We start from the raw sequence: 49,489 nt of genomic DNA, 5'->3' as shown, positions 1-49,489 counted from the left end.
ATTGCCAGCCTAATTTTTTGCCTGGCTGAAAAGGCGGCGGGATATTGATTGTCTGGTATTTTTGTTTAATCTGGTTTTAATGTTGTGAAATAGATATGTGAATTTAAAAAATGGGTGCTGTTATTGATATTTTATGATATTAATCCTGCCCCTGTAACTTATGGTAATTTAAGGGTAATTAAACGAGTAAGATTATTATGTAAGTGAATCTACTAATTGCATTATTCTCGGTAATAATTCCAATGGGTTATGTTAGGAATATAATCTTAAATTAATAACGGATCGTTATTATATTATTGGTGTTGTATTTTTTTATTTTAATTAAGGAAATTAAGTCGTATGGAAAAGAGTCATTATTCAGAAAGATGGCAGACGCGTTTTGCATTCTTTGAACGCAATGGTGCTCCTAAAGCGCCTGAGTACAAAGCTGCTATGAAAGCAGAACCCTTTATGCGTCGTATCTTGTTAAATATGAATTTTATCGCTTTCTTCTTTGGTTTTATTTACTTTTTTTATATATTTTTTTTAAGAAAAATAGCGGCTTTTTTTTCGGCGCCTAAATTCAGTTGGTAAGAAATAAAACAGCCCGCTTTATGGCGGGCCGTTAATTAGTGAAAGTGAAGAACTGAATCAGTTACGAGCAGATGTTGCTGGTGCTGCTGTTTCTTGAACAATGCTGTTAGCGGAAGTTGAGAGCTGTTTACCTAGAGAATTATTCAGAGCAACTAAATCCTTCTCATTTAGCGTACCCAGTGCATGCTGAATATTTAGCTGATTAATCAGATAATCATAGCGAGCATTGGATAGCTTTTGTTTGGCATCGTACAACTTGGTAGTGGCATTCAGTACATCAACAATGGTGCGTGTACCAACTTGATAACCCGCTTCCATTGCGTCGAGTGAGCTTTGCGCAGAAACAACAAGCTGTTTATAGGCGTCGATACTGCTGATGGAAGCAGAGATGTTGTTAAAGGAAGAACGGACAGTCTGTACAACATTGCGGTAGGTGCTCTCTAATTGTTCGCTGGCGCTGACAAAACCATATTGTGCCTGTTCAACGCGGGAACTGGTGGCACCGCCGCTATAAATTGGCAGACTAAGCGTCAGGCCAACGCTGTTTTCACCGCTATAGTTGTTTGATCTGCCTGGTGCATGATTCTGGCTGTTTGAAACATTGGTAGAAGCGCCTAAATTGATAGTTGGCATATGCCCTGTTTGAGCCGCTTTGATTTGTTCACGAGCCAGATCCTGACCTAAACGGGCAGATAGTAGACCTAAATTACGTTTCTCTGCCTCTTTTAGCAGAATATCCACTGCTTCTGGTTTTTGTGTTTTGAAATGATCAATATTCAGCGAGGCTAGCCGAGGGTAATAAATACCGGTTACTTGACGCAGAGCTTCCAGTGCATTGTCCAGATCATTACGGCGGGCAACTTCCTGAGCGAGTACGTCATCGTAGTTAGCACGAGCGTTCTGGACATCAGTAATTGCAACCAGACCGACATTAAAACGTTGAGTCGTTTGATCCAACTGGCGGTAAATGGCCGCTTTCTGAGCTTCAATGTAGGAGAGTGTATCAATGGTACGCAATACTTTGAAATAAGCTGTTGCACTATCCAAGATCAGTTTTTGTTCACTGCTTTGATAGGTAACATCAGCAATACCTGCCGTTTTTTCTTCTAAGTTCAATAGGCGCCATTTAGACATATCAAAAATGGTTTGAGTCAAACCAAGCTTTGCATTCAATATATTGCTTTCTGTGTCACGTTGATCGCGGTAACCACTGTTATAGGAGTATCCAGTATTTAATTCCAACTGAGGTAATAATGGGCTACGGGATTCATTAATTTTTTCAAAAGCTTTATTACGTTCAGCCATTGATTTACGTAGTTCAGGGTTACTCTCTTTTGCTTGCTTATAAACTTGCAAAAGATCTTCAGCCTGACCCATTGAACTCAATCCCGTCAGGCTCATAGCGATAAAAATGGAGAGCAGTTTCTTCATTGTAATTCCTTGATTGCACAGCTATTTTACTCGTTGTCTATCCCATTAGGCTATTTTATTTGCCATGTTTTGTGATAAAGAGTGAATGCTTCAGGTGCTGCGCACAGTCTGAGTTCACTGTTCATTTACAAAAACGACCTGCACCAATTACGCTTATTGGGATAGACTCTTACGTTGCCTTGGTGAAAAACGAAATGTTACTGATTCTAGCAGAGTATGCTATCAGCGAAAGGTAGCCGTTTGTGCCATATTGCCTTAATTTAGCTTAACTTTACACCATCAAAGAGTGAATTTTTTAACTCTGCTTGATTAATATCATCTTAGTGGCTAGCAAGTAAGGAACTATTTAGGAGAATTTTATGCATAAGAAGCCGTTAATGCCAGTCATGTTGGATCAGCAGGATATAGAAATTATCGCGAAAAAAAGTTTGTACAATGGATTCTTTAAGCTGACAAATTACCGTTTCCGTCATCGTTTGTTTGCCGGTGGTTGGAGTGAAGAGGTTAGCCGTGAAGTTTTTGAGCGGGGCCATGCCGGTGCATTGTTGCCTTATGATCCACATCGTGATGAGGTTGTATTGATAGAGCAGATACGTATTCCGGCAATAGAGACGAAAGCAACGCCGTGGTTACTGGAAATTGTTGCCGGTATGATTGAAGAGGGCGAAGATGTGGAACAGGTGGTGCGCCGCGAAACGATGGAAGAGGCAGGAATCGAAGTTAAACGTTGCAAACCCGTGTTGAGTTATCTCTCCAGTCCCGGAGGAACAACGGAACGTATCTCTGTGATGGTGGGGGAAGTGGATGCGACGACAGCTACCGGTATTCATGGATTATCTGGTGAACATGAAGATATTCGGGTGCATGTAGTCAGTCGTGAACAAGCTTATCATTGGATGGAAGAGGGAATTATTGATAATGCTGCTTCAGTTATTGCGATACAATGGCTGGCATTACACCATGAAAAGTTAAAAAAAGAATGGAATTCAGATGATTCCTAATTTTTAACCGAGAAAAGGGAAGTGTGTGCCAGTCAGCAGATCTCTTGCGTTAAAACGAGTTATGATGCTCGTCGATGACTTATAGGACAAGGAAACCATTTGGAAAGCCAGTTTGAACTGCCTGTGGTAGAGGGAACCACAGCCAAAATATTGCAAATAACAGATACGCATCTTTTTGCCAGCAAAGAAGATACTTTATTGGGTATCAATACTTATCGCAGTTACCAAGCGGTGCTGGATGCCATCCTTAAACAAAATGCTGATATTGGTTTAATCGTAGCGACAGGTGATTTGGTGCAGGATCAGTCGTTGGAAGCTTATCGACATTTTGCTGATGGCATTGCTCGTTTACCGGCACCTTGTGTCTGGTTGCCCGGCAATCATGATTACCAGCCTGCGATGGTGGATGCTTTGGCGGCGGCTGGCGTTTCTCCGTCGAAACAGATTTTAGTCGGTAAGCACTGGCAACTTTTGATGCTTGATAGTCAGGTGCAGGGCGTGCCCCACGGGGAGTTGTCGGAATATCAGCTTGAATGGATGAAAAAGTGCCTGGATAGGTACCCTGAACGTTACGCGGTGATCTTGCTTCATCATCATCCATTACCTTCAGGTTGTACTTGGCTGGATCAGCATAGTTTGCGTAATTCACATATTCTGGCCCAGTATCTGCAAAGTTATTCACGGGTTAAGGCGATGCTTTGTGGGCATATACATCAAGAGATGGATCTGGATTGGAATGGCATCCGTATGATGGCGACACCATCAACATGTTTGCAATTCAAACCACATTGTACCAATTTTATGCTTGATACTGTTGCTCCGGGATGGCGTTATCTCGAATTGTCTGTTGCCGATAATGGCGAATTTGGTCTGACAACCCAGGTCTATAGATTGGCAAGTAATGAGTTCTGCCCTGATTTAGATTCGGATGGATATTAGGTTGTGTTTGTCTCCTTGTATTGCTGTGTTACTCTCTGCTTATTGGATTTGCCAAGCCTCACCATCTGTGGCATGTCGCACAGGAGCATAGTGGCCGGTGGTATTTATGCACAATTGAGGGGCACGGTCTGATGTCAACGTTACTCTATTTGCACGGTTTTAATAGTTCTCCGCAGTCTGCAAAAGCCAATGCCTTAAAAGCGTGGCTGTATCAGCATCATCCTGAAATTGACATGCTGGTGCCTCAGTTACCCCCTTATCCTGAAGAAGCGGCTGAGTTGCTAGAAAATCTGGTGATGGAGCATGCCGGGGATGATTTGGGTATCGTTGGTTCTTCTCTCGGTGGTTATTTGGCGATATGGCTTTCACAATGTTTCAGCTTGCCCGCTGTGGTCGTCAATCCAGCCGTGCGTCCGTTTGAATTACTGCGGGATTATCTTGGGGAAAATATTAACCCCTATACTAACCAACGATATACGTTGGAATCGCGCCATATTCATGATCTCAAAAGCATGCGGATTGAACCATTGGAGTCACCGGATCTTATCTGGTTATTGCAACAAACCGGAGATGAGGTGCTGGATTACCGCCAAGCGGTTGCTTATCTGGTATTATGTAAGCAAACTATTGAATCTGGTGGTAATCATTCTTTTATCGGATTTGAACACTATTTCCCACAAATCATCAACTTTCTTGGGCTTTCTAGTGATGGCGAGAAAAAACTTGCCAAAAATGTTTGAACGACTGGTATTATCAACAGTATACAAAACTGATTAGCCCTTTAATCAAGAAGCAACCAACAGAATTACAACATGACTCAATCTAGTTACAACGCAGATGCCATTGAAGTTCTCAGTGGTCTGGAACCGGTTCGCCGTCGTCCGGGAATGTACACTGATACAACGCGTCCGAACCATTTGGCACAGGAAGTGATCGATAACAGCGTGGATGAAGCTTTGGCCGGTCACGCTAAACATATTGAAGTGATCCTTCATAGCGATCAGTCACTGGAGGTCATTGATGATGGCCGCGGCATGCCGGTTGATATTCATCCAGAAGAAGGCGTTTCAGCGGTTGAGTTGATCCTGAGCCGCTTACATGCCGGTGGTAAATTTTCGAATAAAAACTATCAGTTTTCTGGCGGTCTCCACGGTGTGGGGATCTCGGTGGTTAACGCTTTGTCCAAGCGGATTGAAGTCACTGTTCGCCGCGACAGTCAGATTTATCAGATTGCTTTTGAGAATGGCGATAAAGTGCAGGAACTGACAGTAATCGGAAGTTGTGGTAAACGCAACACCGGTACCAGTGTTCACTTTTGGCCTGATGAAAGTTTCTTTGATAGCCCTCGTTTCTCCGTTTCCCGCTTGGCCCATTTGCTGAAAGCGAAAGCCGTTTTATGTCCGGGAGTGAAAATTGTTTTTAAAGATAAGATCAACGATACCGAACAGAAATGGTGTTATGCCGATGGTCTAACCGACTATTTAATGGCTGCGGTTAATGGCCTGACAACATTGCCGGCAGCGCCTTTTGTCGGTACTTTCAGTGGTGCAACCGAAGCGGTTGACTGGGCGTTACTCTGGTTGCCGGAAGGGGGAGAGCTACTGACTGAAAGTTATGTCAACCTCATCCCGACGATGCAGGGGGGAACACATGTAAACGGGTTGCGTCAGGGATTACTGGATGCGATGCGTGAATTTTGCGAATTCCGCAATATTCTGCCGCGTGGTGTGAAGCTTTCTGCTGATGATATTTGGGATCGCTGTGCTTATGTTCTGTCGGTAAAAATGCAGGACCCGCAATTTGCGGGTCAGACGAAAGAACGCCTCTCTTCGCGCCAATCGGCCGCTTTTGTTTCTGGTGTTGTCAAAGATGCTTTCAGCTTATGGTTAAACCAGAACGTTCAGGAAGCAGAGCAGTTGGCTGAACTGGCGATCGCTAGTGCACAACGTAGAATGCGTGCAGCGAAAAAGGTTGTGCGTAAAAAACTGACCAGTGGCCCGGCATTACCGGGAAAACTGGCTGACTGCACATCACAGGATCTCAATTTTACCGAACTGTTTCTGGTAGAAGGAGATTCTGCGGGGGGATCGGCAAAACAGGCGCGTGACCGTGAATATCAAGCCATTATGCCGCTGAAAGGGAAGATTCTGAATACTTGGGAAGTTTCTTCAGACGAAGTGCTGGCATCACAGGAAGTCCATGATATCTCTGTCGCGATTGGTATCGACCCGGATAGCCACGATCTCAGTCAGTTACGTTATGGCAAAATCTGTATTCTGGCAGACGCAGACTCAGATGGTTTGCATATTGCGACGCTATTGTGTGCCCTGTTTGTCCGCCATTTCCCAACATTGGTTAAGAACGGCCATGTTTATATGGCAATGCCGCCTCTATATCGTATTGATCTAGGTAAAGAAGTGTATTACGCACTGGATGAAGAGGAAAAAAGTGCGGTGTTGGATCGTCTAAGCCGCAAACGGGGTAAGCCTAACGTACAGCGCTTTAAAGGATTGGGTGAGATGAATCCCATGCAACTGCGTGAAACAACGTTAGACCCGAATACCCGTCGTCTGGTGCAGTTGACTATCGATGATGAAAACTACCAGGAAACCTTCTCTATAATGGATATGCTTCTGGCGAAGAAGCGTTCCGAAGATCGCCGTAACTGGCTGCAAGAGAAGGGCGATACGGTAGACATTGAAGTGTAACACCCACAGGGATAGTCAAAAAAGATTCTGAGGAAATTAGCGAATGAGTGAGATAACTCATGATGGCGTGGAGCGTCAGCCGCTCCACTCATTTACTGAAAACGCCTACCTGAACTACTCCATGTACGTCATCATGGATAGGGCGTTGCCTTTTATCGGTGACGGTTTAAAACCGGTTCAGCGCCGTATTGTTTATGCCATGTCAGAACTGGGGTTGAACAATACCGCCAAATTTAAGAAATCCGCTCGTACCGTGGGTGATGTACTGGGTAAATACCATCCACATGGTGATGGCGCCTGTTATGAAGCTATGGTGTTAATGGCGCAGCCATTTTCTTACCGCTATCCTTTAGTGGATGGGCAAGGGAACTGGGGCGCGCCGGATGATCCCAAATCTTTCGCCGCAATGCGTTATACCGAGTCTCGCCTGTCCAAATATGCCGAGTTACTGTTGACTGAGTTAGGGCACGGCACAGTTGATTGGGTGCCAAACTTTGACGGTACGTTGCAGGAACCGAAAATGCTACCGGCGCGTTTGCCAAATATTTTGTTGAATGGCACCACCGGTATTGCGGTGGGGATGGCGACAGATATTCCGCCCCATAACGCGCGTGAAGTGGCGAATGCACTAATCACGCTGCTGGATAAGCCGCAGAGTTCCCTTGATGATCTGATGGAACACGTTAAAGGTCCTGATTATCCGACTGAAGCGGAGATCATCACTTCTCACGAAGATATCCGTAAGATTTATAAAAATGGCCGTGGTTCGGTACGGATGCGAGCTGTTTGGTCAAAAGAAGATGGCAATGTCGTAATCACTGCGCTGCCGCATCAGGTTTCTGGTGCCAAAGTGTTGGAACAGATCGCTAACCAAATGCGGGCTAAAAAGCTGCCTATGGTTGATGACTTACGAGATGAATCTGATCATGAAAATCCAACTCGTCTGGTTATTGTCCCTCGTACAAACCGGGTTGATTTGGAGCAGGTGATGAATCATCTGTTTGCCACTACAGATTTGGAAAAGAGTTATCGTGTCAACCTGAATATGATTGGATTGGATAATCGTCCGACCGTGAAAGGGCTGGTTGAGATCCTCTCTGAATGGTTGGTATTCCGCCGGGAAACAGTTCGTAAGCGTCTGAACCATCGTTTGGAAAAAGTCCTTAAGCGCCTGCATGTGCTGGAAGGCTTACTGATCGCATTTCTCAATATTGATGAAGTCATTCACATTATCCGTAGTGAAGATGAGCCAAAACCGGTATTAATGTCACGTTTTGGTTTAAGTGAGACGCAAACGGAAGCCATTCTTGAGCTGAAATTACGCCACTTAGCGAAACTGGAAGAGGTAAAAATCCGTGGCGAACAGAATGAGCTGGCAAAAGAGCGCGATAAGTTACAGGCGATTTTGGGTTCTGAGCGCAAACTGAATACGCTGTTGAAGAAAGAGATCATGGCTGATGCGGCCACTTATGGTGATGAGCGTCGCTCTCCAATGAGAGAACGTGATGAAGCCAAAGCGATGAGTGAGCATGACATCACACCTTCTGAGCCGGTGACAATCGTATTGTCCGAGATGGGTTGGGTTCGTAGTGCGAAAGGCCACGATATCGATCCGGCCGGGCTGAATTACAAAGCAGGTGATAGTTTCCGTGGTGCGGCTCGTGGTAAGAGCAATCAGCCGGTTGTTTTTATTGATACAACAGGTCGCAGTTACTCGCTTGATTCGCGGGATTTACCTTCTGCCAGAGGGCAGGGGGAACCACTAACGGGTAAATTGACTTTACCCGCGGGGGCAACGGTAGAGCATGTACTGATGGCGCCGGATGAGCAGAAGTTTCTGATGGTCTCTGATGCTGGTTATGGCTTTATCTGTACTTTTAGTGATTTGGTTGCTAAAAATCGAGCAGGTAAGGCACTGATTACATTGCCGGAAAATGCTCGCGTCATGACGCCGCTGGAAATAAATAACCCGCAGGATGATATGCTATTGGCAATTACCAGCGCAGGCCGGATGTTAATGTTCCCGGTTGCAGATTTGCCGCAACTTTCTAAAGGGAAAGGGAATAAGATAATTTCTGTTCAGTCAGCCGCAGAAAATGACCTGTTGAGTTGGTTATTGATACTACCGCCACAATCGTCTATTACACTTTACTTTGGAAAGCGTAAATTGACGCTGCGTCCTGAAGATCTTCAGAAATTCCGTGCAGAACGTGGTCGTAAGGGAACACCTCTGCCTCGTGGGTTGCAGCGTATTGAACGGGTTCAGGTTGAGACCCCACCTTCTGCTACTAACGTAATTAAATAATGGGATTATAAGAGGCGGCTATGTTAGCAATTATTCGCGGCATTATTGTTATTCTGTTTTCGATTGTAGTGTGTGTCTCTGGCGCTATTTACTGTTTATTCAGACCACGTCACCCTGACCATGTTATGGTGTTTGGTAATATGTTTGGTCGGTTGTCAAAAATATTTGGCGTCAAAATTATTGAACGTATTCCTGCTGAAGCCAGGCATTATGGTCCGAGTATCTACATTGGCAACCACCAAAACAACTATGACATGATAACTATGTCCAATGCGGTTCAGCCGGGCACAGTGACAGTCGGTAAAAAAACGTTGGTGCTGATCCCATTTTTTGGTCAGCTTTATTGGTTGGCTGGCAATATTCTGATTGATCGTGCTAACCGCGCCAAAGCACATGGCACGATTACCCAAGTTGTGGAGCAGATTAAAAATCGTCGTCTTTCTGTTTGGATGTTTCCGGAAGGGACACGTAGTCGTGGTCGTGGTTTATTGCCGTTTAAAACTGGCGCTTTTCATGCTGCGATCTCTGCGGGAGTGCCGATTGTCCCGGTCTGCGTTTCTTCCATCACTAATGGACGTATTAAGCTGAATCGTTGGAATAATGGTTCCGTCATTGTTGAAATGTTGCCTCCCATTGATACTTCTGGCTATACCAAAGAGCAGGTGCGTGAGTTGGCAGAATATTGTCATAAGGTGATGAAAGCTAAAATAGATGCATTGGATGAAGAATTGGCTGCAATGGAGAAATAGGGTAAGTACTCATAATCGGTTATTTGAGGCCACTCTATAATAAAATGCGGGCCTGACAAAGGCGATAGCTTTTAAGCGTACTTTAATCCTCACATATTTAGTATATGTGAGGATTTTTGTTCGTTGTCTATGACCACAATTTATTATTAGTTTGAAATGACATGTACTGACGCTGACCGAGAGAGATTCGTGTAATGCATTCAGATAGTTTAATTCCCTCCATATTCGCGTTATGATGAGCGCTTGATAAATAATGTTTTTGTTAAGCGCAATCAAAAGGATAATAAGCTTTAATAACTTCAATAATGAGTTATTCGCTTCCGGGGTGAATGATTGCAGTGTCTCAACTATTTTTGAGACATATAGACCCGGAATTTAATTAGGTTTGTCGCGGAGAAAATATGTCATTTAGTCGGCGCCAATTTATTCAGGTATCAGGCTTGGCGATGTGTATCGGAGCCGCTCCTCTATTGGTTCGAGCCAGCAAAAATCAGCAGACTGCTTTGCCGGTTCCTCCTTTATTGGAATCCCGTGGTGGGCAGCCGTTATTTCTGACTTTACAAAAAGCGCATTGGACTTTTGATGGACAATATAAAACCAGTGTATGGGGAATTAATGGTCAATACCTTGGTCCGACTGTACGGGTTCATAAAAACGATGATGTCAAACTGATATACAGTAATCGGTTAGCGGAGCCGGTTTCGATGACTGTCAGCGGATTACAATTACCGGGTACGTTGACCGGTGGGGTTGCCCGTCAGATTTCTCCGGGGTCTGGCTGGTCGCCAGTGTTGCCTATTCGTCAGCAGGCGGCAACTTGCTGGTATCATGCCAATACACCTAATCGGATGGCACCACATGTTTATAAAGGTTTGGCTGGTATGTGGTTGGTAGAAGATGAAATCAGCCGCCATTTGCCGTTGCCGAAACACTATGGTGTTAATGATTTCCCGGTTATTCTTCAAGATAAACGGTTGGATAACTTTGGAGTTCCTGAGTATCAGCCGGCCTCTGATAGTGGATTTATCGGTAATACTCTGTTAGTTAATGGCGTACAGAATCCTTTTATTGAGGTATCTCGTGGCTGGATCCGTTTACGTTTACTCAATGCATCCAATGCCCGCCGATATCAGTTACAGATTGGTGATGGCCGTCCTTTCTATATGATAGGCACTGATTTGGGGCTGTTACCTGCTCCGATAGCCGTTCAGCAACTCTCCCTTGCGCCAGGAGAACGGCGTGAGGTATTAATTGATATGTCCAAAGAGGATGAAGTTGTTGTTACCGCAGGTGAATCAGCCGGGGTACTTGATAAGTTACGTGGGTTGTTTGAATCCTCTACCGTGTTGATTTCCAGCACTGTTCTGACCATTAAAGCAACCGGTTTATTATCTCTGGTGACAGATAATCTCCCATCTCGTCTGGTTGATGATGTTACACCAGTTTCCAATGCAATCCGTAACCGGGAAATTTATCTTGATGATAATACGCCTGGAATAAACGGTGCGTTATGGGATATGAATCGGGTGGATATTACTAGCCAGCAAGGAACGTGGGAGCGTTGGATCGTAAATGCCTCTGCTCCACAACCATTCCATATTGAAGGTGTGCAGTTTAAGGTGATTAATCACAACGGTGAGGCCCCTCAACCGCAAGATTATGGTTGGAAGGATACAGTTTGGGTTGATGGGCGGGTGGAGTTGCTGGTTTATATGAACCAGCCCTCTTATGAACACTTCCCATTCCTCTATTACAGTCAGATTCTGGAAATGGCCGATCACGGCTCTGTTGGGCAGTTAGTGACTATACCGGCCAATCAATAATGGAAAAAACCAGATGAGTGATAATCGGTAGAACCATGAAAATAGCTCAGCAAAATTGGGGCGCGGCATTGATGCCGCGCACGTTTTAATTCTGTTTTGCCCACTATCACCCTATCAATTTTATCAGCCGTTTTTCAGCACTGATTATTAGCATTATTTTGCTCAAGAAGCTGAATGAATTCACTGAAATCAACGAATATTTCAGGGGTTGGTCCCAGACGTTTACCTATATCTAGCGTAGTCATCGCGGTCAAATCTTCTTTTTCTAGTTTGAAGTCGAACACATCAAAGTTCTCTTTAATTCTCGATAACGTGGTTGATTTTGGGATCACAATCATGCCGTTATCAATGTGCCAGCGGATAACAACCTGCGCGGGTGTTTTGCCATACTTTTGTGACAGATGTTGAACCAGTTGATTATCAAATACGTTTTCACCACCTTGTGCCAGCGGGCTCCAGGATTCGGTAACGATATTATGTGTGGCATGCCAGGCATGAAGCTGACGTTGTTGTAACAGCGGGTGCAACTCAATCTGATTAATGACGGGATGAACGCCGGTTTCATTTATCAGTCGCTGGATATGTTCAGGTTGGAAGTTAGAAACACCGATACTGCGAATAAGCCCCTCTTTCTGTAATTCAATCAATTGTTGCCAGGCACCGACGTATTGATCTTGCGGTGGTGCAGGCCAGTGAATGAGGTAAAGGTCAACATAATCCAGTTGCAACTTTTCCAGACTTTCTGCCAAGGCAGCACGGGCATCAAGGTGTTTGTCATTCCACAATTTAGTTGTAACAAAGATATCTTCACGGGGGATATCTGTTTCTTGTAACGCGTTGCCTACGCCTGTCTCATTGTTGTAGATAGCGGCGGTATCAATTGCCCGATAACCGATATCCAGTGCAGCATGGATTGTTTCTGCTATCTGCTGGTCATCGGCGGCCCATGATCCAAGCCCCAATTGTGGCATGTGATTCCCATCAGCAAGTCTGATAATAGGTTGATTATCCATTACTAACTCCTATAAAAAGATAGACTTAAAATATCAGTTAAAATTATGGCGATTGATATTAAGTTGATATTAAGCGTAATTGAAGGAAGTAATACAATTGGCGTGATCTAAGCCATGTATTGTGATCAGTCCATGGCCAAACACATGAATTAACCGGTTTGGTGGCGCATCGATACCAACAATATCACTTAGTGCTGAGCCCTTAGCCTATACCCGTTATCTTTCAAGTTGCCTCTTTGTTGGCTGCGCTCCCTCACCCCGGTCACATAGTTACCTATGCTCCCGGGGATTCGCTCCCTTGCCGTCGCGATGCATCTTGAAATCCATAGGGTATATATAATATTGGTACATTAAGTTAAGGATAAAAACCCTGCTGCTGTTTGTAAACCATGATGACTTTTATTTACGTTTTATCGCCGATATTTTCTTGTGGCGCCAGTACATTAACAGAGAGGCGCTTAAACCACTTAACAACAGCACTATGGGTAAAATTATCAAAATATTCATCACCAAATCTTGGTGATTTTTAATAAACGGGATCTGATTGAGGAGATAACCAAAACCGACCACGATGACAACCCATAGCAAGCCACTCAACCAGTTAAAAACTTGAAAGCGTTTACTGTTAAGACCGGATATACCAGCCAATGTTGGTAACAGAGTGCGGACAAAAGCCAAAAAACGGCCAATCAGTAACGCGGCCAAACCATGTTTGAAAAACAGCTCGTTAGCTCGTTGGCGATACTGAATAGGAAGTTGTGCCAGCCAATCTTTAACCCGTTTGGTATCACCAAGCCATAACCCTTGAAGATAGCCGAGCCAGCAACCGATACTTGCCGCCGCTGTTAATATAAAAACGGTTGGGATAAAACTCATGACTCCCTTGGCAACTAATGCACCGGTAAGGATTAACAGAGTATCACCAGGCAGAAAAGCGGCAGGTAATAAGCCATTTTCCAGAACCAGTGTCACGAATAGAATGCCATAAATAATCCAGAGAACATCGGGGTTGGCAAGTTTAGAAAAGTCATGCTGCCATAATGCCTGCATGATTTCGTTTAGTACTTCCATTGCTTATCCTGTAACTGTTATACCCGTTATCTTTCAAGTTGCCTCTTTGTTGGCTGCACTCACTCACTCTGGTCACATCGTGATCTATGCTCCCAGGGATTCGCTCCCTTGCCGTCGCGATGCATCTTGAAATCCATAGGGTATATAAAATAAATTTATTTCATCTGTATATATAAAGTCAGTTTACAGTAAAAGCTTTGGCATGGCTTGGCTTTATCCCTTATAAGGGAAAATTAATGGCTGATACTAATGAATCAATTGGGGCACATAACCATCAAATAAAAGTTAAAAAAATAGAAAAGGAGCGATTCATCGCAACCTTTTCAAAGTACATTTTAAGGCTCGCTCATCAAAATCGATGTTAAATTTCATCTAGATTAATTCTGATCTGCTTTGCTGGATTTTTGGTACGCTCACGAACCACATCCAGAATATCCTCATCATTAATAAATTCAGTTAAATGTGGTGAATCAATAGACTCTTTTAAAAGAGAATTCCAATCGTCCGGTGGATGTCCAACGTTAAGCATTTCACCAAATACTTTGTAAGCGTCATGCTTATCACCATATGCTCTTTTTGTTCTCTCGTCATTTACCCAGCCAAAGATAATAATTTTACTTTCGGCGTGGAAACGGAAAAAAAGGCGATATTGTTGGAAAAATTTTGCTCTGAACCAGTGTTTTCTTTTTCCACCCAATGTGTCACCTAAACGAAAGGCTATATTAGCTGGGTCATTGGGAATAATTTCAGTAACGAGTTTTATGATTGCAGCCAGGCGTTTTGTATCATTTTTTTTCAAGTAGTCATTTGGATATTTTTGCTGAAGTTGTACTACCTTATCTATTGCTTGTTTTAATTGTTCTATAAAGCATGGATGAGCAAAAAGAGCCCATCCGTTTATTACACACACTCGATCATACATAGTTCTTTACTCATCGTCAGCAGATAATGGGTTGTTCAGATCTATGTCTATTCCAGCGATAAGTGACTTCGCCCGGTTAATGAGTTGTTCATCTAATTGTTGTACTTGTTCAGGATATTTCTGAATGTCTTTTGCCAGAAAGTTCAGAAATGATTCCATGACAAGATCTTTTTCTTCTTCACTATTTTTACGACTGATAAGTACATCACCGGAAGATAAAATCTTATATGCGATACTGTCATGACCTGGTTTTAGCTTAAGCGCTTTACGAACAGATGTTGGGATGGTTGTCTGGCTGCGACGGGTAAGTTTGGATTCTGCACCAACCTCGAACTCAACACTTGGTAATGCGTGCATATTTCTACCTCGTTATGCTGATTTGAGAATCTGTTCAACGAAGTGTAATGCAAATGCATTGTACTGGCAATATCTATATTATTGTTTCATGTTGACTTCCAAGCGTTAAGTTTTTCAGTTTATTACATTGAATAACAATAAAATTAATCAACCGAAATTCGACTAAATCCCTCTGTGAGATCATCAATCAAATCTTGAACATTTTCCAGCCCGACATGCAGGCGGAACAGGGTGCCCGTTCTTTGTGGCGCACCGTACTGGCGCATCATTTTTATCTCTTCTGGTTGATAACCTAGGATCAGGGATTCAAAACCGCCCCATGAGAATGCCATTTTAAAATGGTGAAAATTATCCAGATAATCGGTAAATTGCTGCGGGGTTAATTTCTCTTTCAATTGAAAAGAGAACAAGCCATTACTGCCACTGAAATCACGGATGAAATTCTTGTGGCCGGGGCAGGAAGGCAGAGCCGGATGATAGACTGCGGCGACTTCGGTTCGCTGTTGCAGCCAGCGTGCGATTTCAATACTGCTTTTTTCATGCTGTTTCAGGCGAATAGCTAAAGTCCGTAATCCACGACTGGCCATATAAACTGTATCGGCATCTGCCATTTGTCCCATCAAATAGGAACTCTCTCGCAGTTGTACACAACAGCGTTCATTAGCCACAGCAATACCTAACATTGCGTCTGAATGACCAATAATATATTTGGTGCCTGATTGAATCGAAATATCGATGCCGAATTCTAGCGCTTTAAACAGCACACCTGCTGCCCAAGTATTATCGAGCATGATGACAATATCTGGATTGACGCGCCGTACCGCACGGATAATAGCGGGAATATCCTGTACTTCCATCGTGATGGAGCCTGGAGATTCAAGAAACACCACTTTGGTATTGGGCTTAATCAGATCAGCAATTTCTTCGCCAATCATGGGATCGAAATAATCGGTGGTAATATTCATCCGTGACAATATTTTGTCACAGAAACTTTGCGTCGGGTCATAAGCTGAACCGGTTAATAGAATATGATCACCGGCGGCGGCAAAAGCGAGAATGGTATGACTAATCGCGGCAGCACCAGAAGGGTAAAGCATACAGCCGGCGCCACCTTCCAGTTCAGCCATTGCTGTTTGAAAAGAGAAATGAGTCTGTGTCCCACGGCGGCCATAAAACAGTTCGCTCTTGTCCCGGTTTTGCGTCGCATGTCTTTTGGCGGCGACAGAATCGAAGATCACCGATGATGTTCGTTGAATGATGGGATTGACTGCGCCTTGAGTAAATTTTTGGCTTCTACCAGCATTGACCAGTGAAGTTTCCAGTTTTTTTTCTGCCATGATCCGTTGCTACCTTAGAACACTTCAATTTTTGAAATGGTGTAAAAAAATAGAGTTAACACGTTAAAAGATTTAGACCTTTTTGTACAAAGGGATTAGAACAACTTGACGAAAATTCATCTCATTACCTGTGAGTAGGGGGTGTTTAACTTTATTTTGTGAAGGGGTAATACTTTTTTATTAAACAATAATGATAATTACTATCAAATCACTTAAGGTTTGATATTATCAGCCTGCATGTTCATTCAATCTGGTGAAGATGAGCAAAGACTCAGTATAAATAAGGTTAGTGAGATGACGAAAAGTAATTCACTGCTAAATAACAAGGTTTATAGCAAAGGGAGTAAAGGCCAACTGATGCGAAATTTGACTGCTTCAATAATATTAGCGCTCGGGCTGGCAGGTTCGGCATTGGCTGATACAGCACCAGCATCTGCAACAGAGACCAATAACACGGCGAAAACCGTACAGATTGCAGGGGCTATTCCGGCATCCCCCCCGGCGGTGACGGATGCAACTGCACCACCTGCAAATCAGATTGCGCTGCAAACGGCATCTGCGACGGAAGGCACCCAAGTGACGCCGGTTGCAACGGATGAGATTGCACCTAAAGTTCCTGCTGATGAAGCCAGCCTTTCCAGTGGCTTTGCTACTGATCTGTCTATTTGGGGGATGTATCAGAACGCTGATGTTGTGGTTAAGACTGTGATGATTGGCTTGGTGATTGCTTCTGTTATTACTTGGGCTCTGTTCTTCTCAAAAGGTACTGAACTGATAGCGGCTGGCCGTCGTTTACGTAAAGAGCAATTCGCTTTAACGGACGTGAATAGCCTTGATCAGGCTACGGAAATTGCCGAAGGTTTCAGCAAACACAGTATCAGCCGCTTGTTGCTGAGTGAAGTACAGGCAGAACGTCAATTATCTTCTGAGAGCACTGATTTGAATAGCACGAAAGAGCGTGCCGCTTTCCGTTTGGAACGTTCCGTTGCGGCTATCAGCCGTCATATGGGGCGTGGTAATGGCTATCTGGCAACCATTGGGGCGATTTCTCCTTTCGTTGGTCTGTTTGGTACGGTGTGGGGCATCATGAATAGCTTTATTGGTATTGCCCACTCACAGACAACTAACCTCGCGGTTGTGGCGCCGGGTATTGCGGAGGCCTTGTTAGCGACAGCACTTGGTTTGGTCGCAGCGATCCCTGCCGTTGTGATTTATAACATCTTCGCCCGTGTGATCGTTGCTTACCGGGGTCGGGTTGGTGACATGGCGGCACAGTCAATATTACTGCTTGGCCGTGATCTGGATTTAGCAAATAGCAAGACAAGGTGATTTATGGCAATACGTCTTAATGAAGATCTGGATGATAGTGGCGAATTGCATGAAATCAACGTCACACCATTTATTGACGTGATGTTGGTGTTGTTGATTATCTTCATGGTAGCAGCACCACTGGCAACCGTTGATATTAAAGTGGATTTACCTGCTTCATCGGCAAAACCGCAGCCGCGTCCAGAAAAACCGGTATTCTTGACGGTTAAAGCTGATCGCCAGCTTTATGTCGGAGATCAACAGGTCGATTATGATACTTTGGCGACGGTATTGGATCAGACGACCCAATCCAATAAAGAGACAACCATTTTCTTTCAGGCTGATAAAACCGTGGATTATGAAACACTAATGAGTGTGATGGATTCTTTGCGTAAATCGGGCTATCTGAAAGTGGGCTTGGTAGGGATGGAAGCGGTTTCATCAGATTAATTGTCACTGATTCTTCCATTGAAGAACCGCGCTGGAAAGCGCGGTTGAGTGATCCCCATTCGTTCGGCAACCTGGGTGCTGTTTAATCCTGCCTGATTACGCATGTTAAGAAGAAGCTCCTTCAACTCCTCTTCTTTTTTCTCAGCCATATAAAGGGTGTGAACTTCTGGATCAGCAAGCAGTTCAGCTTTAACGTCGGAATATGGGACACCTTTAATGCTCATCATTCAACTCCTCAAGCCTCTTTAAGGCTATGGCTATTTCGGTAGGGGGTGTTTCTACTGGTTAATACCGTGATACCAGTTATCTTCTGGCTGGTGGCAATCTATCGCAAAAGATAGCTTGGGCACAGTGTGTAAAATCATATTTGCTTGTGGCTCTTTGGATTAAACAGAACCCACAGCGCGGCTAATAATGCGCATCCTCCGCCGCTGAAAGCGACGCCATACCAAGAAAAATGCCATGCTGCGACAGCTCCCAAAGAGGAACCTATTGCGCCACCGGCGAAATAGCAGGTCATAAATATGGTATTAAGCCGACTACGGGCATCAGGTAATAATGTATATAACCGTATTTGATTTGCCACTAAACCCGCTCTGCTGCCAAGATCTAACAGAATAATACCAACGAATAAAAATAGAATACTGTGGCTCGTGCCGCTAATTAGGCACAAGGCTAGTGTTACTAATAAAGCGCCTGCGGCAACAATGGCCTTTCCACCGAAGCGATCTGTCAACGAACCTATTATGGGTGAAGCTAGCATTCCTACAATGCCCGTCAAACCAAAAAGACCTGTAATATCACTCCCCCATCCGTAAGGTGGTTGGGAAAGTAATAAGGCCAGCGAGCCCCATAGCGTATTAAAAGCGGCGAACAGGAGAAAACCGGATAATGCGGCCTCACGCAAAAGGGGTTGTTGTTTTACTAATTTACCGAGTGAAATAAGAAGTTGGCCGTAAGTCATCGTGTGTGGTGTTTCTATTTCTGGCAACACAAACCAGACCAGAAAAAATAGGCATATATCGATTAAAGCGGCCAATATAAACATTTCACGCCAGCCGAAATGCTCTCCGACTGCACCACTCAATGCCCTGGCAAGCAGTGCTCCGGCAAAAAGGCCACTCATCAGACTTCCTACCGCTCGGCCACGCTTTTCTGGTATTACCCAGCCGGATACGGCGGGAATAATGATTTGTGCTGAAATAGAAGTTAGCCCCACAATCAGGCTACTTGCCAGAAGATATGTAAAATTTGGTGCTGTGGCACATAAGATAAGGCTGATTATATTGCCGATTAAGAGGCAGAAAATCAGTTTGCGACGGCTTAGCGTATCTCCAAGTGGCCCAAAAAAGAGAAGCCCCGCCGCATAGCCAATCTGCGTTAGTGTCGCGATCCAGCCGGATATTGAACCATTAACGTTAAAACTTGTCCCAATTATTGGCAGTAATGGTTGATTATAATAAATATTCGCTACAGCAAAACCACAAGCAGCGGATAATAAGATAAGAGAAACGGAAGAAATAGGATTTGGTTTTATTGCTGTATTTGACATGGGAACTCTCAGCATTTGGCCGGAATTATGATGAAATGATTTTGGCATTATCTTGAGAGCGTGGGAATAAAGAGAGCGAACGAAATTGTTTTGCATAGAATGCAAAAATGATAGCGCTACCAGATGTTGCGTATTATTTATAATATATGAAATGTATAGGTAAAAATTGCGATGAAAGATTTATTACGTACCGATATGCTAACAACATTCATTCATGTTGTCCGCTCACAGAGTTTTTCTGCCGTTGCTCGTTTGCAAGGTATGGCTGCATCCTCTATCACACGTCAGATAGACAACCTTGAACAGGTGTTAGAGACAAAACTATTCTTTCGCTCTACCCGCGGTTTATCGCTGACTGACGCAGGGGAGATTTTGTTTTCAAGGGCGCAAGGTATTATCAATGATCTTGTTGATGTTCAGGCTGAGTTAGCGGCGTTGAATGGCGAACCGCAAGGGGCATTACGTGTAGCTTGCCTGCCAACGTTTGGGCGTCAACATATTATTCCGATGCTAGCAGAACTATTCACTCGATATCCTAAAATTCGGGTTGAACTTGATCAAACAGAACGTTTGACTGATCCGGTCAGGGATCGTCTCGATATAGTTATTCGTATTGGTGAGTTAAAGGACAGCACACTTTATTCCAAACGTATCGCCACACAAACTTGGATTATTTGTGCCAGCCCAGGCTATATTCAAAGGCATGGAACACCGACAATACTTACTGAACTGGGTGAGCACTATTTGCTTGATAAACATCATGACCCCGCAGGTATTTGCTGGTCACGCTATCGCAGTGTTATTAACTTCAACGATGATAACAGGATCTTTCGCAGTGATGACTTTGAAACATTGAGAATGGCCGCAGTGAGTGGATTTGGAATAGCGCTTCTGCCTAATTGGGCGGTATCAGCAGATATTCGTTCTGAAAAACTTATTCCTCTATTTGATGATCCAGATGGACGTAAAGAAGATATTTATTTACTGCGGGCGCTTGCTCACCCGCCAGCAAAATTAACCGTATTTATGTCGTTATTGCAAAAGAGGCTTGCCGAGATTATTTAAGCGAATTAGCCTGATATATATTAATGATTTTATGCGATATTATTTAATATGATTTACTTACTATATGATTTTATTTTATGTTTTTTTACCTTCGTTATTAATATCAATTCCTTATTGAAGTATATGTTATTTTGTGCTGATTTTGTTAAATAAATCATAGGATCGATTATTGTAAAAATAATTATATCTATGTGATTATTGATTACTAAAATAAATTAAAACTAATGTAAATTAATTTTAAGATATGATTAAAATTGATATTTAATTGTTATTTAAGTATTCGATTCATTTATTATTGTTGAGTTGTCAGAAAGATATACTTATTCTTTTATATCACTTTGTTTATAGCAATATCATTATTAATGAATATAGAGGTTTATTATGACTAAAATTTTTTCATTCAATAAAAATCGTCGAGATTTATTGGCAGGGCACCACTCATTGCTTAAAGAGGTTAATGGTGTCAATGGTGTTCCTAAATCTTTGGTCCCTGGCTTCCCTGATTTAGATGATCAATTTAATCAGATGGGAATTACCCATATTCGGCTTCATGATGGTTTTGGTATTGGGGATATGGATAATTATTTCCAAGTGGATAGAGTCAATGATCGCAATCAAATTATTGTCAATGTCCCAGAAGAAAATAAACCTGCGGCTAAAAAATTGCTTACTGATATTGCAAATATCAGAAGCCTTTTTCCCAATGCGGCTGCCGGGATGAGAAATAATGATATTAGTCTTGCATTAAAGGAGGCTAATTATAAAATGACTGATGCTTATCTGCGCGATATTATGAACAATCAAGCTGAGCTAAACCCGGATAATATTCATCGACAAATCATGTTTCGTATTGGACGTACCGGTGACGGTGGTTATGAAATGCCAGAAGATTTTGATATTTATGCAATATTAGTCAGCACGTTGGTGAATCGCTACGCATTAAACTATGCCAGAATCGGTTTGCCAAGGAAAATAACCTATTGGCAGGTTTGGAATGAACCTGATTTAATTTTTTTCTGGAATAGTAATGATCCTGAAAAATATTATGAATTATATGCCAAAATTGCAAGAATAATTAAAGCTGTTGACCCTGATGCTAAAGTCGGTGGTGCTGGTATTGGGTTTGTTGATAGAGCACAAGAAGATTATCTTGATGGTTTTTTACGGTATTGCAGAGATAATAACGTACCATTAGATTTCTTTTCCTGGCATGGGTACGTTGAAACTGGAGACCCACAAAACATTATTGATGTGGGGAATAAGGTTCAAAAAGGTTTGCATACTTATGGTTTTACCGGTACAGAAAGTTTTTGTACTGAATGGAATTCTTGTCCTATTGGGACAAAAAATACATATACAAAAGTGCAAGGTATTAAAAATGCGGCATATATCGCTTCCACGTTTATTTATATGCAATATATAAAAGTCGATAGAGCTTATTATTATCGAGGAGATGGCTCATCTTTTGGTTTGTTTAACAACCAGCCCAATCCTAAAAATCCAAGTGTTAAAAACTTCTGTACCTATTCAGCTCAATCTTTTTACCTGTTTGGCAAAATGTTCGAAACACCTTGTATTTTACGTGGTAATAAGGATTTTTCTACAGGCTTAACTGTTTTGGCAGCCGAGAATACCGAAGGAAATAAAATAAATATCCTTGCCGCAAATTATAAAGTCGATAAGAGTCTTGCCGATGGTAATGCAGCCCCTGATTATTTATATCAACAATACTATTTGGATACCAGCCGAACACTGAATCAATTAACGGATACTTGGAGTAAGAATAAATGGTTTGGTGGCGTTGATCCGACAACCGTTCACGTTGATAACGCGGTAGTACAACATGAACCTGTTAAGCCATTTCCGGATAATAATATGTTGAGAGCTAAAAATCGTGATTATGCTGATAGCGACCAAGGTGTTACCGTGGTAATTAATCATATAGGTTATAAAAAATTTAAAGTCAAAGCATTCCGTATTCAAGAAGGTGGATCGCTAGCAAAAATGACACCACCGGAAGTGACTAACCAGATTAATGTGTCTATAGCTAATAATAAATTAACGCTAGTGGATAAGGGAGCGAAGCCTGCAACGGTAACATTATATTCATTAGAGCTAGATGATAATTGACTTTATATGCAATAGAAATATTATAGTAAATTATCTCCCCCGATCAATTAATCAATGAAAAATAGAATTATTTTAATCTGATAGGCTCTGAAAAGAGCCATTTTGATAGTAATTAATTGAATTATATTGTTTTTATATTTTATGGTGACTTGTTAAAGTTGGAAATATGTTTTTAATATGGGTCAATGATCTTTTGTACGATATTTTTAAATATAATCTACTTTCTGTATGGTTTTATTGTGTGCTATTTTATCATTGTTATTATCATCACTCTTGGTTGATTAATATATCTTTTTCTCTTTTAATGATTTTTCGGTTAAATAAGTCACAGAGTCAATTTTATTTTTGTAAATAATTGTGTTAATGTCATTGTTTGTTTAATTCAATAAATTCAAAGTAATAGCTGAGAGTTTTAAGGTGTAGTTGAAAGTGATATTTAACTATTATTTAGGTCTTCCATTCATTTATTGTTATTGAGTTATCAGATAAATGTATTTATTCTTTGATATTATTTTTGTTTATAGGGACACAATATCTTAATTAATATAGAGGGTATTATGACTAAAGTTTTTTCATTTAATAAAAATCATCGAGATTTATCAGCAGGGTATAACTCACGTCTTAAAGCGGTTAATGGCGTCAATGGTCTTCCTAAATCGATAGCGCCAGGTTTCCCTGATTTAGATAATCAATTTAATCAGATGGGAGTGACACATGTCCGGCTGCATGACGGCTTTGGTATTGGGGATATGGATAATTATTTCCAGGTGGATAGGAAAAATAATCAAGATCAAATGATTATCAATGTGCCGGAGGAGAAGAAACCCGCGGCTAAAAAGCTTGTTGCTGATATTGCAAATGTCAGAAGTATTTTTCCTAATGCGGCTATCGGAATGAGAAATCATGATGTGAATCTTGCATTAAAAGATGCCAATTATGAAATGACGGATGCTTATCTGCGTGATGTTCTGAATAATCAAGCAGATCTGAACCCAGATAATATTCAGCGACAACTTCTGTTTCGTATTGGTCGTTCACTTGATGGCGGTTATGAAATACCAGAGGATTTTGATATTTATGCAGCATTAGTTAAAGCTTTGGTGAATCGTTATGGTGTAAACTATGCCGGCATTGGGTTGCCGAGAAAAATAAGCTATTGGGAGATTTGGAATGAGCCTGATTTGCTGTTTTTCTGGAATACGGATGATCCACAAAAGTATTATCAATTATATGAAAAAATAGTGAGAGTAATTAAGGCGGTTGATCCTGATGCTAAAGTTGGTGGTGCAGGTATTTCGTTTAGTAATCATGCAGGAGGATATTATATTGATGGATTTTTCCGATATTGTCGGGATAATAATGTACCGTTAGATTTCTTTTCCTGGCATGGATACGTTGATACTGGAGACCCACAAAACATTATTGATATGGGTAATACGATTCAGAAAAGTTTGCATACTTATGGCTTTACTAAGACAGAGAGTATTTGTACTGAGTGGAACTCTAGTCCTTTTGGGTCGAGAAATACATTTACCAAAGTGCAGAGTCCTAAAAACGCAGCATATATCGCCTCCTCATTGATTTATATGCAATATACCAAAGTTGACCTGGCTCATTATTATCGTGGGGATGGTTTATCTTTTGGTTTGTTTAATGATCAACCTAGTCCTAAAAACCCAAGCGTCAGAAATTTCTGTACCTATTCAGCTCAATCTTTTGGTCTTTTTACTAAAATATTAAAAACACCTTATATATTAAGTGGTCAAAAGGATTTTTCAACCGGCTTAACGGTTTTAGCGGCTGAAAATAAATCAGGTAATAAAATTAATATTCTTGCAGCAAATTATAAAGTAGATAAGAGTTTTTCTGATGGTAGTGTAGCCCCCGTTCCTGCGGATTTATATCGACAATACTATTTGGATGCTAGCCGAACATTAGATCAATTAACGGATACCTGTAGTAAGAATAGATGGTTTGGCGGTGTTGATCCGACAACCATCCAATCTAATAATGCGGTAGTGCAAAAAGATCCGGTACAACAACTTCCACTAGATTCTCTTTTAAGACCTAAAACTCGCGATTATACTCATAGTGACCAAGGCGTTACAGTGGTGATTGATCATATAGGTTGCAAGAAATTTAAAGTTAAAGCGTATCGTATTCAGCAAGGTGGATCGCTGGAAAAAATAACGCCACCAGAGGTGACTAACCAGATTAATGTGTCTATAGATAATAATAAATTGACGTTGGTAGATAAAGGCGCTAAACCTTCAACGGTAACGTTGTATTCGTTAGAGCTAATTCATCATTAATTTATACCCTATGGATTTCAAGTGGACATTAAAGCACTATAGTTATGGTGTTCATGTCCACTTAATGAGTTTGCCAAAATAGTGAAGGGAGTTAGTGTTTCGCTGGTGTGGTTGAATTATTTTGTTAATACATTGATATTTTAGTAGATATTATAGCTCAATTTTATTTATGCAGGTTTTCACATCGAAGCCACCGATAAGGTAGGAATTGGTTACTTTTCACTATTTGTGGTGAGCTTTTAAATTTACCCCTTTTTCTGTCAAACGATAGCGCTGTAATGGACTGCTCGGTTTTTCTGGATGGCTCATTTCAATTAATCCTGCTGCCAAAGCGGGTTGCAAATAGCGCAGACGGAATGAATTACGATCTTTTAATCCAAGTGCTGATTGCAGTTGCCCACGGTTCATTTCCCCTTTCAATACCATAATTAGTTGTTTAACTTGTTGGGTAGCCTGATGGGTAGCCTGATGGGTAGCCTGATGGGTAGCCTGATGGGTAGATGTCAGAATTGCATCACGGATCATGTGCAGCATAAACTCAATAAACGGTGCACAATCAACAAGTTGGCTACTGAGATTAATTGCCTGATAGTAATGAGCTTGATGTTCATAAACCAGACTTTCAACGGGAATAAATTCAAATAATGGATTCCAGTGGCTTAAAATCAATGTCTGCCATAACCGGCCTATTCTGCCGTTTCCATCGGCAAATGGATGAATGAATTCAAATTCATAATGGAAAATGCAACTGGCAATAAGTGGATGAATATCAGTAGAGCCTAACCAGTGAAAAAGATCACCCATCAGCTTTGGAATCCGGTTTGCCTGTGGAGCCATGTGAATGACTTTTTCTCCATCCATTACACCGACGCCGCTGTGTCGATAACTGCCGGCATTATCTAGCAATCCCTTCATCAGAACATAATGGGCTTCCAGTAAGTTTTGCTCTGATGTGAAATGCCAATGGTTAAGCTTTTCATAAGCCAAGATAGCGTTACGCGCTTCTTGTATTTCACTGATCGGTGCAATAACTCGCTTTCCTTCAATAATGGCTGTGATTTGGCTTGCATCAAGTAAGTTACCTTCAATTGCCAGTGAACCGTGAATTGTGCGTATCCGATTGATACGTCTCAATCGCAAAGCGGTTATTTGTTCCTGTTCTGTGCTTAACCGCCCGATATTTTCACTGATTTCAGCAATTAATTGGATCATTTTAGCTGTAATCGAGAAAGGCGGCTGATAGCCTTTTTTAGCTGAATTCATTGAATACCTAATTGGATTACCGTGACTAGTTTTAACGTTATTATACCCGGTTGCCTCTTTGTTGGCTGCACTCGCTCACCCCGGTCACATCGTGATCTATGCTCCCGGGGATTCACTCCCTTGCCGTCGCGATGCATCTTGAAATCCATAGGGTATATAATTGAAATAGTTTGATGATGACCGAATCTAATGATTTATAATTAATGAATGCAGATGTTGTTCCGATTCAGTCATCAATTTGGTTTTAAGGCTTATACCAGCTTGGCATACTGCGTTTAAATCCTTGATAATCGTGCCAGATCATATTAATACGGTTAAGGCAATTTTGAATTGTTTTTTCTCCAAATGATTGTGCCCAAAGTAAACTAAAGAAAGCGTTATAGGCGGTATGAAAAGCGATTCTTTTTAAAAACTCTTGGCTTGGTTGGCCTGCAAAATAACCATCCATTTGTCCATGAACAAATGCCGTGCTATGTAATCGGCTAAATATCATCATCTGACTAAAGTCTTTGGCCGGATCGCCAAAACGATAACGATTGAAATCAATAACCCACAGTTTATGTTTATTATCGATTATCATATTCCCGACATGATAATCACCATGTAGGAACACAGGGGATATATTATTAAGCAGAGAGAAATTATCCTTTATGAAATCAGTAAAGTCTGCTTCATGAGGGATCTTGATCCCACATTGTTCATACCGGGCCAGTTTTTCCTGATAAATGTTTTCTGCTTCCTGGCGGGGAGAAATGGTTTGAGATGGGATTGTTAATTGATGTATTTTTTTTAAATGTTTTCCTGCTTGTAAACCTGCTTCATATTGTAATTGTTCATTATGTTGTTCCAGCCAATGAGTAGTATCCTGTCCTTCGATCCAATTTAGCAAAGAATAAACACTCTGGTCGTTGTTGCAAATGCCAAAATTAATGGGTTCAGACATGGGAATATTTTGTCTAAATAGTTGTTGTGTCCAGAAGAATTCTTGTTTTTTCTTATCTTCTTGGCTGATATCTGCCAAGCGTAATAACAAATGCTTACCTTGTTTATCAACAACATGGTATTTCTGATCTTTAGACCAGCCGCGATTTTCAGGCTCTATTATCTGCCAGTTTTCGGCTAATGGGATATCAAATATCATATCTGCACTCCACTGTTGTTGATTAAAGTATAAGGTTGAGAAAGACATAAGAATGCCGCTCTGAAAAATAGTTCAAAGCGGCAAATAGCATTAAAGGTTGAGGTTATTTTTCTGCTTCGCCGCCTAGTGCTTCAATGGTGCTGTTAATCAATGCACTTAATTCACCGGTCATCAGAATAAAGTCAGCATCAAACCGTTGGGCAACATCTTCCCGATCAATGTCATCATTTTGTTCACGCAGAGTATCACTGAATTTTATGCGCTTGAAAGTACCATCATCTGACAGCATAAACTGAATACGCTCTTCCCAATCGAGCGCCAATTTGGTGACACATTTGCCTGCTTCTATATGGGTGGCGATTTCGTCAGAAACTAAATCTTGTTTTTTACAACGGATCACGCCACCCTCTTCCAGAATAGCTTTTAATTCAGCTTCATCCATTAAAGCAAAACCTGTCGGTAAATCACCGGAACGTACCCATTCTGTCAGGGTTAATTCTATCGGGTCTTTAAATGTCAGAGGAACAACAGGTAAAGAACCCAAGCTTTTTCTCAATAATGCCAAATTATCTTCGGCCCGTTTAGCACTGGCCGCGTCAACAATAATTAGATTATTGGCGATATCGATCCAAATATAAGTTTGGCTGAATCGGCTAAATGCCCGTGGTAGCAAGGTATGTAATATTTCATCTTTCAGAGAGTCTTTCTCTGTTTTTTTAAGTTTGCGATGCTGTTCTCCTTCCAGTTTTTCAATTTTTGCTTGTAGTGCCTGCTTGATAACCGGTGAAGGCAACATCTTTTCTTCTTTACGGGCGCAAATCAGAATTTGGTTATTCGCGACATGGGTAAAGGCGTCACTGTGTGAACCCATTGGTGGCACCCAACCTGTTTTCGCCATATCTTGACTGCCACATGGGGTGAATGCTAACGGACTCAATTGTTTTTCCAGTTCATCCGCAGAAAGTGAAATTTCCCGGTTTAAACGGTAAATCATTAAATTTTTGAACCACAACATAAAATTACCCCATATTTTTGCTCAATGAATCGGTGAGCATGACCAACATAAGGTTGCATGATAGCGAATCACAGGGATAAGCCCTAGTATCTTGTATCAATTATCCTGATTGATGACTTTATTATATACCCTATGGATTTCAAGATGCATCGCGACGGCAAGGGAGTGAATCCCCGGGAGCATAGGTAACTATGTGACTGGGGTGAGCGAGTGCGGCCAACAAAGAGGCAACTTGAAAGATAACGGGTATATTTAAACGCGGAGACACGCCGTGCTTACTTACTTATGAAAGTACGGCGCTGTCAGGTCATCCGTTGAAGTCAGGACTTACCGGAGTAGCTTAAATTCCCGCTTGAACGCAGTGGTGCTTTTCACTCTTTGGCATGGGAAGGGTATCAAAGGGTTCAATTAAATAATGGTATATATCACGTTGTGGCAACGTACTGCCGTTAATCCTATTACCTTCATACCAAAGGCATGAAGCAGCCGGCCCTTGACCACCATAGGGAAGATAACCGTGTTCTTCCAGATGTAAGTCAGTATTATTCAGAATACTATCTGGTAAGTGAAGGTGTTCGCTGAGTTGATGATAGATATAGTCACTGGTACCAAACAGAGATATATACATAGCATTAGCAGAATACAAAGGATCAGAAAAATAATGGATTAAATCTTGATCCTGATAATATCTTTGTAAGAAGAACACAGGGGCAAAAAATTCTTTATAATTGCCACCTAATGATAATTCTTTCTCGAAAACCGTTGGTTTTATCATGCCATTGATGGGATTAACCTCTCCTCCATAGGTGCAATAGAGTCTATTTACTTTAAATACTGAAGCAATTTTTATACTGTGATCAATATCGCTATTGGGACCGACAATATTTTTATAGTCACTATAAGGGCCAACTCTATCTTCAATATTCTTCAAATCAGAGATTAATCGTTGCTTGAATAAATCGTATATATCATTGTGTACTAATATGGCGTTTGGACCAGCACAATCCTGCCCTTGATTGTAAAGAACAACTCGTTTTGCACTTTCAACAGCCAGATTAATGTCTGCATCTTTTGAGATAATAAGTGGGTTATGACCGGCACCATTAAGAATAAATAAGGTGTTTTTTCTGAAATGTTTACGTACTTTGAGCGCATTCTCTGGTGTTCCCGTAAAGATTACTGCATCCGTTATTTTTACGCGTTGACTTAAAAATAACTCTTTATCTTCATAAGAAATAGATAATGTTGGAGAAAATTCGGATAAATTAATAACCGCCTCAAATTTTTTGTAATGTGTATGCATTGCTGTCGGGGGGCGTATGCACACATTTTCTGCCATAAGTGAAGGGATAAAACCAAAACATACAGAAGCGTAAATGGGTTGGTTAAGCGGGAGGAATGATGTCACACCATAAATTTTCTTTTTGAAAAATTCTCTGTTGTTCTCAATATTATTCAAGACATCTATTGAACGGAGAATTTCATCTTCGGTGACGTTTTTACATTGATAGCCAGAGAGTGCTTTAACTAACGCCTCACTATTCTTCTGTAAAGCGGAGGAAAGTTCGTCACATTTTTTCCTGATTTCGCTGAAATTAATTTTACTGTATAACTTAGTCATATATGTTTTGTTCTCCTCGATGCTATTGTTTATTAATCTCTCTTTTTGAGATTTGTTAATTTCGTTGTTAACGATATTTTCCTCATTTTTTTGGTATGAGTTTTTATATGGGCTGCTAAAATGGGTTAAAACATGCTGCATGCAATTTAAATCTAACCATGTTTTAATTCGTGGGCCTTTGGTATCACCAAATAACCCTCGGTAGAGCATAGGCCATATTTGGGATGATTTATCATCTGAAAAATGGTCTTTATATGTACTGATTATATGCTGGAAAAGTTGATCTTTAGTGGATATTTCTCCTGAACTTATTGAATTGGCAATGGCTGAGAAATACTTTTCTTCTTTAATGTTTTGTAACCCTTGATTTTCATTTTTACATGTCCTGATATAATAATGATAACTTATTTCAAATTCCTGATCTGAAATGGATTCTCCCGGTCTTTTATAGCGATTCAGAAAGTTTTCAGCCGCGAGTTTATTTGCTGGTTTTGACGCGTGTAATATTCTTGCTATCTTTGAAAAAGATAGTCTTTTTCCATCTTTTTGCGAAATATTAGCTTGATCATTTAGATGTGGTGCCAGCGCGACATAAAATTTAGACGATCTCTGTGGCTCTTTTGAGAGGTAAGTGCGAATTGCGTCTCGTGTAAGCAGATGGCGAATATCATCTAAAGAGAAACTATTTCCTTTCGATTTCGATATTTTTTTACCTGAATCATCAAGGAAAAGCCCATATTTGTAAAAACGTGGAATTGGCTTGTCTAATGCTCCCGCGATCTGGCGAGCAACATCGGCAGAAGCCAGCAAATCTTCACCATGCATTTCAAAATGAATGTTTCTGGCAAGGAGGCGCATACCCCAGTCTGCTTTCCACTGAAGTTTAGATTTACCGTTTAGTACTGAAATAGTTTGCTCTTGATCCAATATTTCATTTTTATAGAATTCTCGAATTTCTACGCCATATTCATAACCGGGTTTATTAATGACTTCATCGCCAGGTATGTAATAGGTTATTTCTCCTGATGCAGGGTTCACGTCGGTTACTATAATATGTTCCAGTACGGCGCCAGTTCTTTCAGAAATGGGCATGATCATGCTGTAGGTTCTTTGTCTTAAAGATCCGGTAGATTCCTTGCATATTTGGTTTAGCACCAAAAAATTTTGTAGGAATAGTTTGATTTCGTCATTGTAATCGCCATTTTGATAGGCTAAAGAGTTTCTGACTAGCTGACACTCTATTTCGTATTCTGTGGCGAGCTTCATGAGTTGATATTCCGCCATTTCAGAGAATGACGGGAAATTTCCGAAAGGGTCCGGCACCTTGCTTATCGGTTGGCCTAGATAAGGCGTTAATTGTTCAGCATTTGGAATATTCAAAGGCACTTTTCTGAAAGGGTCCAAATCATCTGAAATGAGATAAAAATTAACTGTTCTGCCTGCTTTCTCCAATTCGGTTTTGATGAGATTGGCTCGGAGGATTTCACAAAGGGTTCCTATGTGTGGAAGCCCTGTTGGTCCAAAACCCGCTTCGATATTGATTGATTCCTCGTATGGTATAGCCTGATTAATTTCGAGGGCTTCCTTGACATACCATTTCATTTGTAGTTACCTCCATCATAATGTTTTGATTATCTTAGGGTTAATGGTGATGAATAAAGACAGTAGAGGTGTTATTAACTTGTCAGGAAATCCTCAGTAATCCTGATGAGAAAAAATGCTTTAAAATGTTATATTATTTTATGTTTTTTGTTTTGATGTCAGCGATTAACCTTAAAATCTCTTTAAAATTAATGAATAGTTAACGCGAGTTCTAGCTAATTAACTATTACTATACCCGTCATCTTTCAAGTTGCCTCTTTGTTGGCTGCACTCGCTCACCCCGGTCACATAGTTATCTATGCTCCCGGGGATTCACTCCCTTGCCGTCGCGATCCATCTTGAAATCCATAGGGTATATAATCAATTATTGCTATAAACTTATTCTAAATTCTTTCGGCTCTAAGTGAGTGCTGAAATGATAAGGTTCAATGATATTCTTTCTAATGTTAAATGAAATTAATGTAATTATTGTTTCTGGTCAAGAGGGGAGCATAAATTTTTTTATTTTCTCTTTCATTGCTGAATTGAGTGAGATAGTGGGGACGATGGGTGAATGTGTCATGCTGATCAGAAAAGTCGTTTATAGTAATTTTAGTGGTGTCAAAGTTATTGATAAATTATAATTTTAAAAATAGTTATTAGATTATTTTTCTTTTAAATCAGTATGATAATTAATTTTCATATTTTGTTTGTAAATTAATTTACTATTTTTGTTTTATTTTAAAAGATAAATGTTTTTTTTGTTTTTTATAATATGTTAAATATATCTATATATTTTGTAAGAAATAAATTTAATTAATTTTAGAGATTGGTTTTATATAAAATTAATAACATTGTTTTTTATGACTTTTAAAGTTTTCTTATTTTGGAATTAAAATTAATTTATATTTAAATTAATTTTTAAAGTTTTAATGTTTAAATTGTTTTTTTATAAATAATGTAATTAATAAAATTAACAAGATAAAGTTACCTAATGATGTGACTATTATCACAAATAATTTTAATTATTTATTTGTTTAACGATGTAATTGTGCATTTTATCACGAAAATGATTTTTATGTTTATTTATTATATGGTTACAGTAGATTGTTTGGTTGAAGGTTATATAAAAAATTGAAATTTTAATAGAATCACTCATTTTTAATTAAAAGTGTTCATCATTATAACCTAAATTAACGATTATTTTGTCATTAAAAACCATAAAAGTTTATATAAGGAAACCATAATATGGATGATAATTGATTGCTTGAAAATATTTACAATTTGTTAACAAATTTGTTTTATACGGTAATATTATGAGCGGTATTTATTAGCCTGAATATTTTACCGGCTCAATGGAATAGAGAGATTTTTGTCCAGAAATAAAGCTAATAATTAAATACAAAGCATTGTAGATATTTTATTCTCACTTAACTTAAATTAAACCGTGTTAAAGGTGGTTAGAGGACAGATTTTACTGTGTTAGTGCTATAGGAGGGGTGAGATCTTGGCAAAGTGGTATGTCTGCGAGTGACTCTTTGCGTGATAAAAATGCAGGTACCCTAACTATAAAAAAACAGATTTATCTTGTTGGTTGAGATAAACGTTTTGCAATTTCTCAGTACAATAGCCTGAGTTTGTTCGTTGAAACGGCATATGATGATGCGCACAGCGACAATCCAGCTTATGAAAATAAAAAACAGATGATTGTGGAAATCGACGCTCATCTGTACTTGTAAGTTGACAGTTAAAGGAGAGCTGATTTTGAGTCATCCTAAACTACCTAAAAAAGAGGTGTGAAATGGTTAACAATGTGTTGAAAGTCTCCACATTAACCTTATTGGTCGCATGTAATGTCCATGCTGCAACAGTTGATTTGCGGGTAATGGAAACATCTGATGTTCACAGTAATCTGATTGATTTTGATTACTTTAAAGATAAATCTACAGAACAATTTGGTTTGGTACGCACAGCGAGTTTAGTTAAAGCTGCCAAAGCAGAAGCCTCTAACACCATTCTGGTCGATAACGGTGATTTGATTCAAGGTAGCCCACTGGCTGATTACGTGGCCGCAAAAGGTCTTAAAAAAGGGGAATCTCATCCAGCACATCAGTTAATGAATACCATGGGTTATACCGTGGGTAACTTTGGTAACCACGAGTTTAACTTTGGTTTGGATTATCTGAAAAAAGCCATTGCCGGTGCGAAGTTCCCTTATATCAATGCCAACATCATGGATGCGAAAACCGGTAAGAACTATTTCACCCCCTATATTATTGTTGATACGCCAGTAAAAGACCGGGAGGGTAAAAATCATACCATCAAGATTGGCTATATTGGTTTTGTACCGCCACAGATTGTTATCTGGGATAAGGTCAATCTGGATGGGAAAGTTGTCGTTAACGATATCACTGAAACCGCGAAAAAATTTGTTCCTCAAATGAAAAAAGCGGGGGCAGATTTGATTATTGCTATTCCTCACTCCGGTTTTTCCAAGGAGCCTTATAAGGCAATGGCTGAGAACTCGGTTTATTACTTGAGTGAAGTTAAAGGTATTGATGCGATTATGTTTGGTCACTCACACGGTGTGTTTCCAAACAAAGAATTTGCCGATATTAAAGGCGTTGATGTTGCCAAAGGTACGGTTAACGGTATTCCGGCTGTTATGCCTGGCCAATGGGGTGATCATTTAGGTGTTGTTGATATGGTTATCGACAACGAGGGTGGGGCCTGGAAAGTGACGGAAGCCAAAGCGGAAGCGCGCCCGATTTATGACAAAGTGAATAAAAAGGCACTGGTTGAGCGTGATAGTGAATTGGCAAAAATTATTGGGCAAGCTCATCAGGGAACGCGGGGTTTTGTCGGTAAATTGATTGGCAAAGCGTCTGCCAATATGTATAGCTATTTGGCTTTGATTCAAAGTGACCCGACAGTGCAGATTGTGAATGATGCACAAGCCGATTACACGCGGCATTTTATTCAAGGTGATCCCGATTTAGCGGATATTCCTGTTCTGGCCGCTGCGGCACCATTCAAAGTTGGCGGGCGTAAAAATGCACCCGCAGAGTTTGTTGAAGTTGAAAAAGGTGATTTAACCTTTCGTAACGCAGCAGATTTGTATCTCTATTCCAATACACTGGCTGTTGTGAAGGTCACCGGTGCTGATGTGATTGAATGGTTGGAGTGTTCGGCCGGCATGTATAACCAGATTGATCCAAATTCAACTCAGCCGCAGTATCTGTTGAATTGGAGCGGCTTCCGTACTTATAACTTCGACATGATAAGTGGCGTGAATTATAAGATTGATCTGACTCAACCTGCTAAATACGACGTTGATTGCCAGATCATCCATCAAGGGGCGAATCGTATCAAAGAGCTGACTTACCAAGGTAAACCGATCGATCCTCACGCTAAATTTCTCATTGCTACCAATAACTACCGCGCCTATGGTGGTAAATTTGCCGGCACAGGCGAAGATTACATTGCATTCGCTTCACCGGATGAGAACCGCGCTATTTTGGCTGCTTACATTGCTAAAATGTCTAAACAGAAAGGGATAGTAGCGACCAAAGCAGAGAATAATTGGTCGATTATGCCAATCAAAACTGACAAGAAATTGGATATCCGTTTCGAAACGTCTCCAAGTGAGAAAGCGGCGAGATTCATCAAAACATTTTCTCAATATCCTGTGAAATATTTGGAAAATGATGAGATCGGTTTTGCTGTGTATCAAATTGATCTGACTGAAAAAAATAATTTTAATAGTCGCCTGCCTTAATTTTGGCAGGTTTTTGTTTGTTTACCATCAACAGGGAAATAATTTCCCATAAAGGAATTAAGATGCGTTTTTTTAATTTATTATCAGCAATATTCGTTTTACTGATTGTGGGCTGTGTGAAGCAACCAGAAGTGACTGACTCGTTGGAGTCTCGATCAACATTGGAAGAGGGGGTGTCTTGTATCTTACCTGCTACTCCGCCGAAAGATTATGATTATGTTGCTAAAGGTGACCGTTATGGTCAGAATGCAACCGCATCGACAGATTACTTCAAACTGGCTATTAGTTATTCTCCAGCATTTTGTAAGAGCAAAGCAAAGAATATTGAGCGCCTGAAAAATAGTAACAAACTTGCTGAAGCGCAGCGTGAATATGAAAAGTTTGAATTGCAATGTTTCTCCGAAAACAAATTTAGTTGGGTAATTCACGGTTTGTGGGCGCAAACCTGTGATAGTAAATCAATGGCACAGTGCCGTGATTGGTCTGATGTCAGAAAACATCCACGTCTTTGCAAAGGGGATTTGTCACCACTGGATTATCAGGTGATTAAACCTTATCTATGCGCTTCTCCGGGGGCAGATTTGTTACAAGCTGAGTGGGAAAAACATGGTGTTTGTGCGTTTACAACGCCAGATCAATTTTTCAGTAAACAGCAAGAACTGTTTGATGGATTGGTATTGCCTAATGATCGTCCATCTAATAAACAGTTAATTAAGTTCCTCCAGAAAAATAACCCATCATTGAAGGGAAAAACCATTCAGATCAATCGTGATGAATTTTACGTTTGTTACAGCAAAAATTTCGACGTGATTGATTGTCCAAAGCGTGAGTTGTGATGGTTCTCCTTTCTATAAAGGAAAATCACAGTGATGTGCCTGACCTGCGGTAACGTGGGTCAGGTTTGCCTTCTCTTAATCGTCGATATATCCCTTTCAGGGGATATTTTGTATTTATCCGTTATAGGGATAATTATGAAGATCACATCACCAGAGATACTCGCACTCGCAATGAGGGAGACCCGCAAAAAAATAGTACTAAGTTTCCACATAGCTTAAGGTTAATTCTCACTAACCCCGATTAATTTCTTTAAATTTCTGGATAGTGTGTTTGATGGCTTGTTCTGTTGGCAAACGCTCCATTGAACTGGCACCATAGAACCCATGACAATTGGGACAATGAGCCATAATATAGGCGACATCTTCCGGTTCCAAAATTGGGCCGCCGTGACATAACGTAATAATGTCATTTCGGATAGTTTTAGCTGCCGAAGCACAAGCGTTAATGATTGGTATACAAGATTTCAGATCATATGATGTATTAGCACTAATATCACCGCCAGTGGTTAGCCCCAGATGTACAACAATGATATCAGCACCTGCTTGTGCCATAGCCTCAGCCTCTTTTGCATTGAAAACATAAGGAGTGGTAATCATTCCTTTTTTATGTGCCAGGCGGATTAGCTCTACCTCCAATGCATAACCCATGCCTGTTTCTTCCAGATTTTTTCTGAACTTTCCATCAATAAGCCCTACTGTTGGGAAGTTTTGAATACCAGCAAAATCTTGTGCCTTCAATTCATCCAGGAAAAGAGATAAATTACAGAATGGATCAGTACCGCAGACACCCGCTAATACAGGTGTTTCCTTAACTATCGGCAATATTTCATTACCCATTTCTCTGACAATTTCATTTGCATTACCGTATGGCATTAATCCGGCCAATGATCCTCTGCCAGCCATTCTGAAGCGTCCAGAATTATATACGATAATGAGGTCTGCCCCGCCTGCTTCCTCGCAACGCGCTGAAAGCCCCGTGCCTGCACCCGCTCCAATAATAGTTTCGTTACGTTCGACTTTTTGTTTTATAGCTTCAATAATCTGATTATATTTTTTCTTCATGAGAAATTCCTTGGTGTTCTGTAATTTCCTTGAATTGCTGTATTACCAGAGCACAAAATTGTGGTGAATTGATGTGAAAAGGTGTTTTTATAACTTTTCGCAATTCTGTTTGTTTTATTGTTTTTTTTAGTCCATGACAGAAAGCCTGTGTTGATGCAGGTAAATAAAAAGGTTGTTCAGGGCAATCTAGAGTAGAGAATCCGCCTTCCGGAATAATAAATCGAATAGGTCCATTACACTTATTAAGTTTGTTCCCTATCCAGATACCAAGCTGATAGTTTTCTTCGGGTGTGGTTCGCATTAATGTCACCTGAGAATTATGCTCGACAAATAGCCTATTGCTGTAGCGTTCTGGAACCGTGTCCTTTGCACCAAAGTTAACCATGTCCAAAGCGCCAGCACTGCCAATCCACGGAATGCTTTTTTTTGCAATGACGTCTAAGCGTGTGTCAGGGCAACCCAAAACACCCCCAAATAATAGATCAGCAATTTCTGTTAATGTAATATCCAAAACACAAACCAATTCGCCGTCTTTAGCCAATTTCTCCATGCTTGTTCCACCATTGCCGGTAGCATGAAAAGCCAGGCAATCGTATTGAGTATTTAACGCGGCAGTGAGCTGATTAATGCACGGAGTCGTCATACCAAACATCGTCAACCCTAAAGCGGGTTTATGAATATCAGCCAATGGCATAAAATAATTGACAGAGCCCGCCATCATATTTGCAGCATTAGACAATACTGCACGAGAAATACGGTTGAGTCCGTTGAGATCGGTTACCGTATAAAGCATGGCAATATCGCTGGCCTTAACATAGGCCGAGACATTCCCTGACGCCATCTTCATGTCAGTACAGTAAGACCGTCCGAAAAAAGCCGTGAGCATCGGGTCCATACCGGAGCAAATTGTGCCGATTGCCGGGAAAAAGAAAAGTGTACTCAGGCGAAAAAGGGCAGAAAAATTAAACGTTACCCGGAAGATGACGCGCGAGATAAACTGTGTTTACGGATGGACAAACCGGAGTCAAAGTGGAATTTACCTTGTACGCCATAGCGTATAACTTATCAAGGGCAGTTGCTCTGATATTATGGCTTATTTTTAGCCTGCCATGGGTTGTCAGTCCCAATAACAGGCAATAAATCTCTGTGGGTTTATTTTTAATGCTGGCCTTTTGCGACACCCTCCGATGAGCCTGTCTCTTGATCTATGAAATATGATCAAGAGACAGTGCCTGCGGGGGTTTTACTTTTTTTGCGTGTGTAAAAAATATCTTGGCTAATTTTATCAGGGTGAATACTATGTAAAAATGTAAAGAAAGGAGTCTTTCATGGAGCTGTTTACGCGCAGAATTAAAGCTGTGTACACCTGGCAGAATTACTACTGTATTGATGTCAAATCACGTTTTTTGCAGAGTGAGCTACTTTAAACTCATGAAGTACATTCTTTGGGTGATTTTATGCAGAAACCATTAGCTAATGAGTTCAACATCAAGGTTGCACCTATTTTCCGCCGACCAAAAACTAAAAGATGCCCATTTTTTTAACTGGGCATTATAGTTTAGCATCTTAGAGTCAACCTATTTGCGCTATAATTTTGTTTGAGATCTCTTCCACCTCATACAATTTGTGGATCGCGATATCCCGGATTAATGTTGGCTTAAGCGGGATGATAATGTCGTGAATTGGGTTGTGCAACCATAGAGCCACGAAATGACACCAAGGTAAATTAAGTTGCCGCACTTCATAGCCTTGCTGTTGAACCCTACTATCCATTTCCGCTGCAAGGAGTGCCTCAACTGTCGAGATGGGTATCGGGCCATCAAGGGTCATCGAAGAGACGATGAGATTTGCATCGTGCATGTTCAAATGGAGGTCGGACACGGCAGAGCTGCCTGACAACAATAGATACCTCCAACCTGTAGCGTGGGCAGCTTTGGTCAAAGATTTCGTTTTTTCAAATTCATTGTGATCGACATAGTACATTTTAATCGGGTTCGACGATGAGACGTCGTTGGTATTTATTTTATTGTTTTTGTCAGCTTCGCTAAGCGAGCCTCCATCTATAATACCTTGCAAAAAAGAAACGATAACACTGTCCGCTCCGCTTGGATCGTTCACAAAGGAAATAGTCATTTACGTGCCTCATGTATTGTTGGTTGTTTTGTTGGTTGTTTAGTAAAGCAGGTTTGCCTCCAGTCAGCTTCTGAATCTCCATAGTAATATAACGGGAATATATGGGCATTCTCGAGCGTTTTCGTATTGTCCCACGGATTGCAAACCTCCCAAACTGGATATGGATTTGTCGATGATTGTGGCACCAGATCGAATCCGCCTGATATCACTACTGCATGACCCCCAGTATCACCCAAGGCGGGAATTTTCTTTGAGAAAATAACGGCAACGACAAATGGACTATTATTAGCTAGTTCTTGTGCACAACGGTTAAAATCAGCTCTTCCTTTTATTTCTTCCTTAAGCGCCCCTATCACCTCCAAGGACGTGTTTGGCATTCCCTCCTTATTGCAATTATCACCACCTGGAAAATGGTTGTAGGGAGCTACACAAGATCCAGGGTTAAGCTGTCGGGCACCAGAATAAATCGGCTCTTGTAGGTAACGATACGGTTTCCGCGCATAATAACTGCCTATACTTGCAGCCACAGCGATCCAGCACCAAAACGTTTGCTCCTGCCTTTGCGCGTACCCTTTACGCCAGAAATCCGTGACATAGGGTTGTTTGTCGGCTTCTATGCTACGTTTGGAGGCAGAAAGCGCCACTTTCTTTAAAGAGAGGCATCTCGGTAGAATGCCATTTTGAATATCAATCATGTTGTCCTCACTTGTTGAAAATGCGACTCCAGTTTTAGAATTTTAGATTACGAATCATATTGGATTTTATGTTCGTAAATTATAAAAATCACATATAAAAAAAGACGCTATATTAACATATTGTGGTAGCATAGTTAATTTGGCTCTCGGATTAATAGTTATTTGTTTTGTATAAATATGGGGTTGTGAAGAGACATATTTAAATGTAAATTGCTTTGTATTAACTTTAAATGCATACACTATGTACAAACTTTAATAGGAATCATTTGGATGATTTACTCCACACTTTATTTATGTTCTCCGAACATAAGCTCTAATGAAATAATTAGTAATTTGTTGACATGGCTCTGATGAAGTTTATATTTTGTATAAAAATAAAATAAATCTTATATTGTGTATGACAAGTAAAAAATTCGATGGTTTCTTGATTTTTCTTAAACACACTATATATAACGATATGTGAATTTTATCTTATAAATATCTAAAAAGGAGTATGTTATGTATTACAGGTTAATTAACGAAGAAACAGGTTTATATCTCGGAGTTCGAGAGTCTAGTTCAAATCGTATAGTTAGAGGGTTTAGTCTTGATGAAGTATCTCAGGAGAGAAATAATATTCATGTGGTATGGGCTATATCACACCGGTTTGACGGAGCTCAGATAGGGGCACTAGACGCGTTAATCCGTGGGCAATTTTTTAGGTTGGCAAACGGTTATGAAAAGATAGTAGTAGATGGCCGTATTTATGATGCCTTGACTGTGGATAGTCCTGATGGTAATACCCTGAAATTTACAGTTAGCGAACATCATAATGGCCTTTACACTATACAGCCAGCGAATGACCGTAATGCCTATTTGAGTATACCACCAAAACAAGTGGCCTACCATCCAAGCGTAATTTGCGGGCATAAACTCTCTTATTGGAAGCTAGAACTAAACACCTAATTAACTGTTCTGAATAGTAGATCAATGAACTCAGTCCAAATTTAGTGATCTGATCGATGGCTAAACATCACAAATCACTAACAGGACTGAGTCATGTCTATCATAGCTCCGATACCCCGCGACGAAAGACGCAGAATGCAAAAAGAAATCCAACGCATATCAGATAAAGGTTACGCACGGAGACTTATTGCTATCTTACTGCTTCATAAAGGAAAAATGGTTATAGAAACCCGTGATATTACCGGGGCGGAGCGTTCTTCTATTGGGCGAGGGGTGAATTGGTTTACCGAAGGCGATATCGATCTCAAGCCGAAAATTGGCGCAGATTGGACACTTAAAGGGCAGCAGAAAAAAGTGGTCACGCCCGGAAACAACTGTAAGCATTATCTGACGGGAGCGCTTCATGCCGGAATAGATAAAGTGCTTTATGTTTCAGGCAGTAAGAAGAACACTGAGTTGTTTATTGCGATGCTGGAAAAGCTGAAACAGCATTACCAAAGAGCCAAAAATATCACGTTGATACGGGATAACTACATTATCCATAAAAGCCGTAAGACAGAGGCTTGGTTGAAAAATAACCCGAAGTTCAGATTGTTATTCCAACCCATTTATTCGCCATGGGTGAATCTGATTGAGAAACCTTGGTACGCCCTGCATGAAACGATAACACGTAACCACCGATTCCAATATATGTGGGAACTCCTCAGGAAAATTAAGCATTTTATGCACAACGTATCCCCCTTTCCTGGAGGTAGTCATGGTATGGCAAATATATAGCACAATTAGGATCAATTATTTAGCCTATTTCATAACTTCTATCCTTTCAAAGGATTCTAATAAGTAGATAGAAAAGATCCCAATGAAAGGAGCTTTTATATACTGACACTTACTAATAATAATGAAGTTTGTACGTAGTGTATGTATTTTAAGTTAATACAAAGCAATTTACATTTAAATATGCCTCTTCGCAACCCCATGTTTATACAAAAATAGCTACTAATCCGATGTTAAAATTAACTATGACGGCATAATATGTTAATTGTGGCTGTTTTTTTATATATGTTTTTTATAATTTACGAGCTTAAAATCTAATGTGATTGGTGATCTGAAATTCTAAAACTGGAGTCGCATTTTCAACAAGTGAGGACAACATGATTGATATTCAAAATGGCAATTTACCGAGATGCCTCTCTTTAAAGAGAGTGGCGCTTTTTGCCTCCAAACGTAGCATAGAAGCCGACAAACAACCCTATGTCACGGATTTCTGGCGTAAAGGGTATGCGCAGAGACCGTATCGTTACCTACAAGAGCCGATTTATTCTGAAGTCCGACAGCTTAACCCTGGATCTTGTGTAGCTCCCTACAACCATTTTCCAGGTGGTGATAATTGCAATAAGGAGGGAATGCCAGACAAGTCCTTAGGGGCAATAGGGGCGCTTGAGAAAGCAATAGAAGGAAAAGCTAATGCGAGTCTTTGTATAGGAGAACTGTTTAATAGTCGGCCATTTGTCGTTGCCGTTTTTTTCTCAAAGAAAGTTCCCGCCTTGGGTGATACTGGGGGTCACGTAGTGGTGATATCGGCCGGATTTAATATGAAGGAGTCACAACCACCGTCACATCCAGTTTGGGAAGTGTGTAACCCGTGGGACAATACGAGATCTTTGGAGAATTACGAGATATTCCCGTTATATTACTATGGAGATCCAAAAGCTCGCTGGGCGCAAACCTGCTTTACTAAACAACCAACAAAACCACCAACAATACATGAGGCACGCAAATGACTATTTCCGTTGTGAGCGCTCTAAGCGGAGGAGAGCATAAATCTATGGTCACCCCGTTTTTGCAACACTGATTTTGATTAATGGTAGGCTTGTTTAAATCTATCCGGCGTCTCTATGGACAAGAATGCCCGCACCTCAATGAGTTCTGCACCTGATGAACTTCAATGAGCCATTTTTATGCTTAGGTTTTTCATCAGGTCGTTCATGTCATCAATAATCAGTCTTCGCAAAACCCGATGGGTAACTGCTTAAATTAACGATAGCGTCCCTGCTCAAGCAGGGCAATTACCGTTACCTTTCGAACACAGTTTGTCGTGTCGTGATAGCCCAAGCTATCCGGGCCAATTTGTTTGCCAGCGCACAAGCCACTACACAAGCGTGTTTTCTGACCAGTTCGCTTTAACCCAGCTGGCCAGACGTCCCGATTGATGGTCGATGCGCTGGATAAAAACTCGGGCACACTGAACCAACAACCGTCACAGATTTTTATCGCCACGTTTACATTCCCAGTAGCGTATTTTTTTCCGCCGGTATTGTATTGACGAGGGACCAGACCAGTCGATGCAGCAAAGTCCCGGCTGCGAGCATACTGTTTGCTATCGCCTAACTGAGAAGATAAAACGCTAGCAGTTATTGGACCAACGTCAGGAATTGTCAGAAGCTGTTGTCCTGCCTCATTACGGTTTAACGCCTGTTCCAGCGCGGCTTCAAGTTCATTAATCTGTTCAACCAGATAGCGATAATGAGCATGCAGCCGCATCAGTAGCTGCACCAAGTAGGGAGGATTTCAGGACACATCAAAAGTCTGGTTACTCACAGATACCGAGAATAACCCTATGCGAATCTGACAGAAGTGTCAAAATGCGTTGACAAAATCTACGTCGGGCGTAATATTAGCCCTAACAACGCTCGCAATGTTCCCTAGGGGATGTTCGTGGGCTTTTTTTTTGCCTCTTTTTCTTCTTCAGGGATGACTGCTAATCATGCCTTATACCCTCTATCCAAAGCCGTATCGTTCACCAGGGGATCTTGTTGCCGATTTACAGGCTAAGCATCTTCAGTTTCAGAATACTGCTGATGCAGAACAAATTCTTAGTCAGATAAGCTATCACCACTTCAAAATTTACCTGCATCCGTTCCTCGATTCGGCCAGCCCCGGCGGCAAGCATTACCGTCCGACAGCGTTCTTTGAGCATGGCGTTCAGATTTACCGGTTTGATGAGGAACTCCGCGCTTACCTTTTTAAGGTCATCGCCAGACTGGAAGTTAAATTACGCAGCCGTCTCGATCACACACTCGCCGCGCACAGTAATAATCTGTTCTGGTATCTTGATAATACATTCTTTTTAACCACGAACGGTACGCAAAAACTTGATGCTATTCGCAGCCGGATAGCTTCAGAATTCCTTAACAGCAAAGAAGCCTACGCCCATAATTATAAAGCTAAGTATTTCAACGAGACGCACGACAATTTCAAACAGCTTCCCCCATTCTGGATCGCCAGTGAGTTTCTGACAATTGGTGCGCTTCAGAAGATCTATTCAGTCATCAATAACCACTATTTTTATAATCTGCCTGGTACGGCCAGTAACACACTGCAAAGATTAGCGGCTGAATTTGGTGCGCGAAAATTTTCAACTCTGTCTAATTGGGTTACCGTGCTACGTGATGTTCGCAACAAGTGTGCCCATCATAGCCGCCTTTGGAACGTCAATCTGCCTGCGCCAAAAGATATTATGCATCTTCTAACGGTTGTGCCGCTACAGACGAATCGCCTTTATAATGCTCTGGTAGTCATGAATCAGATGATCAAAACGCTCGGTATTACCAGCCTGGACTTTTTTGACACGATTGATGATCTGACACAGCAATACCCGGCGATTCAACCTTACCTGCGTAGCGCTGGGTTTGCTCATAACTGGCGGGCAGATCCGTTCTGGCATTAACGTTTAACTCTGACAAATTGACTCATCTGGTGTACTGACTTCGATCGGTGCGTTTTTTTTGATTTTGCAAAAAGAGTTTTGCATTGAGCGTAGTCCCGGATCCCCGCACAGTAAGCCGCATTTAAGATCACCTGCATGGGAATGCTCATGAAAAACCCTGTTTTTTCTCACTCAGTTGGCTGTCCGTCATGGTATTGGCTGGTGTGCCGGACAAACTCAGGAGACTACCGCATCCGGTGTAAGTTTTCACTGTTCTCATCAGGCACGTCCCGCCGTATCCGATATCTATTCTCTGACACCAGAAGTTACGCGCTATGAGCGCTATACCTTGGTGAGTGTAGGCAGCCAGTCTGCGCAGCGTGAACCACTCAATCAAATCATCAATATCACTATGCCAGTACCATTGGTACAACGCATTGGTGATGGATTGCGCTATCTGCTATTTGGAACCGGTTATTCGTTGTGTGATACCGCCGCAACCCATTTCGTTAAATTGATAGGCAGGCCATTACCGGCTATTCAACGCAAAATTGGGCCGATACGGCTCAATGAGGCGTTACAGATTGTTGCCGGGTCTGCATGGCGTATCCGGGTAGATGAGGTGAATCGTGAAGTGTGTTTTGTTTTACGTGATGAATATTGTCAATTTTCTGAGACAACGGTTGGTCGGATAACACCACCCAAAATGCGGGTACCGTTGCAGAGATCTTCTTCACAGGCGTTATCGGCACTTTCATTATCCAACAGAACATCAACCACTCCGTTACCGGTGAAGCAGCCGATGGCTGAAAGACAAAAAATAGAAATTCTTCAATCTCCTGTGACAGGAGGAAAACCTACTGCCATTTCTTCTGTATTGCCCACTCAGCCCGTTAAATCCTTACTCAGCGGCAGTACACCCGTGGCAACGGTACCGATAGGCAACATCTGGCGTGCGGAAACAGGAACTACTTTGCGTGGAACGTTGGAGCGGTGGGCTAATACAACGGATTGCCCGGTAGGAGGACATTGGGTAGTGGTGTGGTCGTCACCGACGGATTACCGCATTGATGCGCCGCTGACGTTTAAAGGCAACTTTGAGTCCTTGTTGGTACAAGTGTTTGATCTTTACCGACAGGCTGAGAAGCCGTTGTTTGCCGAAGTCAGTCGCCTTCAGTGCCTGATTTCAGTCAGTGATAAACCCGTGACCCGGTAAGCCGTAATGGGGTACGTCATTAGTGCGTTTGCCTTGGTTTTTTTGCTGATTGCAGGTGGCATACAGCTGCGACAGGCAGAACAACTGCACGTCGATCATGACAACACAACAGCTCGGATACTGGCAGATCAAATGTTGCTATTAGCCAGTGCCATTAATCACTGGCGTGGCGGCTATGCATCTAAAAATGGCACGGTGGATCTCCGTAAGCTCATTCTGCCTTTTCAGCCTGATGCCCGTATCCGGCATGTTATCAGCCAAGATCGGCTCTGGGTGTGGATGCCGGAAATACCCGGTCTTGTAACCGCTCTGCGCGAACGCACTAAGGGGTCAATGTTGATTGGTGAAGTCCGGCAGGGACGGTTGTATGGCTTATCTGGTCAAGAGATAGGACTCACTCTCCCTGACGGGATTAGCGATGGTGATGTGGTGTATTTCAACTGAAAAAGCGAACAGGATTTGATGAAAAATAAATGGTGTTCACTCAGGCTTTGTACTTGCCTTGTTCCATTAGCGGCGGTAACAGGCATGGCGCTGATGTCCGGTTGTACCTTGTGGGCAGTGGATAATATGGCGCGTGAGGCCAGTATGCAAAGTCGAGTAGCACAACAGTATTTGCGTCAACAGCATAGCCTGAAACAGCCAGTAGTAACCTGGGTAGATAAACCCTGGGTGAATTTGAAACCGGTAGTTCAGCCTGTCGCATCGGTAAAGTTACCGTCCTGTCAGATAACGATTAACAGTAAAGTTGGGCTGACATTACCTGAACTGGGACAACGTATTACCCAACTTTGTGGTATTCGGGTCACGGTAGCGCCCGATGTTTTATCACGAGTATCAACCACTGCCGGTGGGTTGACGCGCCAGATGAATAGGGCATTACCGACAGCTGATGATAAGGGACGTATGCCATTGGATTGGCTGGATGATCGCGATATACACTCAATTGATGCTGATGAGCGTCGAGAGCCAGAAGGACTCACGGGTCTCAATTGGCAAGGGGAGCTAACGGGGCTTTTAGACAATATTGCCAGCCGGTTAGGGATTGCATGGAAGATGGATAACAGGGCCGTCGTGTTTTATCGATTCGAAACCCGGACATTTCAGTTGAATGTTCTCAACACCCGTACCAGTAGTAATGCCAGTGTTGCCTCAGGTTCAACCAGTAGTATGGGGACATCAGGGGGCAGTGGTAATGTCAACAATTCTGTCTCTGGGGAGGCCAGCTCTTCACAGAAAACGACGGTTGATCTGAACAGTGATTTATACGAAGACATCCGTAAGACAGTCGAAAATATGTTGACGCCCGAACGGGGTCGGTTCTGGTTGTCAAGCTCCAGTGGAACGCTGATGGTAACAGACACGCCGGCGGTGCTCGATTCGGTATCCCGTTATGTGGAAGAACAAAATACTGTTCTCAACCGTCAGGTTTTGTTGAATGTTCAGGTGCTGAGTGTCAGCACTACCCGTAAAGAGCAAATGGGGTTGGACTGGGGATTAGTTTATAACTCATTGCATAATTTGGGGGCTACGTTATCTGGCAGTTTTAGCGGTATGGGCAGTGGGGCAACGTCTGCGGGTGTCAGTATTTTGGAAAATGCCACAGGGAAAGCGGCAAAACTCTCCGGTTCCAGCCTGCTGATAAAGGCGTTGAGCGAGCAAGGTAATGTCAGTGTGGTGACCTCTCAAGGAAGTGCGACCACTAATTTGACCCCCATTCCGATACAGATGGCTGATCAGACGGTGTATGTGGCTCAAAGCAGTACAACGACGGCTACGGATGTGGGAGCCACCACAGCTCTGATGCCCGGGATGATTACTACCGGGTTTAATATGACTTTGTTGCCGTTGATACAGCGTAATGGGGATGTTCAGTTACAAGTGGCTTTTAACCTGTCTGATCCGCCGACTATCCGTTCATTCACATCTAAAGAAGGCAATTCTTATATCGAGATGCCGTATACCCGGTTACGTTCACTGAGTCAGAAAGTGAATCTACGTGCCGGGCAGGCGCTGGTACTCACCGGATTTGAACAGGCTGATACTCGGGTGACTAAGGCGGGAACCTTTACACCGGGTAATTTCCTGCTTGGGGGAGGCCAGTCCGGAGAGAATCAGCGCAGCACGTTGGTTATTTTGATCACCCCCGTATTACTGGATTGAGGAATGAAAGGCTGCATGAATCAATGAACAGCATCGATTTAGAAATACCCGGTGAGATACCCGAAGTCACGGTTGTAAAGGCCGAGCGCCATTGTTGGATCGGTGGCCTGCGTTGGTCACCGTACATGAAGGTGAAACGGGGACCCCGCAGAAGGCAACGTGTTCGTCCGGTAGCCAGTCGATCTCAATACGCCGATGTACATCGGGTCGTGGGCAATCGTTCGGGGAGACGTCAGCAGACTACACGCATGATGGGAACGGGAATAATCAGGAAATTGTATTGCCGTCACACACCGTATTCTTTAGCCATCGCTTTTTTATCGCATTCCGGCCCAAACGGGTACGGGATTTACGATTTGGGCGAGGGGCAATGGTTATTTTTGGCGACGCAGAATGGTTTGCCGTCCGTAATGGCCGATATTGTTGGAACTCGCGAGAGTGTCAATGCAGCACTGTCCCGTTTTTTAACTTTTAACCCGGCTCCAGATAAAAGCTGGCGGGTAGTATCTGACCCTGATAATCCGGCGCACTGGCGCTCAATAACTTCTGCTTTGTCTGCTCATCAGTATCGGATGTGTCGCCTGCAACGGCGGTGGCGGACACCATTATTGTTGATGGCCGTATTTATCATGTTGTTGATTGTCGTATGGGGGTTATTGCAGTCAGGAAAATCTCCCGATGAGAGATTACCGATGACTGAAACCGTTCAAGTCAGGGCATCACGATTGTTTGAAGAAACGCCAAAACCGGTTGACTTACCTCATCCGTGGGCCGATAAGCCGTTGTTACCCGCGTTTTTGGCACGTTGTGTCATGACCAGTCGGACGATCCCGGTGTTATTGGCGGGTTGGCGCTTGACGGCAGGTTCATGCCAAAAAGATGGCGTCCGCCTTCACTACGAGATTATGCCTGGCGGTACAGCAGCGCATTTTGTTCAGCGTGTACAGAGTGTATTTAAGCAGTCACCGGTTTTTGACCTGGTTCAGGGCGCAAAAGAAGGCCGGGTATTCCTGCCGTGGAAACCTTTGCCGGTTCGCAATGAAGCGGTGCCTGCTGTTTCAGTACAGTTGATGAAGATGGTGTCGAATTTCCAGCAATGGCAGATCCCTCTGACGTTAAATGAACTGACTCCCGCATCGGCATTACCGGGAGACGGGCAATCTATACCTTCCCAGGATTGGCGAGAATACCTGTTCAGCTTCAGTAGTCGGGTGATGCCAGCATGGCTATTTGCTGAACTGGATGATACAGGGCTGCGACTGAACAGCCTCACGTTTACCCTGACCTC

At 41.8% G+C, this 49,489-nt stretch carries 40 protein-coding genes and 2 pseudogenes; 25 read left to right on the top strand and 17 right to left on the bottom strand.

What is annotated here, in order from left to right; all coding sequences use genetic code 11:
- Positions 1-339 precede the first annotated feature (339 nt).
- Positions 340-573, top strand: coding sequence for a DUF2628 domain-containing protein (locus LGZ98_RS14175; RefSeq protein ID WP_113042392.1), 234 nt, complete (start codon positions 340-342; stop codon positions 571-573).
- A 57-nt stretch (positions 574-630) separates the two neighbouring features.
- Here LGZ98_RS14175 and tolC read toward each other — a convergent pair whose 3' ends face one another.
- A complete protein-coding gene (gene tolC, locus LGZ98_RS14170; RefSeq protein ID WP_113042390.1) occupies positions 631-2,004 on the bottom strand; it encodes an outer membrane channel protein TolC in 1,374 nt (457 codons plus the stop codon).
- Positions 2,005-2,363: 359 nt separating this feature from the next.
- On the opposite strand from tolC, the gene nudF reads away from it, so the two are divergent.
- The 7 genes from nudF to ftsP all read left to right on the top strand — a co-directional run bounded on the left by nudF (position 2,364) and on the right by ftsP (position 11,529).
- A complete protein-coding gene (nudF, locus tag LGZ98_RS14165; RefSeq protein WP_113042389.1) occupies positions 2,364-3,005 on the top strand; it encodes an ADP-ribose diphosphatase in 642 nt (213 codons plus the stop codon).
- 99 nt (positions 3,006-3,104) lie between these two features.
- A complete protein-coding gene (cpdA, locus tag LGZ98_RS14160; RefSeq protein ID WP_112896167.1) occupies positions 3,105-3,944 on the top strand; it encodes a 3',5'-cyclic-AMP phosphodiesterase in 840 nt (279 codons plus the stop codon).
- 131 nt (positions 3,945-4,075) lie between these two features.
- On the top strand, positions 4,076-4,684 hold the full coding sequence (gene yqiA, locus LGZ98_RS14155; RefSeq protein ID WP_113042386.1) for an esterase YqiA: 609 nt from the start codon (positions 4,076-4,078) through the stop codon (positions 4,682-4,684).
- A gap of 72 nt (positions 4,685-4,756) precedes the next feature.
- The gene (parE, locus tag LGZ98_RS14150; RefSeq protein WP_113042383.1) at positions 4,757-6,652 is read left to right on the top strand and encodes a DNA topoisomerase IV subunit B; all 1,896 of its coding nucleotides are present in this window, start codon (positions 4,757-4,759) and stop codon (positions 6,650-6,652) included.
- Between the two features lie 43 nt (positions 6,653-6,695).
- On the top strand, positions 6,696-8,957 hold the full coding sequence (gene parC, locus LGZ98_RS14145; RefSeq protein ID WP_113042380.1) for a DNA topoisomerase IV subunit A: 2,262 nt from the start codon (positions 6,696-6,698) through the stop codon (positions 8,955-8,957).
- Between the two features lie 20 nt (positions 8,958-8,977).
- Positions 8,978-9,706, top strand: a complete 729-nt coding sequence (locus LGZ98_RS14140; RefSeq protein ID WP_113042377.1) for a 1-acylglycerol-3-phosphate O-acyltransferase — start codon at positions 8,978-8,980, stop codon at positions 9,704-9,706.
- Positions 9,707-10,107: 401 nt separating this feature from the next.
- Positions 10,108-11,529, top strand: coding sequence for a cell division protein FtsP (gene ftsP, locus LGZ98_RS14135; RefSeq protein WP_113042375.1), 1,422 nt, complete (start codon positions 10,108-10,110; stop codon positions 11,527-11,529).
- Positions 11,530-11,663: 134 nt separating this feature from the next.
- On the opposite strand, the gene dkgA is transcribed toward ftsP, so the two are convergent.
- The 5 genes from dkgA to metC all read right to left on the bottom strand — a co-directional run bounded on the left by dkgA (position 11,664) and on the right by metC (position 16,229).
- The gene (dkgA, locus tag LGZ98_RS14130) at positions 11,664-12,542 is read right to left on the bottom strand and encodes a 2,5-didehydrogluconate reductase DkgA (protein WP_262978207.1); all 879 of its coding nucleotides are present in this window, start codon (positions 12,540-12,542) and stop codon (positions 11,664-11,666) included.
- Between the two features lie 399 nt (positions 12,543-12,941).
- On the bottom strand, positions 12,942-13,613 hold the full coding sequence (locus LGZ98_RS14125; RefSeq protein ID WP_113042371.1) for a DedA family protein: 672 nt from the start codon (positions 13,611-13,613) through the stop codon (positions 12,942-12,944).
- A gap of 361 nt (positions 13,614-13,974) precedes the next feature.
- Positions 13,975-14,535, bottom strand: a complete 561-nt coding sequence (locus tag LGZ98_RS14120; protein ID WP_228901901.1) for a type II toxin-antitoxin system YhaV family toxin — start codon at positions 14,533-14,535, stop codon at positions 13,975-13,977.
- A 6-nt stretch (positions 14,536-14,541) separates the two neighbouring features.
- Complete coding sequence (locus LGZ98_RS14115; RefSeq protein WP_112878296.1) at positions 14,542-14,892, bottom strand: type II toxin-antitoxin system PrlF family antitoxin; 351 nt, start codon at positions 14,890-14,892, stop codon at positions 14,542-14,544.
- A 143-nt stretch (positions 14,893-15,035) separates the two neighbouring features.
- On the bottom strand, positions 15,036-16,229 hold the full coding sequence (metC, locus tag LGZ98_RS14110; RefSeq protein ID WP_113042369.1) for a cystathionine beta-lyase: 1,194 nt from the start codon (positions 16,227-16,229) through the stop codon (positions 15,036-15,038).
- 357 nt (positions 16,230-16,586) lie between these two features.
- On the opposite strand from metC, the gene exbB reads away from it, so the two are divergent.
- Both exbB and exbD read left to right on the top strand, forming a co-directional pair.
- On the top strand, positions 16,587-17,558 hold the full coding sequence (gene exbB / locus LGZ98_RS14105) for a tonB-system energizer ExbB (protein ID WP_113042471.1): 972 nt from the start codon (positions 16,587-16,589) through the stop codon (positions 17,556-17,558).
- Between the two features lie 3 nt (positions 17,559-17,561).
- Positions 17,562-17,987 (top strand): TonB system transport protein ExbD, encoded by a 426-nt coding sequence (gene exbD / locus LGZ98_RS14100; RefSeq protein ID WP_113042367.1) that lies wholly within the window; start codon positions 17,562-17,564, stop codon positions 17,985-17,987.
- Here the strand turns inward: exbD and LGZ98_RS14095 are convergent.
- Together LGZ98_RS14095 and LGZ98_RS14090 are read right to left on the bottom strand one after the other, a co-directional pair.
- Positions 17,984-18,211, bottom strand: coding sequence for a hypothetical protein (locus LGZ98_RS14095; RefSeq protein WP_228901905.1), 228 nt, complete (start codon positions 18,209-18,211; stop codon positions 17,984-17,986). The two genes, exbD and LGZ98_RS14095, sit on opposite strands and share 4 nt — an antisense overlap.
- A gap of 137 nt (positions 18,212-18,348) precedes the next feature.
- Positions 18,349-19,539, bottom strand: a complete 1,191-nt coding sequence (locus LGZ98_RS14090) for an MFS transporter (protein ID WP_228901907.1) — start codon at positions 19,537-19,539, stop codon at positions 18,349-18,351.
- A gap of 171 nt (positions 19,540-19,710) precedes the next feature.
- On the opposite strand from LGZ98_RS14090, the gene LGZ98_RS14085 reads away from it, so the two are divergent.
- The 3 genes from LGZ98_RS14085 to LGZ98_RS14075 all read left to right on the top strand — a co-directional run bounded on the left by LGZ98_RS14085 (position 19,711) and on the right by LGZ98_RS14075 (position 25,046).
- A complete protein-coding gene (locus LGZ98_RS14085; protein WP_262978206.1) occupies positions 19,711-20,604 on the top strand; it encodes a LysR family transcriptional regulator in 894 nt (297 codons plus the stop codon).
- A gap of 381 nt (positions 20,605-20,985) precedes the next feature.
- On the top strand, positions 20,986-22,734 hold the full coding sequence (locus tag LGZ98_RS14080; protein ID WP_113042357.1) for a GH39 family glycosyl hydrolase: 1,749 nt from the start codon (positions 20,986-20,988) through the stop codon (positions 22,732-22,734).
- Between the two features lie 557 nt (positions 22,735-23,291).
- Positions 23,292-25,046, top strand: a complete 1,755-nt coding sequence (locus LGZ98_RS14075; protein WP_262978205.1) for a GH39 family glycosyl hydrolase — start codon at positions 23,292-23,294, stop codon at positions 25,044-25,046.
- A gap of 222 nt (positions 25,047-25,268) precedes the next feature.
- On the opposite strand, the gene LGZ98_RS14070 is transcribed toward LGZ98_RS14075, so the two are convergent.
- From LGZ98_RS14070 to LGZ98_RS14055, 4 genes are all read right to left on the bottom strand, one after another.
- Positions 25,269-26,309, bottom strand: coding sequence for a Fic family protein (locus tag LGZ98_RS14070; RefSeq protein ID WP_262978204.1), 1,041 nt, complete (start codon positions 26,307-26,309; stop codon positions 25,269-25,271).
- 244 nt (positions 26,310-26,553) lie between these two features.
- Entirely contained in the window at positions 26,554-27,450 is an 897-nt protein-coding gene (locus LGZ98_RS14065; protein WP_262978203.1) for an aminoglycoside phosphotransferase family protein, read from the bottom strand.
- Between the two features lie 103 nt (positions 27,451-27,553).
- Positions 27,554-28,465, bottom strand: coding sequence for a recombination-associated protein RdgC (gene rdgC, locus LGZ98_RS14060; RefSeq protein WP_113042351.1), 912 nt, complete (start codon positions 28,463-28,465; stop codon positions 27,554-27,556).
- A gap of 340 nt (positions 28,466-28,805) precedes the next feature.
- Positions 28,806-31,688, bottom strand: a complete 2,883-nt coding sequence (locus LGZ98_RS14055) for an aldehyde dehydrogenase family protein (RefSeq protein ID WP_262978202.1) — start codon at positions 31,686-31,688, stop codon at positions 28,806-28,808.
- A gap of 428 nt (positions 31,689-32,116) precedes the next feature.
- Here LGZ98_RS14055 and LGZ98_RS14050 point away from each other — a divergent pair, with 428 nt between their 5' ends.
- The 3 genes from LGZ98_RS14050 to LGZ98_RS14040 all read left to right on the top strand — a co-directional run bounded on the left by LGZ98_RS14050 (position 32,117) and on the right by LGZ98_RS14040 (position 36,281).
- Entirely contained in the window at positions 32,117-32,311 is a 195-nt protein-coding gene (locus LGZ98_RS14050) for a hypothetical protein (protein WP_262978201.1), read from the top strand.
- Positions 32,312-33,468: 1,157 nt separating this feature from the next.
- Positions 33,469-35,445: a bifunctional 2',3'-cyclic-nucleotide 2'-phosphodiesterase/3'-nucleotidase gene (locus tag LGZ98_RS14045; protein WP_262978200.1), complete on the top strand. Its 1,977-nt coding sequence runs from the start codon at positions 33,469-33,471 to the stop codon at positions 35,443-35,445.
- 62 nt (positions 35,446-35,507) lie between these two features.
- On the top strand, positions 35,508-36,281 hold the full coding sequence (locus LGZ98_RS14040; protein WP_262978199.1) for a ribonuclease T2 family protein: 774 nt from the start codon (positions 35,508-35,510) through the stop codon (positions 36,279-36,281).
- A 231-nt stretch (positions 36,282-36,512) separates the two neighbouring features.
- On the opposite strand, the gene LGZ98_RS14035 is transcribed toward LGZ98_RS14040, so the two are convergent.
- Both LGZ98_RS14035 and LGZ98_RS14030 read right to left on the bottom strand, forming a co-directional pair.
- The gene (locus LGZ98_RS14035; protein ID WP_262978198.1) at positions 36,513-37,343 is read right to left on the bottom strand and encodes a phosphoenolpyruvate hydrolase family protein; all 831 of its coding nucleotides are present in this window, start codon (positions 37,341-37,343) and stop codon (positions 36,513-36,515) included.
- Positions 37,327-38,184 carry a Tm-1-like ATP-binding domain-containing protein gene (locus LGZ98_RS14030; protein WP_262978197.1) on the bottom strand — a complete coding sequence of 286 codons (858 nt, stop codon included), beginning with the start codon at positions 38,182-38,184 and terminating at the stop codon, positions 37,327-37,329. Before LGZ98_RS14030 ends, LGZ98_RS14035 begins: the two co-directional genes overlap by 17 nt.
- A 27-nt stretch (positions 38,185-38,211) precedes the next feature.
- Here LGZ98_RS14030 and LGZ98_RS24300 point away from each other — a divergent pair.
- Positions 38,212-38,397 (top strand): annotated as a pseudogene (locus LGZ98_RS24300) (hypothetical protein); the annotation flags it as partial.
- 518 nt (positions 38,398-38,915) lie between these two features.
- Here the strand turns inward: LGZ98_RS24300 and LGZ98_RS14025 are convergent.
- Together LGZ98_RS14025 and LGZ98_RS14020 are read right to left on the bottom strand one after the other, a co-directional pair.
- Entirely contained in the window at positions 38,916-39,476 is a 561-nt protein-coding gene (locus LGZ98_RS14025) for a hypothetical protein (RefSeq protein WP_021325903.1), read from the bottom strand.
- Complete coding sequence (locus tag LGZ98_RS14020; RefSeq protein ID WP_228902892.1) at positions 39,473-40,171, bottom strand: cysteine peptidase family C39 domain-containing protein; 699 nt, start codon at positions 40,169-40,171, stop codon at positions 39,473-39,475. The genes LGZ98_RS14025 and LGZ98_RS14020 overlap by 4 nt, the downstream gene beginning before the upstream one ends.
- 498 nt (positions 40,172-40,669) lie before the next feature.
- Between LGZ98_RS14020 and LGZ98_RS14015 the strand changes: the two genes are divergently transcribed.
- The 3 genes from LGZ98_RS14015 to LGZ98_RS14005 all read left to right on the top strand — a co-directional run bounded on the left by LGZ98_RS14015 (position 40,670) and on the right by LGZ98_RS14005 (position 42,897).
- Positions 40,670-41,116: a hypothetical protein gene (locus LGZ98_RS14015; protein WP_146748094.1), complete on the top strand. Its 447-nt coding sequence runs from the start codon at positions 40,670-40,672 to the stop codon at positions 41,114-41,116.
- A gap of 93 nt (positions 41,117-41,209) precedes the next feature.
- Positions 41,210-41,893 carry an IS630 family transposase gene (locus LGZ98_RS14010; RefSeq protein ID WP_113042340.1) on the top strand — a complete coding sequence of 228 codons (684 nt, stop codon included), beginning with the start codon at positions 41,210-41,212 and terminating at the stop codon, positions 41,891-41,893.
- A gap of 374 nt (positions 41,894-42,267) precedes the next feature.
- The gene (locus LGZ98_RS14005; protein WP_113042339.1) at positions 42,268-42,897 is read left to right on the top strand and encodes a hypothetical protein; all 630 of its coding nucleotides are present in this window, start codon (positions 42,268-42,270) and stop codon (positions 42,895-42,897) included.
- A 291-nt stretch (positions 42,898-43,188) separates the two neighbouring features.
- Here LGZ98_RS14005 and LGZ98_RS14000 read toward each other — a convergent pair.
- Positions 43,189-43,681 (bottom strand): annotated as a pseudogene (locus tag LGZ98_RS14000) (transposase); the annotation flags it as partial.
- Positions 43,682-43,880: 199 nt separating this feature from the next.
- Here LGZ98_RS14000 and LGZ98_RS13995 point away from each other — a divergent pair.
- The 5 genes from LGZ98_RS13995 to pilO2 all read left to right on the top strand — a co-directional run.
- Positions 43,881-44,843 (top strand): Abi family protein, encoded by a 963-nt coding sequence (locus LGZ98_RS13995; protein ID WP_113042337.1) that lies wholly within the window; start codon positions 43,881-43,883, stop codon positions 44,841-44,843.
- A gap of 175 nt (positions 44,844-45,018) precedes the next feature.
- Positions 45,019-46,038 (top strand): PFGI-1 class ICE element type IV pilus protein PilL2, encoded by a 1,020-nt coding sequence (pilL2, locus tag LGZ98_RS13990; protein WP_228900653.1) that lies wholly within the window; start codon positions 45,019-45,021, stop codon positions 46,036-46,038.
- A 6-nt stretch (positions 46,039-46,044) separates the two neighbouring features.
- Positions 46,045-46,482, top strand: coding sequence for a type IV pilus biogenesis protein PilM (pilM, locus tag LGZ98_RS13985; RefSeq protein ID WP_262978196.1), 438 nt, complete (start codon positions 46,045-46,047; stop codon positions 46,480-46,482).
- 84 nt (positions 46,483-46,566) lie between these two features.
- On the top strand, positions 46,567-48,201 hold the full coding sequence (pilN, locus tag LGZ98_RS13980; protein WP_262978208.1) for a PilN family type IVB pilus formation outer membrane protein: 1,635 nt from the start codon (positions 46,567-46,569) through the stop codon (positions 48,199-48,201).
- A gap of 23 nt (positions 48,202-48,224) precedes the next feature.
- A partial coding sequence (gene pilO2, locus LGZ98_RS13975; RefSeq protein WP_262978195.1) for a type IV pilus inner membrane component PilO occupies positions 48,225-49,489 on the top strand: 1,265 nt, incomplete at its 3' end.

The organism is Photorhabdus kayaii, from assembly GCF_025384895.1.
GTDB classification, from domain to species: Bacteria; Pseudomonadota; Gammaproteobacteria; order Enterobacterales; family Enterobacteriaceae; genus Photorhabdus; species Photorhabdus kayaii.
This window is presented reverse-complemented; position numbering and strand designations above follow the sequence as displayed.

Coding starts and splice junctions, on each gene's coding strand:
- LGZ98_RS14095 (WP_228901905.1), bottom strand. CDS start 18,211: ATGAGCATTAAAGGTGTCCCATATTCCGACGTTAAAGCTGAACTGCTT.
- pilN (WP_262978208.1), top strand. CDS start 46,567: ATGGCGCTGATGTCCGGTTGTACCTTGTGGGCAGTGGATAATATGGCG.
- LGZ98_RS14005 (WP_113042339.1), top strand. CDS start 42,268: ATGATTGATATTCAAAATGGCAATTTACCGAGATGCCTCTCTTTAAAG.
- LGZ98_RS14070 (WP_262978204.1), bottom strand. CDS start 26,309: ATGAATTCAGCTAAAAAAGGCTATCAGCCGCCTTTCTCGATTACAGCT.
- LGZ98_RS14050 (WP_262978201.1), top strand. CDS start 32,117: ATGATATTCTTTCTAATGTTAAATGAAATTAATGTAATTATTGTTTCT.
- LGZ98_RS14175 (WP_113042392.1), top strand. CDS start 340: ATGGAAAAGAGTCATTATTCAGAAAGATGGCAGACGCGTTTTGCATTC.
- dkgA (WP_262978207.1), bottom strand. CDS start 12,542: ATGGATAATCAACCTATTATCAGACTTGCTGATGGGAATCACATGCCA.
- LGZ98_RS14125 (WP_113042371.1), bottom strand. CDS start 13,613: ATGGAAGTACTAAACGAAATCATGCAGGCATTATGGCAGCATGACTTT.
- LGZ98_RS14075 (WP_262978205.1), top strand. CDS start 23,292: ATGACTAAAGTTTTTTCATTTAATAAAAATCATCGAGATTTATCAGCA.
- LGZ98_RS14120 (WP_228901901.1), bottom strand. CDS start 14,535: ATGTATGATCGAGTGTGTGTAATAAACGGATGGGCTCTTTTTGCTCAT.
- LGZ98_RS14030 (WP_262978197.1), bottom strand. CDS start 38,184: ATGGCGTCAGGGAATGTCTCGGCCTATGTTAAGGCCAGCGATATTGCC.
- parC (WP_113042380.1), top strand. CDS start 6,696: ATGAGTGAGATAACTCATGATGGCGTGGAGCGTCAGCCGCTCCACTCA.
- LGZ98_RS14080 (WP_113042357.1), top strand. CDS start 20,986: ATGACTAAAATTTTTTCATTCAATAAAAATCGTCGAGATTTATTGGCA.
- tolC (WP_113042390.1), bottom strand. CDS start 2,004: ATGAAGAAACTGCTCTCCATTTTTATCGCTATGAGCCTGACGGGATTG.
- yqiA (WP_113042386.1), top strand. CDS start 4,076: ATGTCAACGTTACTCTATTTGCACGGTTTTAATAGTTCTCCGCAGTCT.
- rdgC (WP_113042351.1), bottom strand. CDS start 28,465: ATGTTGTGGTTCAAAAATTTAATGATTTACCGTTTAAACCGGGAAATT.
- ftsP (WP_113042375.1), top strand. CDS start 10,108: ATGTCATTTAGTCGGCGCCAATTTATTCAGGTATCAGGCTTGGCGATG.
- exbB (WP_113042471.1), top strand. CDS start 16,587: ATGCGAAATTTGACTGCTTCAATAATATTAGCGCTCGGGCTGGCAGGT.
- LGZ98_RS13995 (WP_113042337.1), top strand. CDS start 43,881: ATGCCTTATACCCTCTATCCAAAGCCGTATCGTTCACCAGGGGATCTT.
- pilM (WP_262978196.1), top strand. CDS start 46,045: ATGGGGTACGTCATTAGTGCGTTTGCCTTGGTTTTTTTGCTGATTGCA.
- metC (WP_113042369.1), bottom strand. CDS start 16,229: ATGGCAGAAAAAAAACTGGAAACTTCACTGGTCAATGCTGGTAGAAGC.
- LGZ98_RS14010 (WP_113042340.1), top strand. CDS start 41,210: ATGTCTATCATAGCTCCGATACCCCGCGACGAAAGACGCAGAATGCAA.
- LGZ98_RS14085 (WP_262978206.1), top strand. CDS start 19,711: ATGAAAGATTTATTACGTACCGATATGCTAACAACATTCATTCATGTT.
- LGZ98_RS14140 (WP_113042377.1), top strand. CDS start 8,978: ATGTTAGCAATTATTCGCGGCATTATTGTTATTCTGTTTTCGATTGTA.
- LGZ98_RS14025 (WP_021325903.1), bottom strand. CDS start 39,476: ATGACTATTTCCTTTGTGAACGATCCAAGCGGAGCGGACAGTGTTATC.
- parE (WP_113042383.1), top strand. CDS start 4,757: ATGACTCAATCTAGTTACAACGCAGATGCCATTGAAGTTCTCAGTGGT.
- LGZ98_RS14020 (WP_228902892.1), bottom strand. CDS start 40,171: ATGATTGATATTCAAAATGGCATTCTACCGAGATGCCTCTCTTTAAAG.
- LGZ98_RS14040 (WP_262978199.1), top strand. CDS start 35,508: ATGCGTTTTTTTAATTTATTATCAGCAATATTCGTTTTACTGATTGTG.
- LGZ98_RS14035 (WP_262978198.1), bottom strand. CDS start 37,343: ATGAAGAAAAAATATAATCAGATTATTGAAGCTATAAAACAAAAAGTC.
- LGZ98_RS14015 (WP_146748094.1), top strand. CDS start 40,670: ATGTATTACAGGTTAATTAACGAAGAAACAGGTTTATATCTCGGAGTT.
- exbD (WP_113042367.1), top strand. CDS start 17,562: ATGGCAATACGTCTTAATGAAGATCTGGATGATAGTGGCGAATTGCAT.
- nudF (WP_113042389.1), top strand. CDS start 2,364: ATGCATAAGAAGCCGTTAATGCCAGTCATGTTGGATCAGCAGGATATA.
- LGZ98_RS14045 (WP_262978200.1), top strand. CDS start 33,469: ATGGTTAACAATGTGTTGAAAGTCTCCACATTAACCTTATTGGTCGCA.
- LGZ98_RS14115 (WP_112878296.1), bottom strand. CDS start 14,892: ATGCACGCATTACCAAGTGTTGAGTTCGAGGTTGGTGCAGAATCCAAA.
- LGZ98_RS14065 (WP_262978203.1), bottom strand. CDS start 27,450: ATGATATTTGATATCCCATTAGCCGAAAACTGGCAGATAATAGAGCCT.
- LGZ98_RS14090 (WP_228901907.1), bottom strand. CDS start 19,539: ATGTCAAATACAGCAATAAAACCAAATCCTATTTCTTCCGTTTCTCTT.
- LGZ98_RS14055 (WP_262978202.1), bottom strand. CDS start 31,688: ATGAAATGGTATGTCAAGGAAGCCCTCGAAATTAATCAGGCTATACCA.